Raw genomic sequence first — 57,436 nt, forward strand, 5'->3', positions numbered from 1 at the left:
ACCGGAGGCAGCGGCGAGCCCGGGGGGGGGCCGGGGTCCGCGCGCCGCACCGCGCAGGGCTTCGCCTTGGCCGCCGCGGCCTTCTCCGGCACGGCGGCGCAGGAATCGCCGCTGGCCGCGCCGGGGCTGAACAGCCTGGCGACCAACCTCGACGGCAGCTCGCAATTCGGCGCACCACCCAGCGCCGACCAGCAGGTCGGCGCGCAGGAGCCGCAGACGCCGGTCGTCGGCATGGAGGAACGGCGAAGCCTCTCGACCGGGCGGGTGCGGCGTATCAACCCCGAGTTCTCCGGCGCCCGCACGGCGGCCAATCCGACCGGGCGGCGCGCCGATGCCGGCACCCTCGCCGGCGGCGGCCCGGGCGGCGACATCCCTGCCGCGCGCTTCCGCAACCTGACGCAGACCGCATTGCCGCAGGGCGCGGGCGCGTCCTTCTACGACGCGGTCGCGAATGTCTTCGTCGTCAACCTGCAGCTGCTCGGCACCGGTGGCGGCGACAGCAACGTGCCACTGCAACCCAATCCGCAGAATACCGTGCGCTTCAGCGTCAGCGACACGGTAGCGCCCTCGGTCAGCCGCGACGTTCGCAATTTCGTCGTGCGCGACACCACCAACGGCGAACTGCTGCGCGACGCCAACGGCCAGCCGCGGCGCTTCCGCTTCGAGGCGTCGAACGTCTTGGCCGATGTCGCGAACGGCCAGTTGCTGCGCGACGCGCTGGGCAACCCGCTGGTGTTCGACTTCGCCGACAACGGCACGCGCACCAGCGACAGCCTCCGCGCCGTGCCGGTCACCGCCGCACACCGCGCGGGCTCAGTGCTCGAGGTTCCGACGCGGCCGCCCGGCGTGCGGACCGCGGCACCGCAGGGCGAGGTTTTCGCGCTCGCCGGCGGCAACGGCCTCGCCGCGACGCGCGGCTCGCCGCTGCCCTCGGCGTCGGATCCCGTCGTCAACACCAACGCGACGGGCGGCCCAAATCCGGGAATCGTCCAGACGCGGGTTGAGCCAACCAGCACCTCGACGCCCGAGTTCGAGACGCGGATCACGACGGTCGCCCCGGGCGTGCAGCTCGTGTTCATCATCGACAAGGTCACCGAGGGTTCCGAGGCCATCACCCGCGAGCGCGGCATCCTGCCGGGCGAACGCTTCATCGTGGCCGGTGGCCAGCCGATCGCCACTCCCGCCGATGGCAGGCTGCCCGGCGCCGGCCCGGCCGGCCTCACGCCTGGCACGGTGGTGCGCTACGCGATCTCCGACGGGCTGAACCCGCTCGGTCCGGACGGCCAGCCCAACATCAACCGGCCCGGCGGCTGGCGCGCCGATGCCGGATCCACCATCGCCGCCCAGTTCTTGACGCCCGACGCGGCCTTCGGCCGGCCCCGCGCCTTCTCCACCTACAACGCCTTCCGTCCGGAGGAGAGCTTCGTCCCCGAAGCCACGCGCGGCGACACCCACCTGCTGGTCGTCGCCGGCGAGGGCAACCGCCACCCCGCGATGCGCCTGGACCTTCAGGTGGCGCCGGACGGGCGGAGCAGCGCCGGCATCACGGTGGGCGGGCTACTCGTCCTGCCCGATGGCGGCGGCCTGGCGCTGAGTGCTGCGACGGTCGGCTCGGCCCGGCTCGGTCCCGGCGGCAGCCTGGCGGTCCGAGGCACCACCGGCTCCCTGGCCACCGCGGGCGACGCCTATTCCGGCCACCTGCTACCCAACACCGATCCGAGCATCGTCGCGGCCGGCGGCGGCGCGATCGGCCACTTCCTAGTGGGAGAAACCGATCCCCGGCTGGGCCGTCCCAACGCGCCGGCGGTGCGGCCGGGATCGGTGACGCCGGTCGGCGGTGGTGGGACGACGCCCTACGGCTTCACCCGGCTGGCCACCGGCGTCGGCCCCGTGGATGGGCCCGGCCGCACCGAGGACGGACGCACGCTGCAAGGTTTCGCCGCCGGCATCGCGGAGGTGCCGCTGGGCAATGGTCAGCTCGGTTACCATGCGGTGACCGGCGACGATCCGACCGCGGTCGCCGTCACACGCGGCGCCGGCGCCAGCGAGTTCGTCGCCTCGATCCGGACCGCGCCGGCGGCAGTGGGCGAGCTTGCCTCGGACCCGCTGGCGGCGCCGGCGGGCACCGGCGCCGCCACGCCGCGCACGCTGCGCTTCGGCGGGAACGGCCCGACCGGCGCACCCACCAGCGCCTTCGCCTCCGACGCGACCTTTGCCGCGGTAATCCCGGGACAGGCAGCGATGGCCAGCGTGGATGCGGACACCCGCGCCGGGATCGCCGGCGGCGGCGTAATGCCGCCGAGCAACGCCCATCTTGCCTGGGGGTTGTTCCTTGGGGACCTAGTCCCGCAGGCCGACGGTGCCAGCACGCGGGAGTATGTGGGCATGGGCTTCTGGGTCGCCGGGCGGCTGGTCGAACCATCCGTGCTATCCACCCTGACCGGCACGGCGAGCTATACCGGCGGCATGATCGGAACGGCGGTGGGGCCCGGCCGTGTGGCCACGGTGGTGGGAAACTTCCAGCAGAGCTGGGATTTCGCCCGTCGCGCAGGCGGCTTCAGCGCTCAGTTCGACGGCGCCGCCTACACGGCCGGCCTCGCGATGCCAGGTGGCTCCGCGGTGTTTGCCGGCAGCGGCACGACGGGCGACCGGACGCTGGCGGTGCGTGGCGGGTTCTTCAATGCCGGGCCGATCGCCAATGGCACGCCCGGCGCGGTGGGCGGCGTATTTGGCATCCGCTCCACCGGTCCTTATGGCGCGAACGGGGTGTTTGTGGGGACCCCGCGCCCTTGATGGAGAGGCCGGGCGAGACTCTGCAGGCGGCGAGATGCGGCTTACCCGCCGGGTGGAGCGGCCGCCGGCTTTCCTGGTGGAGGAGCATCCTGGGCCGGGCCGCTCTGCCGTGGCGCCTCGGTATCGCGCCCCTTACCTTGCGCGCGGCCTTGGTCGTACTGGTGCTTGGCGCAGCACCGGCCCCGGCCCAGTCGCCGCCCGACGCGGCGGCCGCCCTGGCAACAGCGCGCGCGACCGCCGCCGCAGGCGATCCCGCGGCCGCCGAGCGTTCGCTTTCCGACGTGTTCGCCCGCGCCGGCCAGCGCATCGCGCCGCAGGACCTCGCCGTGCTGCGACTTGAGGCGGCGCGACTTGCTACCGATCCGGCCCGCGCAAGAGCGCATCTACACGAGGCGGAGCGCCTGCTGCCAGCCTTTCGGACGGAGCCAATTCTCGGTGCCAGGCTTCGCCGGGAACTCGCTCGCCTGCACGAGCAGCACGGTAGCTTCCCACGTGCCGAGCAGTTGCTGTCGCTGGCCCTTCCCGCCTTGGAGCGCGTCGACATTGCGGCGGCGGCCGACGCCGCTGGTGCCTTGGGGAGAGCGCGGCTCGAGCTTGTCCAGCTCGACAGCGCCGCCGCGGCGTTCGAACGCAGCGTGGCCCTCCTGGCGTCGCTGCCGGGGAGCATGCCGAGAGACGAAGCGATCGTCGCAGCGCTCATAAACCTTTCGACCGCGTGGATCGAGGCGGGGAATATGTCCGCGGCGCGTGCTGCCGTGGGTCGGGCGCAATCCGCGGCGGAAGCGGCGCCGCTCATGCGGCGCCAGGTCGACTACGCGCGCGGCCATCTCCTGCTGCGTGACGGCAATCCGGCGGCCGCGGAGACTGTGCTCGTGCAGGCCGTCCAGGCTGCTGGTCCCGGCGATGTGGTTGCCGGCCATGCCCTGCTGTTGCTCACGACGTCACGCTTCGAGCGCGGCCGCTTGCCTGAAGCGGCCGAGGCAGGCTTGGCGGCTCTCGCCATCTACGCGGCTTCGTTGGGGGAAGCGCATCCCGCCTATGCCAGAGTTCTGCATAGCCTCGGCAGCATCCATGCGGAACTTGGCGATCTGGTCGCCGCCGAGCGCTTCCTCTCACGCGCCGCAGGCATTCTGGAACACGCGCTCGGCCCGACATCGTCCCAGTTCCACTCAACCCAGCTTGAGCGCTCCTGGATCGCCGTGCAGAACGGTCATCTTGACCTCGCGGAGCAGCGCGCACAGGCGGCTCTGAGAGCGTTCCGCGTTGCGCCGCCGCCCGACAGCCGTCTGCAAGGCTTGGCGTATGTCCTGCAAGGACTGGTTCAGGAAAAGAGGAGCCAGCTCGTACAGGCGACCGCATCCTACCGCTATGCGCAGGTACAGGTCGCCGCCGCGCGTGGCGTGAACTCCCCGGACCTTGGCTTTTCGCTGGTCCGACTGGGCCGCTTGCTGACCAGGACCGGCGAGTATGTCGAGGCGGCAGGGGCGCTGGAGCGTGCCATCGGCATCTATGGCGGATTGGGTGACACCGGGACGGTACGCTACGCGGACGCCATCACCGCGCGCGCCGAGCTTCGCCTGAAAGCCGGTGACCGCAGCGGGTCTCTTGAAGATATCCGGCGTGGAATGGCCACGCTGCGGGGCCGCATCGCTGCTGTGGAGGATGCGGGGTCAGGATCCTCAGAAATGCAGCGCAGAGGCGCTCGGGAGATCTTTGGAGCGCAGGCGCGCATCCTTATCGACGTCCATGGTGCCGACGCGCCCGCGTCGTCCGAGGCGTTCTTGGCAACGCAGGAAGCCCTGACAACGCGGGCAGGCGAGGCCTTGCGGCGTGCAGCCGGCCGTCGTGCCAGCGGAAGCGGCGACCTCGCCCGGCTCCTCAGGGAGCGGGAAGAAACACGAGACGCCTGGCGGCAAGCCAACGCCATCATTCTGGCCGCGGCCAATCGTGCCGGAGGTGCGCCCGCAGGCGAGATGAACCGCCTCATCGCCCATCGCGACGCACTGCGCGGTGCCATGACGACGCAGCACCGGGTGCTTGCCCGGCAGTTTCCCGACTATGCACGTTTCCTGGAGCAGCGCCCGGCCACACTGGCCGCGACGCAAGCCAGCCTGTCGGCCGACGAAGTTCTGCTGATGCCAGCCGTGTTCGCCGATTACGTCCTGCTTTGGACAATCACCCGCTCCTCCGCCAGGGCCGTCGTGATCGACGTCGCGCGGAGCTGGCTGATGCAGCAGGCACGTTTGCTGCGAGACGGCGTCGATCTCGCCCGCAATCCACCCGTTGAGTTCAGCATTCGCGCGGCACGCGACCTTTATGACATCCTCATCCACCCGGCCCTCCGCGATCTGGAGCGGAGCATCGATCAGCTTCTGATCGTTCCCGATAGCCCATTCCAGTCGATGTCGCCGCACCTTCTGCTCGGACCTGGCAATCGCTGGCTGGTCCAGGATTTTGCCGTCACCGTGACGCCGTCGGTGGGCTCGCTGGTGGAGGCCAGGGCCGCAAACCGGACGTCGTCAACGGCACCAATGGCCTTCTTGGGCGTTGGCAATCCTCAGACGAGCCTTTACGCGACGCCTAGTCAGCTTGCCTCCCGAGGCTCACATCCCGACCTGCGCAACGCGTTGAGCAACCTGTCGCTGCTTCCAGGCTCGGCCGACGAGCTGCGCGCAATGGCCAGAACCTTTGGCGAGCCGCAGAGCACCATCCTGCTAGAGGCTCAGGCAACGGAACGCGGGTTCATCGCGGCCATTCCCAGGCGGTTCCGCACCATCGCTTTCGCCACACACGCGCTCATGGCGGGCGAGTTGCCGCTGTTGACCGAGCCGGCCATCGTCCTGACCCCTGCAGACGAGGATATCCCCTACGAGGGCCTGCTGACCGCGTCCGACGTTGCCGCCCTAGAGCTCGATGCAGATTTGATCATCCTGTCGGCCTGCAACACAGCCGCGCCGGAGTCAGGTGCCTATGCGGACGCACTCTCTGGTCTTGCGCGCGCCTTCCTGCACGCGGGAGCGAGAAACCTCCTGGTGAGTCATTGGGCTGTCGACGATCGCGCGACCATCCAATTGACCACCTTGTTTGTTCAAGAGCTTCGCGCCTTACCTGGACGCCCAATTGCAGGTGCGCTGCGTGCTGCAATTCTGACGATGATGAATGATCAGGCTCAAGTCTTTCGCCATCCCGCCTTTTGGGCACCGTTCATTGTGGTCGGAAGCTAACTTCAAACAGGAGGCTGATCAGTAACCAGGAGGAGTCGCGGGCATCTGCGGCGCCTGATACACGAACATGATCTTCAGCCCAAGCGACCGTCAATTACGTACCATGAACCGCTACGGGATGTCCGGACGCGATCTCATCATTGCAGCAAGCTTTTGAGGGGAAGAAAGTCCCTGACGATTAGCGCGCAGAGTCCCTCGAGTTTCTCGCGTAAATCCGGGGCAAAGCTTCGGACAAGGGATCCTCAAAAACTATCCTCAAATCCCTGGGAAGCAGCCTCAAGGGCCGTTTGGATATATCGGATCGATCTCAAGCATGGTCGAGAAGGCTTTGCCGATCATTGCGGGATCGTAGCGCCCAAAGCCAATGCCAATGAGTGACGGTTCTTCCGACGATCAGCAGCTACCAGTTCCATTCGCAGAACGACTAAGCATGGATGCGGTTCGATGGAGGAGCGGCTGCGGGTGGCATCCGCCTAACCGCACCCATACCCCGTTTCTTCGAAACTCGATTTTGCCGACGGAGAATCTAGTCGGCGGCAAGTTGCAGTTCAGTGATGATCTAATTTGCGGTCAGCCCGGCATTCGGAGTGGGATCGAACACGGATAGGGATTGCCTCTCGGGCAACCGTTCTTGCGACTGCGCCACACCACCGCACGATTATTTCATATTGCCATCCGCACTAGCGCCCTCGCCGCATCGCAGGACATGCGCTCCCCAGGCTTCCAGCGCCGCCTTGCGCTCGGCAAGGAACTCGGCGCGTTGGTAGATTGCCGCCACGCCGCCAATGCTGCCGGTAACGTGGTTGAGCAGCCTGTCGGCAACATGTGGCGGGAAGCCTGCGCCGGCCAGCCAAGTAACCGCAGATCGGCGAAAGTCATGAAATCGCCAACCTAACGCAATACAGTTGCCGCCTCTCTTGTGTTTTTTGGACCGCGGCGGAAGGTCTGCGGCAGCTTCCTGCGCCATCCCGGCATCGACTTTGGTCTTTGCTCGGCTGAACCCGCTCGGGGGGGTGGCGCCAGTCGTGCTGAAAACCAGCTCTTGCCCTTCCACGCGCCGCACCGCGCCAAGAAGCAAGCGGGCGGGCTGCGACAAGTGCACGACATGTGCCTTGGCATTCTTTGTCCGTGCAGACGGCACGGTCCATGTGGCGAGATCCAGGGCAAGTTCTGACCAGCGCAAGCCCGCCACTTCCTCGCGCCGTTGGGCGGTCAGTAGCAGCAGCTTCGTGATCGTTCCGAAGGGCTCGCCCAGGGTGCCAGCAGCGCGCCACACGGCACCGATTTCCGTATCTGTCAGCACGCGGTCACGGGCAGGAGCGCCCCGCTCGATGCTCGGAAGTCCGGCAAATGGATTGAGCGTGAGGCGGCGGCGCTTGAGCGCCCAGCTATAGCATGCCCGGCCATAGGCCATTGTTCGTGCTGCCATTGGGGGGTGGCCCGCAGCCACCTGGCGATCAAGGATCGCCGTCACCGCCTCATGCGTGAGGGCAGCCGCAGGCTTTGCTAAATGGGCAGCGAACGCGTGACGCAGCGCCCTCTCGGCCTCCGTTGAGTAGCGCACACGACGGCTGGCAAGGTGCAGCTTCATCCAGTCATCGATGAGGCCTTCGAGCGTAAAGCGGGCAGTTTCTTTCGCAGCTGCTGCCGCAACGCGTGACGCTTCATCCGCTGCCTTCGCCGACGCACGCTCGGCAGCCGGATTGATCCCTTGTGCGACTCGCCCCAAGCGAGCCTGTGCGGCGCCCCGTGCCTGCTCAAGCGTGATCGCCCCCCACAGTCCCAGCGGGACACGTTGCTTCCGCCCCGTCGCCTTGTCGGTCCACTGGACGAGAAAGACCCGCTCGATCCCGGCTGTCACCCCATCGCCCCGGGTTCGATAGGCTCGTACCCCAAGGCCTCGTGTGACGGTGTCGAAAGTCAGCCGATCTTTGGAGGAGCCTTCGGGCTTGAAGCTGTCAATGAAACGTTCGGTCAGCTTGGGCACCCGCATAATCCTCTCGATTTCGAACCTCCAGCGGACCCGTAGCGGACCCGTTAGGCGGGTCCGCTTTGGGTACTCATGGCGTCCCGCAGGAGCTGCTTACCTTTCGAAAGCCGAAAATAACAAGGATAATAGGAGGTTCTGGCGCAAGGTGCGTAGCTGCGCGCATTGATCGCAACTGATTCGTAATCAGTAGGTCCGGGGTTCAATTCCCCGAGTCGGCACCAGTGCGCCATTGCCGCGCCGCGAAAGCCATTCACAACGCGCGCGCAACAACGCTAGTATAGCGACAATCCAAACAGGCAAGTCGGCCATGATCCCCATTACACTCCATGATCAGGTCATGGCGCGCGCCGCTGAGCCCGGCCCCACGCTGTCTTTCGCCGCAGGCGTGCCAATCACCCTCGAAGACCTAATCCGCGAGCGGGTGACGCTGGAATGGGAGGACCGCGCGGATCAGGCCGCGGCCGCGGGGCGCCCACTGGTCCATTACCCCTACGACGCTGCCCGCCACGGTCTAAGGACGCTGGAGGACGCCATCGCCCTCGCGCTGGACGGGTTCCACCGCAACGCGTTTTTCGTCACCGTCGATGACCGCCAGGTCACCGCGCTGGACGCCCCCATCACGCTGACGCCTGCGACGATGATCACCTTCATCCGGCTGGTGCCGCTGGTCAGCGGCTGAACCAGGGCGATGAGCGACTTCCTGCGCAAGCTGTTCGGTCTCCAGCAGCCGATGCCCCCGGCACCTGCGCCGGAATCTTGGACCGCCGCCCAGTCAGCGTTCCGGACCCTCATCGACCAAGCCGCCGCCTGGCGCGCAGCTCAGCCCGCCTCGCGGCAGCCGGATCGGAGGCCTCAAAACAATGCTCCATATCCCTCTCCCCAATACAGGGTCCTTTACGAGGAAAGCATTGATGCGGCCGTGATCGCCTCGTCCGATGCACAGCGCCTGGACCTTCTGCGGTGCTGCGATCTTACCGTTTCCATCGATGCTCTGGTCAGCTTGTCCGAGTCTGAGCGCTTGGAATTGCTCCCCTATGATTCATTCCCCCACCCCAGCACGCACCTGTTGCGCAGTCTGGTATTCGAGGCACTTTGCAAGCATTTCTCCGATACCTGCCCGGAAGCGGCCGCCGCCTATTTCACCGCCCTATCCGGGCGGGAGCGGCATCAGGGCCGAGCAATTTCGGGATTTCATCGGGTCTGCAGGACGATGGAGCGCGGCGATCCCGAGGCCTACGCCAATCATGCGCCGCTCAGGCGGGCCTGGGAGGTCTTTCGAGCCAATCAGCCGCATGGGCTTCACGACAACGCGCTGGTCGCGGCTGAACTGGAAGCGCGAGCGTCCAGCCTCATTGGCATCGATCCGCCACGGGGTTTTCGAAATCCGGTCTCCGGCACGACCGGTCTGGTCTCAATCGAGGATTTTCAACTCATCCGTGCCTATGTCGAGGCGACAGAGAGTTTCGCGTCGGAAGCCAAGCAGTGGTGCGATAAGGCTCGTGCTGTCGATAACGCTTGCTTTCGCGACGCGGCACTACGGTGGACGATCGCCAATAGCGTGCAGGTACCGCTGTATCCAGACGGGTGCCTGGACGATTTTCCCTTGTTTAGGGCGGTTCCGCTTCGCGCGGCAGCCAGCATTCGCCCATCCCCGCCAGCATGGATGCTGGAGGCCGCCGCGATCTATCGCCGTGCCGAAACTTCGGAGAGGGGTTGGGCTGAACCGTGCTTGGCCCATGCAGCCTGGTATCCACATTCAAGCTGGATTCACGTCTGGGTGGACCGTCCCTGGTTATTGGAAAGTCGCGCCCTCGCTGAGAAACTCCTCCCCAATCCCCCTTTCGATTGGGCTGATAAGGAAGTTGTCAAACACGAGGCCCTCAGGCGCTGCGCCGACGGAACCTTGATTGCCTTACTGTCAAAGGCCCGCTCGTCCACGCCGTCGAAAACATGGCTGAACGCTGCCTCGGCCTTGCTGGGTTCGGCCGAGTGCGCCTCTGTTGTTGCGACGTGTGCCGAGTGGATCAAGACGTTCAACACATCTCTTCTCCCAATTTCGGAGGCTGTTGCCTTTCGCTGCGTGCAGTACTATCGCGACTATGAGCGTCGTGCGCTGAAAGAGATCGCGTTGTTCGGGGGATCGACAGACGCCGCCATCGTCAATGCGGTCATGATCCGGAACCCGTTCTCGCGCCCCGCGCGATATGGACACGTTGACCCCAACCTTCTGTCCACCGAAAATGACACCATCCTGCGCGGCATCATCTGGCTGAAGTCGCTCGACGCATCCAGTGTCGAGTTCATTCTCGAAGTCGCTCTCGCCTCGCTGGTTCGCATCGTGCACCCCGAGGGCGGCTTCCAATACCGCTCGCTGATCGGCGTGAACGCCTGCATCTGGGCGCTCGGCCGCATCGCGACGCCGGAGGCCGTTACCGCGCTCGGCCGCATCCGCCGCCGCGTCCGCGACGAGCGCATTTCCAAACTACTCGCCAAGGCCATGGCCGAGGCCGCTATCCAGGCCGGCCTCACCATCGAGGCGCTGGAGGAGATCGCCACCCCTAGCCATGGGCTGGATGCCGCCGGCACCATCACCCAAAACCTCGCCGGCGGGATCACCGCCACCCTCGCCATCACCAGCAGCACCGAAGCCGCCGTCACGCTGACCGGGCCGACCGGCAAGCCGCTCAAATCGACACCGGTCGCGGTCAAGTCGGACGCGGACAGCGCCGCCACCCTCAAATCCCTCAAGGCGACCGCCACTGAAATCGCCCAGACGCTGCCCTCCCACCGCCTGCGTCTCGAGCGCAGCTGGATCACCGGCACCAGTTGGACCGGGCGCGAGTTCCGCGAACGCTACCTCGAACACCCGCTGCTCAACTGGCTCGCCGCACGTCTCGTCTGGCGGCTTGCGCCGGCCGATGGTGGCCCCGCCCGCACCCTTTTCCTCCGCGATGGCCAAACCCCCATCGCCGCCGATGACCGCTCGCTTCCGGCGATCGAGGAGGGCGACACCCTGACCTTCTGGCACCCACTGACACCCGCCGAGCCCGACGCGGTCACCGACTGGCGCGACTTCCTCATCCGCCACGGCATCACCCAGCCGATCAAGCAGGCGCATCGCGAGACCTACCCCCTCACCCCGGCCGAGGCCGCCACCGGCACCTATTCCAACCGCTTCGCCGGCCACATCATCCGCCAGGCACAATCCAACGCGCTCGCGCGCTTGCGCGGCTGGTCCGCCCGATCGCGCATCTGGGCCGATGTGCGCAATGACGAGCCGACGCACATCAAGATTCCCGCCCATGGGCTCGCCGCCGAATTCTGGACCGAGGGCGCCGGCGGCGATGACCCGGAGGTGACGGATGCCCAGGCCTATCTGTTCCTGAAGACCGACCGAATCCGCTTCCGTCGCCTCGCCGATGCCGGCGATTGGCGCCGCGATGGCGGCCGCCACCTGACCCTGCAGGACGAGACCATCCCGGTCGCCGACATCCCGCCGGTGGTCTTTTCCGAGGTGATGCGCGACGCCGACCTCTTCGTGGGCGTCGCCTCCATCGGCCACGACCCGAACTGGCTGGACGCGGGCGCCCATGCCCATCATCCCGACCAGTGGCGGCGTCAGGCCGGGGATCGCTACTGGCAGGATTTCAACACCGGCGCTCTCAGCGAGAGCGCCCGGTCACGCCGCGAATTCCTGCAGATGCTGGTGCCGAAGCTCGCCATCGCGGCATGCTGCGCCTTCGATGACCGCCACCTGTTCGTCCAGGGCAAGCGCGCGCGCTATGCGATCCATCTGGGCTCGGGGAATGTCTTCATCGAGCCCGAGCACCGCTATCTTTGCATCGTCCCCGACATGAAGTCAGGCGCGCCGAACATCTTGCTTCCGTTCGAGGGCGATCGCCTGCTGTCAGCCATCCTCTCGAAGGTCTTTCTTCTGGCCAATGACACGGCCATCAAGGATGCGGGGATCCTTGCGCAAATCGGGCGGTGAGGAGGGGCGTCGCACCGTCCAATCCCCGCCCGTCCGAGCCATTCGATTCACGACCTCGGCCGGTGATCCCTCAATCGCGGCCTGACCTGCGGGCCTAGTGAGTTCTCACACCGTGCCGGCGCACCACTCACCCCACGCGGATATCCACCTTCCTAAACCGCACCACCCCGCGGTCATTTACCGCACCCCCCGGCCCCGGAACCCCCAGCCCGTGCTGCAACGCGATCCGCCCCGTCGCGAACTGCGCATTCCGCACGCCATCGGCCGTCTTCTGCCCGTTCAGCACCACAGTGAAGACATCGCCTGCCGCGGTGATCTCGTAGAGGTTCCATCGCCCGCTCGCCCGCGGCATGGGATCGACGGCGGCGACATCCACGATCGCGCCGGTGCCGTAGCGCTGCTCCGGCCGCTCATCCCAGATGTTCACCTCATAGGCATTCGCCGTGCCGATCGTCGTGGGGTTGGTGCAGCGGATGAAGATGCCGCTGTTGGCGGTGGTGTCCACGTAGAACTCGGCGCGCAGGTGGAAGTCGCGGTAGTCGCGCTGGGTCACCAGGAAGCCGTTGCCGCGGTCGGCGACGAAGGCGCCATCCTCCACCCGCCAGTTCGCATCGCCGACGCGGTCCCAGCCGGTGAAATCGCGGCCGTTGAACAAGGGCGTCAGGCCCTCGGCCTGGGCAAGCGCCCTGTTGCCCCCCGCGGCAAGCCCGGCCGTCGCGGCCAACAGCGGCACCAAGGTCCTACGTTTCATCATGGCATTCCTCCCGATGTCTTCTTGTTGTCCAACCAGCCTACAGAGGTTGACCGGATCGGTTCAACGCCGGCCTGCCTTGCCGGCGCACTCACTCCACCTCGATCCCCCCGGCCCGCGCGATCGCCGTGAAATCCGCCTGCTCCGCCCGCATGAAGGCCAGGCTCTCGCTCGGCGTCGTCACCCGCGGTGCCGCCCCCAGCTCCCGGATGCGCGCCACGATCATTTCCTCGCCCAGCACCTGGTTCACCGCCGCGTTCAGCCGGCCGATCACCTCCGCCGGTACCCCCTTGGGGGCCATGAAGGCGTACCAGGCGACGAATTCGCGCGGGTCCAGCCCCAGCTCCACCATCGAGGGCACGTCGGGCAGCCGCGCCGACCGCTCCCGCGCCGTCACCGCCAGCGCCCGGAACCGGCCGCCCGCGATGTGCCCGTACCCGGCGCCGAGGCTGTCCAGCATGATCGGCACCTGCCCCGCGATCACGTCCATCTGAGCCTGCGGCGTGGAGCGGTACGGAACCGCGGGGATGACCAGCCCGTGCCGGCGCTTGAAATCCTCGACGACCAGGTGGTTGATGCTGCCCGAGCTCGGCAGCGCATAGCGCCATTGCTCCGGCGCGGCGCGGGCGGCGGCCATCAGCTCGGCCATGGTGTGGAACGGCACGCCAGGGTTCACCACCCACACCAGCGGCGAGGTCACGGCCACTGCCACGGCGGCGAGTTCCTCCACCGGGTTCAGCGGCATGTTGCGGTAGATGGCCGTGTTGATGGTCAGCGCACCGACATGGGCGAACATGATGGTGTGGCCATCGGCGGGGCTGCGCTGCACCTCCGCCATGCCGATATTGCCGTTCGCGCCGGGCCGGTTGTCCACCACCACCGGCTGGCCGAGGAGTTCCGCCAGGCGCGGGGCCATGATGCGGGCATAGGTGTCGTAGCCACCGGCGGCACTCGGCACCACGCAGCGGATGGCGCGGCTGGGAAAGGCGCGGGTCTGGGCGGCGGCCGGCGCGGCGGCGAGCAGCCCAAGCGTGGCGCGACGGGTGAGGCCCATGATCGTTCCCTCTTGCTTTTTCCGCATCGAAGCAGGGATGCGGGGGCGAGGGAACCGGCGAATGCGCGCCGGCGCTTGACGCGGCACCCGGGCGGCGCTCGGCTGCGCGCCCGTCCCGGGAGGATCCCATGACCCCGTTCCGCCTCGCCATTCCCGACGAAGCCCTGGCCGACCTCAGCACCCGCCTCGCGCTGACCCGCCTGCCGGACCAGGCGCCGGGCGCGCCCTGGGCCTATGGCACCGACGTCGCCTGTCTGGGCGACCTCATCGCGTATTGGCAGCACGGCTTCGACTGGCGCGCGCAGGAGGCGGCGCTCAATGCTTTTCCGCAATTCACGGTTCCCCTGCACGGCATCGACCTGCATGGCCTGCACGTGCCGGGGAAGGGGCCGAACCCGACGCCGCTGCTGCTGATGCATGGCTGGCCGGGCTCGGTGTTCGAGTTCCTCGACATCATCCCGCGCCTGACCGACCCCGCTGCCTTCGGTGGCGATCCGGCCGATGCCTTCACGGTCGTCGCACCCTCGCTGCCCGGCTATGGCCTGTCCTTCGCGCCGGGCCAGCCGCGCTTCGGCGTCGCCGAAATCGCGGATTGCCTGGCGGAGCTGATGACCAAGGTGCTCGGCTATCCGCGCTTCGCCGCCCAGGGGGGTGACTGGGGCGCCTCCATCGCCTCGAACCTCGGGGCGGTGCATGCGGAGACGCTGATCGGCATCCACATCAATCTTCTCGCGATGCGCCCGGACGTGCCGCCGCCGGCGAATCCCACCGCGGAGGAAGCGCGCTACGCCGCCGAGGTGGCCGAATGGCTGCGCGAGGAGGCCGGCTACCAGGCGATCCAGGGCACGCGCCCGCAGACGCTGGCCTTCGCGCTGACCGACAGCCCGGCCGGCCTCGCCGCCTGGATCGCCGAGAAATTCCATGCCTGGACGGACAATGACGGCGCCATCGAAAGCGCCGTGGACCGCGACCGGATGCTCGCGAACATCGCGCTGTACTGGTTCACCGGCTGCATCGGCGCGTCCTTCTGGCCCTATTACGCGCGGCTGCACGGCGCCTGGCCGATCCCCGAGGGGCGCACCGTCGACGTGCCGATGGGTTATGCCGCCTTCCCGCGCGAAATCCGCCGCCCGCCGCGCAGCATTGCCGCGCGCAGCTACACCGACATCCGGCGCTGGACGGTCATGCCCAAGGGCGGGCATTTCGCCGCGATGGAGCAGCCCGCTGCCCTGGCCGCCGATATCGCGGCCTTCTTCCGGCCGCTGCGCGAGGCCGCTACGGCGCCAGGGACTGCGCCACCGCGAGGGCCGTGAGGTTCACGATCCCCCGCGCCGTCACCGAGGGGACCAGCACATGGATGGGCTTGCGGGTGCCCAGCAGGATCGGGCCCACCTGCAGCCCGTCGGCGGCCGCCTTGAGCAGGTTGAAGGCGATGTTCGCGGCATCGACATTGGGCATCACCAGCAGGTTCGCGGCCCCCTCCAGCGTGCTGTCGGGCACCGCGCGGTCGCGGATCAGCGGGATCAGCGCGGCGTCGGCGTGCATCTCGCCATCGACCTCGAGCCCCGGCGCGACCTCGCGGATCAGGGCGAGGGCCTGGCGCATCCGCCGGGCGGAATCGGCCCCCGAGGCACCGAAGGAGGAATGCGACAGCAGCGCCACCTTCGGCACCACGCCGAAGCCGCGCACCTGTTCGGCAGCGAGCAGTGTCATCTCCGCGATCTGCGCCGGCGAGGGCTCCAGCACCAGGTGCGTGTCCACCACGAACAGCACGCCATTGGGCATGATGACGGCGGAGAGCGCGTAGCAGCGCCCGACCCCGTCGGCGCGCCCGATCACGTCATGCGCGTGGTGGAAATGGCCCATCCAGTCGCCGGTGCCGCCGCAGATGGCGGCATCCGCATGCCCGGCTTCGAGCAGCAGGGCCGCGGCCACCGTGTGGCTTTCGCCGACCAGGCGGTCGGCGGCGTCGGGCGGGGTGCCGCGGCGGCCGACCTTGCCGCGATACAGCGCGCGCAACGGCGCGAAGATGCCCTCATCCGTCGCGGGGTCGATGATGCGGACGCTCTCGGCGAAATCCATGCGCAGGCCGAGGGAGAGCGCGCGCGCCTCGATCACCGCGCGGTCGCCGAGCAGGATGGGCTCGGCGATGCCCTCGTCGAGCACGGTCTGCACGGCGCGCAGGGTGCGTTCGTCCGCGCCTTCGGCATAGACCACGCGGCGAGGGTTCTTGCGCGCCGCCTCGATCACCGGGCGCATCAGGTTGCCCGAGCGGAAGACGAAGCGTTCGAGCTCGCCGTGATAGGCGGCGAAATCCTCGATCGGGCGCCGCGCGGCGCCGCTCGCCATCGCGGCGCGCGCGACGGCGGGGGCGATCTCCAGGATCAGCCGCGGGTCGAAGGGTTTGGGAATGATGTAGTCCGGGCCGAAGATCGGCGCCTGCCCGCCATAGGCGGCGGCGACGACCTCGGAGGCCTCGACGCGGGCGAGCTTGGCGATGGCCTCCACGGCGGCGACCTTCATCGCCTCGTTGATCGAGGTCGCGCCCACATCCAGCGCACCGCGGAAGATGAAGGGGAAGCACAGGACATTATTGACTTGGTTCGGATAGTCCGTCCGGCCCGTCGCCACGATCGCGTCGGGGCGCGCGGCGCGCACCGCCTCGGGCAGGATCTCGGGCTCGGGATTGGCGAGCGCCAGGACCAGCGGGCGCGGGGCCAGCAGGGCGAGCCATTCCGGCTTGAGGATGCGGGGTGCCGAGAGGCCGAGAAAGATGTCCGCGCCCGGCAGCGCGTCTTCGAGGGTGCGTTCGCTGGTCGCCCGCGCGTAGCGATCCTTCCACGGGTCCATCAGCTCGTTGCGGCCTTCGTAGACCACGCCCTTGATGTCGACGACGGTGACGTTCTCGCGCTTCAGCCCCATCGAACACAGCAGGTCGAGGCAGGCGAGCGCGGCCGCACCGCCGCCGGTGTTGACCAGCTTGACGTCTTCGAGCCGCTTGCCCTGCAGCAGCAGCCCGTTGCGGATGGCCGCGGCGACGATGATGGCGGTGCCGTGCTGGTCGTCATGGAAGACGGGGATCTTCATGCGTTCGCGGAGCGCCTTCTCCACGATGAAGCACTCGGGCGCCTTGATGTCCTCGAGGTTGATGGCGCCGAAGGAGGGCTCGAGCGCGGCGATGATGGTGATCAGCTTCTCGGGGTCGTTCTCGTCAATCTCGATGTCGATGGAATCGATGCCGGCGAATTTCTTGAAGAGCACCGCCTTGCCCTCCATCACGGGCTTGCTCGCCAGCGCGCCGATCGCACCCAGGCCGAGCACCGCGGTTCCGTTGGTGATGACGGCGACCATGTTCCCGCGCGAGGTGTAGTCATAGGCGCGGTCGGGGTCCTTCGCGATTTCCTCGCAGGCGGCGGCGACGCCGGGGGAATAGGCGAGGCCGAGATCGCGCTGCGTGGCCATGCGCTTGGTCGGCTCGACGCTCAGCTTTCCCGGCCGCGGATAGCGGTGGTAGTCGAGCGCGGCCTTGCGGAAATCCTCGTCCATGACGTCCCTCTCTCTCGCGGGCAGCATAAACGCCCCCGGCCAGGGCGCCAGGGATCCAGGGCGTGTGGCGGGTGATGATGAAGCCTTCCTCCGGCAAAGGTGGGGCGAAGTGGGCGTGAACTGGGCGAACTCGGCCTCAGTGACGGGGAAGGGATGCTCGGCCGCGGCGTTGAGGGTGCGCAGACGTTGGGCGAAGAGCGCGTCCGGTACGTCCAGCCAGTGCAGCTCATGCGCGGCGCCGGCGGCGTCGATCAGGGATCGCATCCATGCCCGGCGCTTGAGCGTGTTCGCGTGAAAATCCAGGACGATTGAGAGGCCCTGGCGCAGGAACTCGACGAGATGCGGCTGCATCGCCGCCGTCAGCCGCGCCGAGAGGCGTCCGTAATCCTCAGTGGTGCGAAGCTCTGGCCCGAACAGCGTCGCGGTCTAATGGTCTCGCTGACCAGCAGCGTTCCCGGTCGCGCTGCCAGTTGCGCGGCGAGCATGGACTTGCCGGAGGCGATCTTGCCGCACAGGAGATGGAGCGTCGTCGCGCCGGTCATGCACAGCACCCATATGCGGGGGATGATGACGCGGACACTGCCCTGGTGCGGCCAAGAAGATTCGAACTTCCACGGGGTTTCCCCCACCAGCACCTCAAGCTGGCGCGTCTACCATTCCGCCATGGCCGCATTCAGGGTAGGGGGGGGCGTATAGCCGATGAACCTCGCCGCATCAACGCATCCCGCGCCGGTTTTTTCCCCCGCCCCGGAATGGGCGGTCGCGGAGGGCCGGCTTGGCTACCCCGAGGCAATCGCGCAGATGGAGGCGCATATCGCCGCCATGCGCGCCGGCACCGCCCGCGAGCGCGTCTGGCTGGTCGAACATGAGCCGCTCTACACCGGTGGGACCTCGGCGACCGAGGCGGGGCTGATCGATGCTCGCTTTCCCGCCCATCGCAGCGGGCGCGGCGGGCAATGGACCTATCACGGGCCGGGGCAGCGCACCGGCTATGTGATGCTGGACCTCGAGCGCGCGCATGGGCGCATCCCCGCGCGCGACATCCGCGCCTATGTGCACGGGCTGGAGGATTGGCTGATCGGCGCGCTCGACCTGCTGGGCGTACGTGGGGAGCGGCGCGAGGGGCGCGTTGGCATCTGGGTGCAGGACCGCGCCCGGGGCGGCGAGGCGAAAATCGCCGCGATCGGCGTGCGCGTCACGCGATGGGTCTCCTGGCACGGCGTGGCGTTGAACGTGGACCCGGAGCTGTCCCACTTCGCCGGCATCATCCCTTGCGGCATCGCCGAGCACGGCGTGACCAGCCTGCACCACCAGGGTGTCATCGCGACGATGGAGGATGCCGACGCGGCGCTGATGGCCGCCTGGCCGAAGGTGTTCGGGTAGAGGCCCTACAGCACCTTGGCGAAGTGGAAGCGCCGGATGCCGCCGCCGATGGTCTTGTTGCTGGCCTGGTCCGCGACAACCTCGCGCGTGAGGGCGTACTCGGCGCGGCGGTAGAGCGCCACCGCGGCGGGCTGGAGCTCCGAGGTGCTCAGTTCCATCCGCGAGAAACCACGGCGGCGGCATTCATCCTCGGCGAATTCGAGCATGGCCGAGGCGATGCCCGTGCGTCGCTCGGTGGGGCTGACATACATGCGTCGGAGCTCGAGGAAATGGTCGTCATGGGGTTCCAGCCCGAACATGCCGATGATGGCGCCGGCGCGCTCGGCGACCCAGAAGGCGCCGCCGTGTTCGGCGTAGTAGGCGGCGACCCGGTCCATCTCCTCGACCAGGGACTGGTCGATGTAGGTCTCGAAGGCGTCGCGCATGTCGGGCGGCGCGAGCAGCCGGTTCACCGTGATGAACAGTTCGCGCACGGCATTCGCGTCCCTCTCCTCGAAGGACCGAATCGCCATCACTCCAGCCATGCCATGAGCCTTCGTCCCCGCGGCCACGCCCGTCGCGCCTCGTTCCAGTCGCCAGAAATAAAAGATTGGGGGTCCGGGGGAAATTCCTTTCCGCCGTCTTCCTTCAAACCCCCAGATCCACCCAGATCCCCGCATGGTCGGAGGCCGCTTCCTCCGCCTTGGTGATCTCCGGCAGATGCGGGAACAGGGTCCCGTTCACCCCGCCCCAGACGCCGCGCCGCTCCACCCCCGCGCGCTCCACCTTCGCAAACAGGTCGGGTGAGAGGATGATGTAGTCGATCTTGTTGCCCTTGGTGCCGTTCGCGTAGGTGCCTGGGCGCCCGTCGCTCTCGAAGGCCGGGTGCTGGGAGACGTCGCGCAGCTTGCCGTCGCCCAGCAGCGGGGCGAGTTGCGCGCTATCCGGCGTGTCGTTCAGGTCGCCAAGGATGGTGACAAACTTCGCCCCGCTCGCGATTCGGGCCTCATAGATCGCGCGCGTGCGGGTGGCCTGCGCCTTTCGCTTCGCGTCGGAGGTGCCCTTGTCGCCGAAACCCTTGCTCTTGAAGTGGTTGATCAACACCCAAAGCGATTGTCCGGATGGCAGCACCACCTCGTATTCCGGGCAGTCGCGGCTGAAGATGGGGTTGCCGGCGGCGTCGCGGTCATCGACGTGGCTGGTGACGGAGCGGATGGGGAAGCCCTCGCCGGTGCCGAGGCCGACATCGATGCCGCGGTCGTCATTGCCATCGACGAGCATGATGTGTGGGAACGGCGTGGTGCCGAGCATGGGCAGCATCGCCTCGGAAAAGCGCTTGAGCGAGGGGCGGTTCTCGGCCTCGACCACGGCGAGGATGTCGGGGGCGATCAATGCGATCACGCGCGCGGTGTTCGCGATCGCGACCTGGTTCACCGGTTCGGTCTTGAGTTCGACCCAGCCGATCCAGTCCTCCGCGCCGGACGCGGTGATGGTGAGCACGCCATCGACCTTCTTGCGCAGCTTGCCGCGGTTCTGGCGCAGGATGGCGAAGCGGCTGTCGTCGCCCTTGGCGAGGCCGAGGATCTCCAGCAGCGCCTCGATCCGGCGGATATTGGCGGCGGTGTAGACCGCCTTCTTGAACAGGATGTTGATTTCGGCCTGGGCCGAGAGGATCGGCTTGGCCTCCTGCGAACTGGGCAGGTTGAGCGCCTTGGCGCGTTCGAACAGGTTCTCGACATTGTAGGCCGCGAGCCGCATGGCACCCTCCCCGCCGCGATGGCGGGGAGAAGCCTAGGCGATCACGCGACCGCGCAACGATGTCCGTTTGGTGACGGGTTCAGCCGCGGTTGCGGTTGGGCGTGGGTGCAGCGTCGCGGAAATCGCCTTCGCGCCAGTTGCGATCGCGGCCCGGTGCCTGCGTCGCCTTCACCACGGGGCGGCGGCGGCTGTCGGTGCCGGCGGGCAGTGCAACAGGTTTGGCGGCCGGACGCGGATTGCTCGCCTGCGGGCCACCGCGGCCCTGAGACTGGCCACCGCGTCCGGGCGGGCGCTGGCCACGGCGCTGCGGCTCGGGCGAGGGGACTTCGCGACCGTTCGGGTCGCGGCGATCCTCGGAGGGCACCACCATGCGGATCAGCTTCTCGATGGCCTTGAGCTTGTCGCGGTCATCGATGCAGCACAGCGAGACGGCCGCGCCAGACGCACCGGCGCGCGCGGTGCGCCCGATCCGGTGGACATAGGTCTCGGGCACTTCGGGCAGGTCGTACTGGACGACGTGGGTGACACCATCGACGTCGATGCCGCGCGCGGCGATGTCGGTTGCGACCATCACCGGCGCCTGGCCGGATTTGAACATGGCGAGCGCGCGTTCGCGGTTGTTCTGGCTCTTGTTGCCGTGGATCGCGCTCGCGTTGATGCCGTCGGCTTCGAGCTGCTTCACCACCTTGTCCGCGCCGTGCTTGGTGCGGGTGAAGACCAGGGCGCGGTTCACGCCTTCGGACTTCAGCAGTTCGGTCAGGATCAGGCGCTTGCGGCCCTGCTCCACATGGATGACGCGCTGGGCGACCTTCTCCGCCGTGGTGGCCACGGGGGTGACGGCGACGCGCTCCGGCGTGATCAGCATCTCGGCGGCGAGCTTGCCGATCTCGGCGGGCATGGTCGCGGAGAAGAACAGCGTCTGGCGATCCTTGGGCGTCTGCGCGACCAGCTTGCGGATGGCCGGCAGGAAGCCGGCATCGAGCATCTGGTCGGCCTCGTCGAGAACCAGGATCTTCACGTGATCCAGGCGCGTGGTGCGGCTGGAGAGGTGGTCGAGCAGGCGGCCCGGCGTGGCCACCAGCACATCGACGCCGGCATGGAGCATGCGCTGCTGCGGCCCCATCGCTTGGCCGCCGAAGACGATGCCGACGGACAGGCCCATATGCCGGCCATAGGCCTTGAAGCTCGCCGCGATCTGGCTCGCGAGCTCGCGCGTCGGGCTGAGGATCAGCGCGCGGCAGCCGCCGCGCGGCGGGCGGCCGCCTTGTTCGGCCAGGCGGTGCAGGATCGGCAGCGCGAAGGCCGCCGTCTTGCCGGTGCCGGTCTGTGCGATGCCGAGCAGATCGCGCCCGGTCAGCGCGATCGGGATCGCACGCGCCTGGATCGGGGTGGGGGTGGTGTAGCCTTCCTCGGTGAGCGCGCGGAGCAGGGGTTCGGCCAGGCCGAGTTCGTTGAAATTGGTCAAGGTTCGGGTATCCAGATGCGTCGACGCACCGCATGGGATGCGCTCGGACGAGATTTCGGGGAGGAGGCCCCGCGTGTCGGGAGCGATTCCGCTGGGGTGGCCGCGCTATTCCCGGCCCGGGTACCGCACGGCCCGCCTTCTGGCGGGTTCCGGGGGCCGGTCACGCGGCCGGGGCGGCGCGTGGGCGCACAAGATCGCGCGCTGACAGGAGCTATGTGGCCGAGTTGGCGATCATTTGCAAGCAGACAATCCGTGACGCTCCAGGGACAGCGGGCGGCTGCCGGTCACAGCCATGTTCGTGCTACTCTTAGACGCTTGACCCGATCGCCACGCTGCCGGAAGGATCGCGCATGCGAACCCTGCTGATCGCGCTTTGCCTGCTGCTCGCCGCGCCGCAATCCGCCCCTCTTGCCCAGGGCGGGCGGCGCGTGGCGCTCGTCGTCGGCATCGATGGCTATGCCAACGTGCAGACCCTGACCCGCGCGCGCAACGACGCCACCTCCATCGCGCGCCAGCTCACCGAGATCGGCTTCGAGGTCATCCTGCGCACCGATCCCGACCGGCGCGGCATCTCGACCGCGCTCGCGCAGTTCGAGGACCGGCTGCGCGGCGCCGAGGTGGGCATGTTCTTCTTCGCCGGCCACGGCGTGGAAATCCGCGGCACCAATGTGCTGTTGCCGGCCGACATCCCGGCGACGCTGTCGGAATCGATCCTGCTGCGCGAGGGCTTCCTGCTCACCGACGTCGCCCAGGCGATGACCGAGAGCGGCGTGCGTTATTCCGCCCTGATCATCGATGCCTGCCGCGACAACCCGCTGCCGCGCCAGGCCGGGCGGAGCGTCGGCCGCACCCGCGGCCTCGGCCGCGTCGATGCACCGCAAGGCACCTACGTGGTCTATTCGGCCGGCATCGGCGAGGCCGCGCTCGACCGTCTGAGCGATACCGATCCCTCGCCCAACAGCGTGTTCACCCGATACCTGCTGCCTGCCCTTGCGCAGCCGGGGCTCAGCCTCGATGCCGCGGTGAAGCAGGTGCGCGACCAGGTGCGCACCGACGCCGCCTCGGTCCGGCACCAGCAGAACCCCGCCATCTACGACCAGGCGACGGGCGAGCTGTTTCTCATCCCGCAGGCGGCCGCACCGGCGCCCACCCCGCTGCCGCCCGCGCCGCCGGCGCAGGTCGCAGCACCGGACGGCACCGCGGCCGCCGAGCTGGTGTTCTGGCAATCGGTGCAGGGCACCGGCCGCCCTGCTGAGCTCGAAGCCTATCTGGAGCGCTGGCCGGCGGGCGTCTTCGCCCCGATCGCGCGCGCCCGGCTCGCCGCCCTCGCGAGCCCCGCGCTGCCGCGATCGGTGCCGAGCGGCGGTCCGCTCGGGCGCGAGGCGATCATCCAGCTGCAGCGGCGGCTCGCGAGCCTCGGGCTCGACCCCGGGCCGGCCGACGGCACGCCGGGCCAGCGCACCCTGGCCGCGATCCGCGCGGCGCAATACGCCCTCGGCCTCACCGTCGATGGCGAGGCTTCGGACGCGCTGGTCACGCGGCTGGGCCAGCAGCCGGTGCCCGAGGCGCCGGATCTCGCGCGCGGTCTGGCCGCGCAGGCGCCGGCCGCCCTGCAGGAGCGCAATCCGGCCGAGGCGGTGCGGGTGCTGGAGGCAGCGGTGCGGCTCGCGCCACGCGACGGCGCGCTTTGGCTGATGCTGGGCGACGTCAATCGCCAGCGCGGCGCCAATGAACCCGCGCGGCGCGCCTATGTCGCCGCGCGCAACGCCGGCGCGGGTGAAGCGGACGCCCGCATCGCGGCCCTGCCGACCGCGCGCGTCGAACCCGTGGCCAGCGCCGCCGTGCCCAACCCGGCCGTGCCTTCGCCGCCCGGGCGCTGCGGGGTGACCTTCGCCGGCACGCGGACGCAGGATGGGCTGACAGGGTTCAACTTCCGCAACAGCTGCCCGACCACCATGGCCTTCCGGGCGAATTGCCCGAGCGCGCCGACCTTGGCGCGCGGGGACATCACGATCGGGGCGAATACCTCGACGACGGTGTGGGCAGCGTCCCGCGGTGCGGCGGGGGCTTGCAGCGTCAACGCAAGGGCGCGGTGACGAAAGACGGCTGGGGGAAATTCATGCCCCCGATTTCTTTTTTCACGCCGCCGAACCGGCGATGATCGCCCGCTCCAGATCCTGCACCCAGCCATTATACGCCCGGTTGATCTGGCCCCCGTTGAAGCTCAAATTGCTGCTTTCCAGGTGCTGGATCGAAAACCGGTCGCGCGAGTAGGTGATCTCGACCACCGCCTGGTCGCGCCTGGCGTTGAAGGTCGCGCGCATCACCCCGGGGCGGACATCCTGCACGGCCCAGTTCAGCCGGATGGCCGCGCGACGGATTTGGTCGCCGCGGCGGGTGAGCGGTGCCGCTCCGAGGAAGTTCGCCTCGCTCACCGTATAGACGGGTGCCAGGCGGTTGCAGCCCAGCAGGATCAGCGGGCCAAGCGCGGCCCCGGCGAAAACAGCGCGACGGCGCATGGCAAGCTCTCCAGTGGCGGGCGCCCGGCCCGCTCTCGCGGCTGCATCATCGTCATTCATGGCGGAAGCGCAACCGCCGCGATGGTGCCCTGCGTCGTCGCGTCCGGAATCCGGCTTGAGCCGCAACGCCGGCAGGGCTAAGCCTCCGACCCGTTTCCCGCGCAGAGTTGTGATCTATAGGCGGCACCCCCCAGGCGACGGGATTGGGTGGGCCCGCCTTAGGAAGGTTTGGCGCATGTTCTCTCGCCTGTTCGGCTTTCTCTCGGCCGACATGGCCATCGACCTCGGCACGGCGAACACGCTTGTCTACGTCAAGGGGCGTGGCGTCGTTCTGAACGAGCCGTCGGTGGTGGCCATCTCCGATACCCGCGGGCGCAAGCAGGTGCTCGCCGTGGGCGAGGAGGCGAAGCTCATGCTCGGCCGCACGCCGGGCAACATCGCCGCCATCCGCCCGCTGCGCGACGGCGTCATCGCCGATTTCGAAGTGGCGGAGGAGATGATCAAGCATTTCATCCGCAAGGTGCACAATCGCCGCAGCTTCGCCTCGCCGCTGATCATCGTGTGCGTCCCCTCGGGCTCCACCGCCGTCGAGCGCCGCGCGATCCAGGAGAGTGCCGAGAGTGCGGGCGCGCGCAAGGTGCTGCTGATCGAGGAGCCGATGGCCGCCGCGATCGGTGCCGGGCTGCCTGTGACCGAGCCCTCGGGTTCGATGGTGGTCGATATCGGCGGGGGCACCACCGAGGTCGCGGTGATTTCGCTCGGCGGCATCGTCTATGCTCGCTCCGTCCGCGTCGGCGGGGACAAGATGGACGAGGCGATCATTTCCTACATCCGCCGCTCCGCGAACCTGCTCATCGGCGAGAGCAGCGCCGAGCGCATCAAGATGGAAATCGGCGCCGCCGCGGCCCCCGACAATGGCGGCGAAGGCAACTTCACTGAGGTGAAGGGCCGCGACCTGATGAACGGCGTCCCGCGCGAGGTCGCCGTCTCCGAACGGCAGGTGGCCGAGGCGCTGTTCGAGCCGGTGCTCGCCATCGTGGAGGCCGTGAAGGTCGCACTCGAGAACACGCCGCCCGAGCTCGCGGCCGATATCGTCGACAAGGGCATCGTGCTGACCGGGGGCGGGGCGTTGCTGCACCGCCTCGACCAGGTGCTGCGCGACGCGACGGGCCTGCCGGTGGTGGTGGCGGAGGAGCCGCTCTCCTGCGTGGCCCTGGGCACCGGCCGGGCGCTGGAGGACATCAAGCGCCTGCGCCACGTCCTCACGTCCATGTATTGATCCGCGCGAGGCATTAATCTGGCGACGCGAGGCGGCGATTGCGGCAGGATGGCACGGCATACGATGTGCTTGGCCTGCGGAAGATCTGAAACGCATAGAGGGTTTTAGGGCAGGGTATCGGTGATCCGTCTCAGCATTCCGCTACGCCAGGCCCTCTCGCGCCTGACCCTGCCGCTGATGGTGGCGGCCGCCTTCGGCACCATGCTGCTGGGCAAGGCCGACACTGTGATAGCCGAACGCGCGCGCACTGCGCTGGCCGATGCGCTGGCCCCGCTCTACGCCGTGATGGCCGAGCCGCTGCGCGCCGTGCAGGACGGGCTGGACGAGGCGCGATCCCTGCTGCAGCTGCGCACCGACAATGCCCGCCTGCGCGAGGAGAATGAGCGTCTGCGCCGCTGGCACGCCGCGGCCCTGGCACTGGAGGCGGAGAACGTGATGCTGCGCCGGCAGACCAATTTCGTCCCCGACAGCACGCCCAGCTTCAACACCGCCCGCGTGGTCGCCGATGGCGGCGGCACCTATGCCCGCGCCGTGCTTCTCGCCACGCTCCCCGGCCAGCCGGTGCGCAAGGGGCAGGTCGCACTCGATGAGCGCGGCCTGGTCGGGCGCGTCACCGAGGTCGGCTCCCGCTCCGCCCGCGTGCTGCTCGCCACCGATATGAACTCCCGCGTGCCGATCACGCTGGAGGGCTCGCGCGTGCGGGCGATGATGCTGGGGACCAATGGCGGTCGGCCGCGCATCGCGCATTGGCCGGAAGGCTCGGTCCCGCAGGAGGGTGAGCGCATCGTCACCTCCGCCGAGGCCGGGGCTTTCCCCGCCGGGCTGCCGGTGGGCGTGGTGCGCTTCTCGCCCTCCGGTGCGGCCGAGGTGGAGCTGTTCGCCCAGCTCGACCGTCTGGACATGGTGCGGCTGTTCGATTTCGGCCTGCGCGGCATCCTGCCGCCGGAATCCGTGGCGCGGCCCGAGCCGCGGCCGCAGCGGCGCTAGACCCATGGACAGGCCGCCAACGCGACCGCGGCCGGGCCGGCAGGAGCCGGCCCAGGGATTCTGGCGCTGGCTCGACGCCTTCTTCCGCGCCGCCCTGCCGCCGGTCGCGACCGCGCTGCTGCTGGTCTTCGTCGCGGCGTTTCGCGGCGCGCCGGCGCTGGTGCCCGCCGTGGTGCTGCCGGCGGTGTTCTTCTGGTCCATCTTCCGACCCCTCAGCATGTCGCCCGTGGCGGTGTTCGCGCTGGGGCTGCTGCAGGATCTGGTCACCTATGCGCCGATCGGCATCGGCATCCTGACCCTGCTCGCGGTGCATGGCCTCGCCTTCCGCTGGCGCCGGTCGCTCGCCGGGTGGAGCTTCCTCGCGGTGTGGGTGGTGTTCTGCGGCTTCGCGGCCGGGGCGGCGGGGCTGGGCTGGCTGCTGCACGCGCTGCTCGCGCTGAGCCTGCCGCCGCCCGAGCCGTCCGTGCAGTTCGCCCTGCTCGCCGCCGGGCTGTACCCGAGCCTCGCCTTCCTGATGACGCGGGCGCACCGCGCCATGCGGCAGGCGGAGCTCGAGGCGTGAGCCGCGACAGCCGCCCGCTGCGCCCGCTGGGTGGCGAGCGCACCGTGCGCAAGGAGGAAGAGCGCCGGCGCTCCGTGTTCAAGCGCCGCGCCTTCATCCTGGGCGGTGTGCAGCTCGGCGCCTTCGCCTTCCTCGCCTCCCGCCTGTACAAGCTGCAGGTCGAGCAGGGCGCGCGCTACGCCACGCTCGCCGAGGAGAACCGCATCTCCGCGCGCCTCATCGCGCCGCCGCGCGGGCGCGTGCTCGATCGCAATGGCAAGACGGTGGCCGGCAACCGGCTGAACTGGCGCGTGCTGCTGGTCGCCGAGCAGAGCGCGGATGTGAACGCCACGCTCGAAACCTTCACCCGCATCGTGCCGCTTGAAGCCCATGAGCGCGCGCGGATCGAGCGCGAGGTGCGCCGCCGACGCCGCTTCGTCCCCGTCATCGTGCGCGAGTTCCTGACGTGGGAGGAGATGGCGCGGATCGAGGTCAACGCGCCCGACCTGCCGGGGATCAGCGTCGATCTCGGCACCACGCGCCTGTACCCGGAGGCCGAGCACCTGGCCCATATCGTGGGCTATGTCGCACCGCCGGCCGAGGCCGATATCGGTGAGGATCCGCTGCTGGAGCTGCCCGGCATCCGCGTCGGCCGCGCCGGGGTCGAGCGCGCGCATGACCGGGTGCTGCGCGGCCGCGCGGGGTCCGTCCAGCTCGAGGTCAACGCCGTCGGCCGCGTCATCCGCGAGCTCGACCGGCGCGAGGGCATCCCCGGCCAGGACGTGCAGATCAGCGTCGATTCCGACCTGCAGCGCGCGATCCGCGGGCGGATCGAGGAGGGCACCTCGGTGGTGCTGCTCGATGCCCGCAACGGCGAGGTGCTGGCCATGGCAAGTCAGCCCAGCTTCGACCCGAGCGTGTTCAACACCGGCGTGTCCGGCGCCCAGTGGCGGCAATGGACAGCGTCGCGCTCCACGCCCCTAATCAACAAGGCGACCAACGGGCTCTACGCCCCGGGGTCCACCTTCAAGATGGTCGTCGCACTCGCCGCGCTCGAGGCGCGCGTGGTCACGCCGGGAGAGCGGGTCAACTGCCCGGGCCACATGGACCTCGGTGAATCACGCTTCCATTGCCACAATCGCAACGGCCATGGCGGCCTCGACATGCGGCAGGGCATCAAGCTGTCCTGCGACGTCTATTTCTACGAGATGGCCAAGCGGCTCGGCATCGACCGCATCTCGGCGATGGCGCGGCGCTTCGGGCTCGGCGTCGACCTGGAGATCGAGATCCCCGGCGTCCGCCGCGGCATGTCGCCGACGCGGGCCTGGCGCGAGGCCCAGGGCCGGCCCTGGGCGCTGGGCGATACGGTCATCCATGGCATCGGCCAGGGGTTCTATCAGTTCACCCCGCTCTCGCTCGCGACCATGGCGGCCAGGCTCGCGACCGGGCGCGCGGTGCAGCCGCATCTGACGAAGCTGGTGGGTGGCCGCCCGGTGCGCGGCGCGCGGGCCGAGGACTGGCCCTCGCTCGGCATCCCCGACCGCGACATGCGGCTGGTGCGCGACGCGATGTGGGCGGTGGTGAACGAGGAAGGTGGGACAGCGCGGATCGCGCGACTGCCGGCCGCACTCGGCGCCCAGGTCGCCGGCAAGACCGGGACCACACAGGTGCGCCGCGTCACCCGCGAACAGCGCGAACGCGGCTTCCGGGTCGAGACCATGCCGCGCGAATGGCGCCCGCACGCGCTGTTCGTGGCCTTCGCGCCGCATGACAACCCGCTGTTCGCGGTCTCGGTCGTGGTCGAGCACGGGACCTCGGGCAGCATGGCGGCGGCGCCACTGGCGCGCGATGTGCTGGCGGAGGCGTTCCAGCGGCTGCGGCCGGGTGGGCCAGGGACGCAGCGAGTGGCCGGCGGATGAAAAAGCAAGACCGGGGGAATGAATTCCCCCAGATCCCGATCTTTTATTTTTGGCTTTTTGGTACCCGCTGGCAGGTTGCTCGCGCTTGGCAAGGGAAGCTCGGACTGCGCGGCCGTCCCGTGGATAAAAACAAAAGAAAGTGGCGCGACGCAATGCGTCGCTGGGAGAAATTCATTTCCCCTATGCTTGTTCCCTCATGATCCTCGAAAAACGTCTCCTCGCCCGCGACCGTGGCGTCGGCCTGCTCAACAAGTTCTGGCAGGTGCCGTGGTTATTCGTGCTGCTGGTCACCACCATCGCCGGCGTCGGCTACGTTGCGCTGTATTCCGCAGGCGGCGGCGCGCCGGAGCCCTATGCCTCCAAGCACGCGATCCGCTTCGGCTTCGGGCTGGTGCTGATGCTGTCGATCGCGATGATCGACATCAAGCTGATCGCGAAGCTGTCCTGGCTGGGCTACCTCGGCGGCATCGGGATGCTGGTGCTGGTGCTTCTGGTGGGCAATGTCGGCAAGGGTGCGCAGCGCTGGATCGACGTCGGGCCCATCCAGCTGCAGCCATCCGAGCTGATGAAGATCATGCTGGTCCTTGGGCTCGCCGCCTATTTCCATAGAGCGAGCTGGGAGCGGATGGGCAACATCCTGTTCCTGATCCCGGCCGGCATCATGATCCTGATCCCCGTTGGGCTGATCCTGAAGCAGCCAAACCTGGGCACCGCGCTCATCACGGGGCTGGTGGGCACTGCGGTGCTGTGGGCGGCGGGAGTGCGGTGGTGGAAGTTCGCGGCCCTGGCGGTCTGCATCGGGATCGCGGCACCCATCGCCTACGAGCATCTTCACGACTACCAGCGAGCGCGGATCACGACCTTCCTCGATCCCGAGAGCGATCCGCTCGGGGCAGGGTACAACATCATCCAGTCCAAGATCGCACTCGGGTCGGGAGGGCTGTGGGGGAAGGGGTTCCTGCAGGGGACGCAGGGGCATTTGAACTTCCTTCCCGAGAAGCAGACCGACTTCATCTTCACCATGCTGGCCGAGGAATTCGGCCTGGTGGGTGCGCTGTCGGTGCTGGCGCTGATGCTGATGGTGGTGGCCTTCTGCTTCATGGTGGCGTTCCGGTCTCGCCATCAGTTCGGGCGGCTGCTGGCGATCGGGCTCGGGACCAATTTCTTCCTCTACGTCTTCGTGAACGTCGCGATGGTGACGGGATCCATTCCGGTGGGCGGCGTGCCGCTGCCGCTGATCTCGCATGGCGGGTCGGCGATGCTGACGACGATGCTGGGCTTCGGGCTGCTGCTCTCGGCGCATATCCACCGCGATGCGGAGCTTGGCGTCACCAAGGATTGAAGGTTGGGGCTGGACAAAGCCGGCGCGGCGGGCCATTACGCCGCCCTCCGGGCGCATAGCTCAGTTGGTAGAGCAGCTGACTCTTAATCAGCGGGTCGTAGGTTCGAGCCCTACTGCGCCCACCATACCCGCAAGAAGTTTGTCTGCACTTCGCCCGCACCGCGGGAAGCTGCGCGGCGCGGTCCGCGCCATGCTGGTGCACGCCCGAAACTCTGCAAGCGGTTGGACGCCAACGTTGCTTCGCGGAGTGAAATCCCCGTCAGCACACTGAGCTGCGAAGAACTGTCCTTCACTCCCCGCGTTAACGTTCGTGGCCGGCATTGCCACGCCGGAACGCAACACGGCAGTGCAAGGTGAAGACCAGATCATGGGCGCCACGAATACGCGGTCCCGAGCGAACAGCCACTCCCCACCATTCGAGCCGCCGCCTTCCGCCGCGGACGCGTTCCAGCACAACGGATGGAAACAGGCGCGGAGCTCGGTGCTGAAGGCCTTGGCGGAGGGTGGGCTCGTGATCCTCGCCGCGCCGCACGGTGCCGGCAAGACGCTGTTGCTTCAGGACCTTGAGCGCACGCTCCGGTCCGCTGGCGTTAAGGTCAGCCTTGAGGGAAGGGAGGCCGTCGCCACGTCGATCGCACCGGACGTCGTGCGCCTGGTGGATGACGCCGACCCGCTGGACGAAGCCACGCTGTTCAGCCTTGCAATGCTGGGGAAAGCCACCGTGCTTGGCGTCCTTCCGCCTGCGGCGGACCGCATGGCGTTCCTGCCGGGACGGGTCTCGGTCACGCGGCTGGCGCCGCTCTCCCGCGCGGAGGTCGATGCCTTCGTCGCGGCTGGCCTTGCTGCGGCCGGCCTCTCGCCGGATGCGTTTGGCGTGGAGGCCATCGATTCACTGGCCGCCTTGTCGGAAGGCCTGCCGGGTCGATTGAACCTGCTGGGCCAGGCATCGCTGCTGCAGGCCCAACTGGACCAGGCGTCGCAGGTCCAGGCCGAGCATGTGATCCGCGCGGCCGAGATCTCGGCGCCCGGTGGCGCCACGCGTGGCCCCGCGGCCGCACGGCGCGTCGACCTCGTGCCTCTGCATTTCGCGGAGGGCATCCGCGAACCGCTCGCTGCCGCAGTGCCGCCGATGCGAAGACGGCGGCCGAGCTTCCTGGTCATGGGTGGTTTGGCCGCGGCCCTCGTCCTCGCCGTCGCCGCGGCGGCGTTACTGCCGCACGCGCGCTCTCGCGATGCAAGTACCGCAATTGTCGCGGAGGCAGGCAGCGGGACCAACGCCGCGCGCTGGATCGCCCGGCGACGTCCCGATCCAGAGACCGGGCGGATGCCTTGGGCGCCGCCGCCCGCCGCCGAGCGGACTGCGCCCACCGCGGTTGCGGATATCGCCGCCCCACAAACTGCAGAGCGCGCGCCGGAGCCGGCCCCCGTCGCCGTGGCCGAAGCGTCCATCGCACCGGATCCGGGCGGCCCTTCCACGCCACCATCCGCGACGATGGAGCCAGCGCCACCCACCGCCGATGCAAGCCGCTCTGCGCCAGCCGATCCACCAGCGCCGGCGCCATCCGAGCGCGACGCAGCGGTTGAGCCGGCGATCGGCAGCCCGTCTTCGGCGACCGTTCCGCCGGCGGCCACTGCCCCACCTGAAGTCGCCCCGACGCCGGCAGGACGCGGCGCGACGGTTGGACCGGTCATCGCCGCCCCTTCCGCGGCCGTGCGCGCGGAGCCGGAGCGGGCCATGGCCGGGACCTTCCGCGGCACCACCTTCAACGAGACGCTGGGGCGCCGCGGTGGACTGCAACTGGTGGTCACGCCGGTCGGCCGCGGCGAGGACGTGGTGGTGCGGTTCGATGCCTATCGCGGCCTCATCGGCCGCGGCCAGCTCGCCGGGCGCCTGACCCCGGCTGGCCGCCTCTCCGCGGCCGGTGTGCTCATGATGGGTCGCACCCCGTTCAAGGCCGAGATCAACGCGACCATCGCGGATGGAACACTCAGCGGCACGGCGGTCTACGTGAGCGTTACCGAAACTGGCGTGCGGCCTACCAGCTCGAGCGGCACCTTCCGCCTCGCCCGCGACGAGCCCTGACCGGGCACGCTACGAGTATGTTTGGGTCCGGAAGGCCGACGTCGTCTCAAGGTGCCGCGACGTCGGCGAGGCGTCGATTTTCTTCCAACATGATCGAGACGCTGAACAGCTTCCGCGACACGCTGGAGATGGTCGGGCCTTGGCTGGGCGTGACTGATGCGGTGTCCGGCGCGGTGGTGCTGGAGCTGCCGCAGAAGGGCTGATGCGTCGCGAGAGGGCGGCGAAAGGCTTCACAGCGTGAACGCCGCCGGCTAGAACCGTCACAGGAAAACGCCGGTCCTTTCACAGGACCTCGCCATGCCGAAAATCCGTCGTCGCGCCCTGCTGGGCGCCGTGTCCGCCGTGACGCTCTCCTCCCCCGCGCTAGCCTTTCCTGACCGCACCCTGCGCATCATCTCGGGCTTCCCGCCCGGTGGGCTGAACGACATAATCGCGCGCGCCCTTGCGCAACCGCTCTCGGCGGAGCTGGGGCAGGCCGTCGTGGTCGAAAACCGTGGCGGCGCCGGCGGCAGCGTCGGTGCCACGGCGGCGGCGCGGTCCGCGCCCGATGGCCACGCGCTGTGGATGGGCATCGTCGATACCCAGGCCATCAACCCCTTCGCCTATCGCAATCTGCAATACGATCCGGACCGGGACTTCGCGCCGATCAGCATGGTCGGCCGCTTCCCCTTCGCGCTGATCGTGGGCCCCAGCCGGCCCGGCATCCAAAGCTTCCCGCAACTGATCGATGCGGCGCGCCCCGACCCCGAGGGCGTGACCTACGCCAGCTGGGGCGTGGCCAGCACGCCGCACCTCGCGATGGAGCGCATCCTCGCGCAGCAGGGCGTGCGCATGCTCCACGTGCCCTTCACCGGCCAGGCACCGGCCATGCAGGCCATCCTGGCCGGCCAGGTCGACTGCTTCGCGCTGCCCGCGGGTGGCGCCGAGAGCCTGACGCGCGACGGCCGCAGCCGCGCCGTGGCCGTGCTGGCACCCGGCGAGGTGCCGCTATTCCCCGGCGTGCCCACGGTGAAGAGTTTTGGCGCGCCGCTGGAGAGTGGCCTGTGGAAGGCGATCTATGCCCCCGCGCGCACGCCCGCGCCGGTCATCGCGCAGCTCAACGCCGCCGTCCGCCGTGCCATGACCAACGCGGCCTTCATCGAGGTGGTGCGCCAGCAGGGTGCGGTGCCCGAGCCCAGCACGCCGGAATTCCTCGCGGCGTTCCAGCGCGATGAGCGCCGTGCGTGGGGCGATGTCGTGCGCTCCACCAATGCGCTTGTTGAATGACATGTACGAGCTGATCAGCGCCACGCCGTCCCCCTATGCCCGCAAGGTGCGGATCGCGCTCATCGAGAAGGGCATCGCCTTCACGCTTCGCACCGAGGTGCCCTGGCACGCGGACACGGCGACGCCGGCCTACAACCCGCTGGAGAAGCTGCCCGTCCTGGTGCTGCCCGACGGGCAGGGCATCTACGAAAGCCGCTTCATCCTCGAATGGCTGGAGGTGCATTATCCGGACCCGCCGCTGCTGCCGCGCGACCCTGTCCTCGCGTTGCAGGCGCGGCAGATCGAGGTTATCTGCGATGGCATCTGCGACGCGACGGTGCTGCTGTTCTTCGAGCGCCGGCGGGAGGCGCCGAGCGCGCCGTGGATGGCGCGCCAGCGCCGCAAGATCGATGGCGGGCTGTCCGCGCTCGAGCGCCTGGCGGGCCCGGGTTTCCTCGTGGACGACCGCTTCGGCCTGGCCGACATCTGCGTCGGCACGGTGCTGCGCTACCTGACGGTCCGCTACCCGGACCACCCGTGGCGCGACACGCATTCTGGGCTGGTCGCGATGAGCGGGCGGCTGGAGACGCGGGCCAGCTTCGCGGCGAGCGTTCCGGTGCCGCAGTCCATCGTCGAGGCGGTCGTCTAGCCACGACGCCGGCGGAGCCCATTGCGCACTTGGTGGCGGCATTGCCCGAATGCCTGCCGGCGAGGAAGCGTCCGACCCACACGGGCACCCGCTTGGCGTCGGTCGCCAACTGACACTACCCTTCACCGGCAAACTCTGACGGAACGCCCCATGACCTTCGATTTTTCCGGCAAGCGCGTGCTCGTCGCCGGCGGCAGCCGCGGCATCGGCCTCGCCGTCGCGCAGGGGTTCGCCCGCGCCGGCGCCGACGTCGCCATCTGCGCCCGCAGCCAGGGCCCGCTCGACGCCGCGCAGGCAGAACTCGCGGGCTTCGGCCACAAGGCGATCGCTGCCTCGTGCGACCTCGGCGACGGTCCGGCCGTCCTGCGGTGGGTCGAGGATGCGGCCCAGGCCCTGGGTGGCGTCGACGTGCTGGTGAACAACGCCTCCGGCTTTGGTGCGACCGATACCGAGGAAGGCTGGGCCGCCGGCCTCTCGGTGGACGTCATGGCGACGGTGCGCGCGAGCCGCGTCGCCATTCCCCACCTTCGTGCGTCGAAGGGGAGCATCGTCAACGTCAGCTCCATTTCGGGCTTCCGCCCTTCCACGCGCACGCCGGCCTATGCGGCGGTGAAGGCGCTGCTGATCAGCTACACGTCGAGCCAGGCGGCGATGCTCGCCAAGGATGGCGTGCGGGTGAATGCGGTGGCCCCGGGTTCGATCGAGTTCCCCGGCGGTTCGTGGGAGAAGCGGCGCCTCGCCGGCGAGCCGGTCTATGCGAACATCCTGGCCTCGATCCCGTTCGGCCGCCTCGGCACGCCCGAGGAAGTGGCCGACGTCGCTCTGTTCCTGGCCTCGCCGTTGGCGCGCTGGGTGACCGGGCAGACGATCATTGTCGATGGCGGCCAGATGCTGGGGTAGGACGAACGCCGAGCGGCGCGTCACGATCGGAGACAATGCGCACGGTAACGGGAAGGCGCGGGCGCTTGCCGCCAATGCTGCAGGGCTTAGACCATCCGGGCGGCTCGCCTGTCGCATCCCCGACGCGGCCTGCCGCGTAGCGAGAGTGGCCACATCGGCGACACGAGGAGCGCGCTCCGACCATGCATCATTCGAGCCGGCTGCGGCACCTCATCGGGCTTGGCAAGGCGATCGGTCCGCTCGCCGCATTGCGGGTCTGGGGGCGGCGTGCCATGCGCCAGGCTGCCCCCGTGACAGCGCGCGCCGGCGGCCACCCGATCCGCATCCGGCCACTGGACAGCGATCCTTTCGTTGCCTCTCAGATCTTCGGCTGGAAGGATTACCAGCTCGATGCCGCCCTGCTCGCCGGCCTGCATGCGCTGGCGCGCCGCCAGCGCGCGCAAGGCCACCAGCCGCTGATCATCGATGCCGGCGCCAATGTCGGCTACTCGGCGCTTTACTTTGCCGCGATGTTTCCCGAGGCACTGGTCGTCGCGATCGAACCCGACGCGGTCACCTTCGCGGAATTACGCGCCAACGCCGCGCGCGAGCCGCGCATTCATCCCGTCCACGGCGCGCTGTGGTCGCACGAGAACGGTGTCAATCTCGGTGGCGCGCCGGGCGATGGCTCCTGGTCGCGCCAGGTCGCCGATGGCGGCAGCGTGCCGTCGCGCCGGCTGGCGAGCCTGGTGGCGGCGGTGCCGGGCGGGTATCCGCTGATCGTGAAGCTCGACATCGAAGGCGCCGAGCGCACCGTGTTCGAATCGGACGGCGCGGTCTTCGCCCAGGCGCCCTGCATAGTCATCGAGCCGCATGACTTCATGATCCCGGGCGGCGCCTGCCTCGCGCCGCTGTTCGCCGCGCTGGCCGGGCGCGCGATGGACACGCTGATCGCCGGCGAGAACCTGATTTTTTTCGACTCGAGCCTGGTGCGGCCGCCGCAGCAACCGTCTGGCCCGGCCGCGGCGCTTGAACGTCACGTTTACGCGGCGAGCGACGTCTAGTCGCCCTCGGGCGGCCTGCGCAGCGATTTGAGCGCGCCACGCAGCGTCTTCCCATCCACGCGCCGGCGCACGGAGCCCTTGGTAGGCTTGGTCGGGCGCCGCGGCGGCGGCGGGGGGATCGCGGCCTCGCGGATCAGCGCGAGCAGGCGTTCCATCGCGTCCTCGCGGTTGCGGTCCTGGGTGCGGTGGCGCTGGGCGTTGATGACCAGCACGCCCTCCTTGGTCAGCCGCCGGCCGGCTAAGGTCGCAAGGCGCGCCTTCACTGCATCCGACAGCGCGGGCGAGGCGCGCACGTCGAAGCGCAGTTCGACGGCGGTCTCCACCTTGTTGACGTTCTGCCCGCCGGGGCCGGAGGCGCGGAGAAAGCGTTCCTCGATCTCCTTCGGGTCGAGCGCGATGCGCGGCGTCACCTGGATCATGGCGTCAGCAAAGGCGAGGCGGGCTGCTCATCCTTCAGTGCGACGCCGGTCGCCCCCAGCGCGCGCGCCGCGCCGAGCAGCCACAGGATCTTGCCGGCCGCGTCGTCGGCGCCGAGGCCGCCGGGGCGAATGTTGGAGATGCAGTTGCGCTCCGCATCCGTGCGCCCGATGCGCGGTGCCCAGGTGATGTAGGCACCGATGCTGTCGGTGGCCGAGAGCCCCGGCCGCTCGCCGATGAGCACGATGACGGCGGCCGCGTCCAGCGCCTCGCCGATCGCGTCGCCCAGGGCCACGCGCGCCTGTTCGGCGATGACCAGCACGGGGTCGGAGAGGGCGGCGGCCAGGCGCGCGACCAGCGCCGGGGCGTGGCGCTGCACGCCCTCCGCGCAGAGGCCATCGGCGAGGATCAGCGCGATGCATCCGGGTCGCGGGACCAGCGCGTGGGGTTCGGCGAGGCGGCGCCCGAGATCGGGGCGGAGCAGGAACTCGCGCCGGTCGCGTGCCTGGCTGCGCACGCGCGTCGCGGGGAGGTCGCAGGCGGCGGCGAGGGCCTCGGCATCGAGTGCCGACCACACCGCGTCGCGCGCGCGGGCATGCGCCTCGGCGAAGTCGAGCTGTGCCGCGGTCGGCACCGCATGCCCCGCGCGGCCCAGCCCAACGCGGGCCGAGGTGAAGCGGCGGAGGTGGCCGACCTCGCTCACGCCAAGCCGATCAGGGCTGGGGACATCCCGGCGGGAATCGCATCGCCTGCGCCGATGCCCATGCGCGCCATCCACGCGGCGAATTCCGGCGCCGGCGCCTTGCCGAGCAGCGCGCGCGCCTGCAACCCGTCATGAAAGGAGGTGCTTTGGTAGGCGAGCATCACGTCATCCGCCCCCGGCACGCCCATGATGTAGGTCACGCCCGCGACGCCGAGCAGGGTGAGCAGCGCATCCATGTCGTCCTGGTCGGCCTCGGCGTGGTTCGTGTAGCAGATGTCCACCCCCATCGGCAGGCCGAGCAGCTTGCCGCAGAAATGGTCCTCGATGCCGGCGCGGATGATCTGCTTGCCGTCGAACAGGTATTCCGGGCCAATGAAGCCGACGACGGAATTGACCAGCAGCGGGGCGTAGGCGCGGGCGACGCCATAGGCGCGCGCCTCCAGCGTCTGCTGGTCCACGCCGTGATGAGCCTCGGCACTCAGCGCGCTGCCCTGGCCGGTTTCGAAATACATGACGTCGTGTCCGACTGTGCCGCGATTCAGCGACAACGCCGCATCCCGCGCTTCGCGAAGCAGTGCGAGTGTGACGCCGAAACCACGATTGGTTCCCTCCGTTCCGCCGATCGACTGAAACACCAGGTCCACCGGCGCGCCGCGCTCCATCGCGCGCAGCGTGGTGGTGACGTGGCTGAGCACGCAGCTCTGGGTGGGGATGGCGAAGCGCTCGCGCACCATGTCGAGCATCTCGAGCACGCGCATCACGCCCTCGACATTGTCGGTCGCGGGGTTCACGCCGATCACCGCGTCGCCCGCGCCCAGCAGCAGGCCATCGAGCAGCGATGCCGCGATGCCGCGCGGGTCATCGGTGGGGTGGTTGGGTTGCAGGCGGATCGACAGCGTGCCCGGCAGCCCGATGGTGTTGCGGAAGCGCGTCACCACCCGGCATTTTTGTGCCACCGCCACCATGTCCGCGATGCGCATGATCTTGGAGACAGCGGCCACCATCTCTGGCGTCAGCCCCGGCGCCAGCTTCGTCAGCGTGGCACTGTCCGCGCCCTCGCCAAGCAGCCAGTCGCGAAAGCCGCCGACCGTCAGGTGCGAGACCTGCGCGAAGGCCGACGCGTCGTGGGAATCCAGGATCAGCCGCGTGACGTCATCGGCCTCATAGGGCACCAGCGCTTCGTTGAGGAACACGCGCAACGGCAAATCCGCCAGCGCGCGCTGCGCCGCCACCCGCTCGGCAGCACTGCCCGCCGCCACACCCGCCAGCGCATCGCCCGAGCGCGCCGGCGTGGCGCGCGCCATCAGCGTCGCCAAATCCCCGAACACATACCGCGTGCCGCCAATGCCATGCGCCCAGGCCATGCCGCCCCCTTTGCGCGCGCAGAATGCCCGACACCTCCGCGTCTTGCCAGCGCGCCGCACCCGGCCGATGCTCGCGCCCGAGCGAGGAAACCATGCAGCAAGACACAATCGAACAACGCCCCGACGCCGCGGCCGACTGGCCCGACCAGATCTATGACCTGCTGAAACTCCACAACATCCGCCAGGTCGCGCTGGTGCCCGATGCCGGCCATTCGCGCCTCATCAAGCGCTGCATCGCCGACAACACAATGAAGGTCGTCACACTCACCACCGAGGAGGAAGGTGTCGCCATGATGGCCGGCGCCTGGCTCGGTGGCGATCGCTCCGTGCTGCTCATGCAATCTTCCGGCGTGGGCAACTGCATCAACATGCTCACACTCTCATCCATCCACCGCACGCCGATGCCGATGATCGTGACCATGCGGGGTGATTTCGGCGAGTTCAACCCGGCCCAGATCGCCATGGGCAACGCCACGCAGGCCGTCCTTGAAGCCATGGGCACGCTGGTCAAGCGCGCCGACACGCCCGAGGACGTCGCCCCCACCGTCGACGCCACGCTGCGCATGGCCTTCAACACCTTCCGCCCGACCGCGACCCTGCTCGGCCAGCGCCTGCTCGGCGCGAAAACCTTCGGGAAGGACTGAGCCGCCATGCTGACCAAATCCGGAAAACTCGACCGACGCGCGCTGTGCACCGCCGTCCTCTCTGACCGCGGCGACATGCTCGTCATCGCCGGCCTCGGCGCCCCCGCCTGGGACATCACGGCCGTGGGCGACTGCGCCGAAAACCTTCCCCTCTGGGGCGGCATGGGCGGCGCCGCCATGATGGGCCTCGGCCTGGCACTCGCGCAGCCCAGCCGCACCGTCCTCGTCATCACCGGCGACGGCGAAATGCTCATGGGCCTCGGCGCACTCGCCACCATCGCCGTCTCCCGCACGCCCAACCTGTCCATCCTCGTCCAGGACAACGAACACTACGGCGAAACCGGCATGCAGGAGACCGCCACCAAGCACGGCGTCGACCTGGTCGGCATGGCACGCGCCGCAGGCTTTCCCCACACCATGCTCGTCACCACGCCCGACGAAATCCCCGCGCTGCGCGCGGCTATCCACGCCAAGAACGGCCCTCTCTTCGCCGTGGCCAAGATCGACGCCGGCACCCTGCCCCTCGTCCTGCCGCCCCGCGAAGGCGCCTACCTCCAAGCGCGGATGCGCGAGGCCGTGCTGGGCAAGGCGGCACACACGGCGTGAAGGCGAGGCAAGGAAGGCCAGGGGCGCTGCCCCTGGACCCCGCGAGGATCGTGTCGATCCTCGACCTCCCTTTGTTGGTTCTTGGATTGGGAAGGGTGTGACCATGGCTGATGGAGCGCCGGGTTCGGGAGGGGGGCGCAGCGCGCTTTCGGCATCAAGGGTGCTCCCATGATGCGCCCCCCTCCCGAACCCGGCATCAACCGCGAAGGCGCAAACCCCTTCCCCACCCAGAGCCAACAAATGGAGGGGTCCGGGGATCGACACGATCCCCGGCGGGGTCTGGGGCAGCGCCCCAGCCTTTCTCGCCGCGCGCTCATGGCGCTGTTCGCCGCGTCGCCGACCACCGCCCTCGCGCAGCCCTCCTGCCGGGTGTGTCGCGAGGGCGACTGGGTGGCGCAGCGGCCGATCCGGTTGGTCGTGCCGTATGCGCCGGGGGGCAGCACGGATGTGACGGCGCGGCTGTTGGCCGAGGCGATCGGGGTGCGGCTGGGGCAGCCGATCGTGATCGAGAATCGCGCGGGTGCGGGCGGGAATATCGGGGCGGAGGTTGTGGCGCGGTCGGCGCCGGATGGGCATGCTTTGGTGTTCACGACGAGTTCGACGCATGGCGCGAACCCGGCGCTGTATCGGCGGATGCCGTTCGATGCGATGCGGGATTTCGCCCCCGTATCGCAGGTGGCGTTCGTGCCGAATATCTTTGTGGTGCACCCCGGGGTGCCGGCGAACACGCTGGCGGAGTTCATCGCCTTGGCGCGAGCGCGGCCGGGAGCGCTGAATTATGGGACGTCTGGGCCGGGGACGTCGCAGCACCTGGCGGCGGCGTTGTTCGCGGCGCGAGCGGGGATCGTGATGCAGCATGTGCCGTATCGGGGTGGGGCGCCGGCGGTAACGGATTTGCTCGGCGGCAAGTTCGAGATCATGGCGTCGCCGCTGGTCGAGGTGATCGAGCATATCCGCGCGGGGCGGTTGCGGCCGCTGGCGGTGACGACGGCGCGGCGCGCGGCGCTGGTTCCGGACGTGCCGACGGTGGCGGAGACGCTGCCGGGCTATGAGGTGGCGCTGTGGAATGGCGTGCTGGCGCCGGCGGGCACGCCGGTCGATGCAGTGCGGCGGATTGCACAGGAGATCCAGGCCGCACTGCGCACGCCGGAGCTGCGCGAGCGCCTGGCGCAGCAAGGCAGCGAGCCGGTCGGCAGCGGGCCCGAGGAATTCGCCAGTTTCATCGCCGCCGAGCTGCCCAAATGGGCCGAGCTCGTGCGCATTTCCGGCGCCAGCGCCGATTAGGGGTTTTGACCATGCCGCATGTGTTGTGCCTCCGCGCCATCCATCCCGAAGCCATCCAGGCGATGCGCGATGGTGGCTGCACCGTGGAGATCCTCGAAGACCCGACGCCGGCTTCCATGGCCGAGGCGCTGCCGCGTGCGGAGGCGATCACCGTGCGGCTCACGCCCATCACGCGCGAGGTGATCGGGCGGGCGGGGAAATTGCAGATCGTGGCGCGCCATGGCGTGGGGTATGACGCCGTCGATGTGCCGGCGCTGACCGAGCGCGGCATTCCGCTCACCATCACGCCCGAGGCCAATGCGGTGAGCGTGGCCGAGCACGCGATGATGCTGATGCTCTCGATCGCGCGGCGGGTGACCGGGTATGACGCGAACATGCGCAAGCCGATCTGGGGCACCACGCCGGCGCTGCCGACCATCGATCTTGCGGGGCGCACCCTGCTGATCGTGGGGTTCGGGCGCATCGGCAGCCGGGTCGCGAAGCGTGCGGCCGCCTTCGACATGCGCATCCTGGTGAGCGACCCCAAGGTGCCGCGCAACACCATCCGCGGCCTGGGCTATGAGCCGGTGAAGGACATGGGCGAGGCGCTGGCGGCGGCGGACATCGTGACGCTGCATTGCCCCTCCAACGCCGAGACGCGGGACATGGTGAATGCGGAATTCCTCGCGAAGATGAAGCCTGGCGCATCCCTGGTGAACACCGCGCGCGGGACGCTGGTGGTGGAGGATGCGCTGGTCGCGGCGCTGAAATCCGGCCACATCGCGGCGGCAGGTCTCGACGTGTTCTATGAGGAGCCGGTGACCACGCAGCTCGCGCTCATGGGGCTGCCCAATGTGATCCTCACGCCGCATGCGGCGGCGGGCACCAAGGAATCCATGCGCCGGATGGCGCTGAGCTGCGCGGAGAGTATTCTGGCCCGCTTCTTCGGCACGCTCGATGCCGACAGCGTGGTGAACCCCGAGACCCTGCCGCGGAGCAACGCATGAACCCGCTTCTGATCCTCGCGGAACACGCCGCCAGCTGGCGCGATGGCCCGCTCTCGCCCGAGGTCGAGCATCACGCGCGCCGCGCGCTGGTGGATTGGTTCGCCAACACACTCTCCGGCGCCTCGCGCGCGCCGGCCACGCTGATGTCCGAAGCACTCGCCGATGAGACGCGCGGCGGCGGCGGCGCCTTCTGCTATGTCAGCGGCAAGCGGGTGCCGGTGCGTCACGCCGCACTCATCAACGGCACGGCCAGCCACACCGTCGAATTCGACGACATCTACCGCTACGCCGTCTATCACCCGGGATGCCCGACCATCGCGGCGGCCCTGGCCATGGCGCAGTCGCGTGGCGCGGAGATGCCGCAGCTGCTGCGCGCGATGGCGGGCGGGTATGAGGTCGGCTGCCGCATCGGTGTGGCCGTGCAGCCCAGCCATTACCGCTTCTGGCACACCACCGGCACGATCGGGAATTTCGGCGCCGCCGCGGCGGTCTCCATCCTCCTGAGATCGGATGCCGAGCACACGGCGCACGCTATTGCCACGGCTGCGACCATGGCGAGCGGCCTGCAGCAGGCCTTCCGCGGCGAGGGGATGAGCAAGCCGCTGCACCCCGGCCACGCGGCCGAAGCCGGCGCGATGGCCGCGATGATCGCCGCGCGCGGTGTCACCGGCGCCCTTGATGTTCTGCACGGCCCGGCGGGCTTCGCCGCGGCCACCAGCGAGGATACCGGCAAGTGGGAGAAGGCGCTGGCCGGCATCGGGAAGCCCTTCGCGATCACCGACATGACGTTCAAGAATCACGGCTGCTGCGGGCATATCTTCGCGGCGTTGGATGCGGTGCGCGACCTCCAGCGCGAACACGGCTTTAATGCCGATGCCGTGCGCGCCATCGCCGTCGCCGGCTATCGCGCGACCAAGGACGTCTGCGACCGTCCCAGCGCGCGCACCGAGCAGGATTGCCGCTTCTCCACCCAGTTCACCGTTGCCACCATGCTGCTCCATGGCGGCGTCCGCCTGTCCGCCTTCGCGCCGGAGCGCCTGGCCGACCCCGCGATCCGCGCGCTGATGCCGCGCATCACGGTCGCGATCGACCCCGAATGCGACGCCGCCTTCCCGAACGCACGCAGTGCCAAGGTCGCGATCACGCTCGCCGATGGCCGCGTGCTGGAGCGCCACCAGAAGACCCGCAAGGGTGATCCCGACGCGCCGCTCTCCGATGACGACCTGTCGGAGAAGTTCCTCGAGCTTACCGTGCCGGCGGTGGGCGAGATCGCGGCGCGCAAGCTGCTCGAGCAGCTTTGGACTGGCAGCGCGCTGCCCGGCGCGGTGCCGCTGCTGGGCTCGGAGACGCGCGCCGCGGCCGAGTGAGGGTCGTAGTCTTCCTCTGGTCGCGGGCCTAAGCGTTTACGGCGATGCCGCCTTCACCCATCCCACCCGCGCCGCCGCGCAGCGCAAGGGCGAGGCGCGGATCATCAGTCGCGAAGCCCACGATCCCGAGTGCGAGCATGCGGCGGATTTGTGCCTCGTCATTGGCGCCCCAAGCGTTCACCGCGAGCCCGGCCTCGGCCAAATGCGCAACCAGCGCGACGTCGAGCGTCTCCGCGCTGAAGCCGATGTCGTGGAAACCATGCACGGCCGCGGTCGCAACCACCCCCTCGATGCCGATATCGCGCAGCGTGCGACGGTCCACCAGCCAGGACACGCCGTGCAGGCCGCCGGCTGCCAGCGCCTCGGCCATCGCTGGCGCCTGGAAGCCGATCAGCACGCTGCGGCCGCGCAGCCCAGCACCATCGATCACCGCGAGCGTCTTGGCCACGATCCCGGGATACGGATGCCCCGCGGCGTCGGTCTTGATCTCGATGCGCAGCCGCGGTCCGCCATCGCGATACAGCGCGGCGAGGTCGGCAAGTGCGGGGATGGTGCCCGCATCGGCGCCCTTGAGCGCGATGGCGCGCAGCGTCGCCATGCTATGCGCGGCGACCGGGCCTCGCGCCTCGCTCATCCGGTCGAGCGTCGCGTCATGGATGATCACAACCTCGCCATCGGCGGAGAGATGCACGTCGCATTCGGTCTCGTCGACAGCGAGGTCGCGGGAGCCGATGAAGGCCCTCAGGCTGTTTTCCGCCCAGAGCAGCGCGCCGCCACGATGGCTGATGATGTCGGGTCGGTCCTGCATGCGTCGCCCTCTTTACCTGCTCTGTTGAAGGTCGTTTAAAGGATTGCGCGTAAAAGTTGCATTGCCCGGGTCGTTGCGGTGAATTACTCCCGCCAGGGAAGGGGGGTCCACGTTGGTCGATTCGAGATCCTGGTCGCTGCTGTTCCTGGCGCTCGCCCTTTTTGTGGCGCGGCCGGCGTTGGCGCAGCCTGATCCGATCCGCATCAAGATCGTGGGCGGCCTCGCCGATGTGCGGCAGTTCACCACCTTCGAGGAGCCGTTCTGGCGCGAGCGCATCCCCGCCGCGACCGGTGGGCGCGTGGTGGCAGAGATCTCCGCCTTCGACCGCAGCGGCATCCGCGGGCAGGAGGTGCTGCAGCTGATGCGCCTCGGCGTCGTGCCCTATGGCACCGCGCTGCTGGCACTGGCCGCGACCGAGGAGCCGGAGCTCAACGGCGCCGACCTCGTCGCGGTGAGCCCGGACATGCCGGCGCTCCGCCGCACCGTCGCGGCCTACCGGCCGCACCTGCGCGAGATCCTGGCCGAGCGCTACGGACTGGAGCTGCTGGCGATCTACACCTACTCCGCCCAGGTCCTGTTCTGCCGCAACCCCTTCACCGGACTGTCCGACCTGCGCGGCCGGCGCATCCGCACCTCCTCCGTGGGCATGTCCGAGGCGGTCGCGGCACTCGGCGCGGTGCCGGTGGTCACCCCCTTCGCCGAGCTGATGCCGGCGATGCGCAGCGGCCAAGTCGAATGTGCGGTGACTGGCACTCTGTCCGGCAATGGCATCGGGCTGCACGAGGTGAGCACGCATGTGCACAGCCTCGCACTCACCTGGGGGCTGTCGATCTTTGCGGTCAACCAGGCGGCCTGGATGGGGATGCCGGAGGATCTGCGCGGCATCATCGCGCGCGAGATCGGCGTGCTGGAAGCGCGCATCTGGGACGCCGCCGCGGAGGAGACTGGCGATGGCCTCGCCTGCAACAGCGGCGCCACGCCGTGCCGGATGGGGCGGCGCGGCAGGATGACGCTGGTCCCGGTGAGCCCGGCGGACGAGGCGCTGCGCCGCCGCCTGCTGTCCGAGACGGTGCTGCCCGGCTGGGTGCGGCGCTGCGGCGTCGAATGCGTCGATGCCTGGAACCACACCATCGGCCCCGAGCTCGGGCTGATGGCGAGCCCGGAATAGATGCAGTACAGCGCCCGCCTGCTGCGTATCGGCATTATCCTGGCCGTCGGTGCGCTGCTGCTGGCCCAGCTGGTGGCGACCGCGGTGATGGTGGGTCAGGCGCGAGAAGCCCAGGACACCGCCGCGCGCGAGACGGTCGAGCGCGTCGCCAACGGCGTGGAGGCGTCGATCAACCGCGCCTTCGTGCAGGTCGATTCCATGCTCGCGGCGCTGCCCGCGGTGCTCGCGCCCTTCGCGCGCGACGGGCTGCTGGACGTCCCGACCGTGAACCGGCTGCTGCAGGAGCTGAACAACCAGAGCTTCACCTACCGCGACGTGCTGCTGTTGCAGTATGATGGCGTCCCCGTCGCGGCCGCGCTGCCGCTCTCCCGCCGTCGCCGGCTGCCGCCGCAGCTGCAGGAGGATTTCGCCCAGGTCGCCCAGCGCGCCGGTACGGTGTCGTTCGGCGGCCCGGTCAAGAACCCGCTCACCGGCGAATGGTCGCTGTATTTCGCCCGCAGCCTCAACATCCCTGGCCTCGGGCCGGTGCTCGGCGTGGCCGAGGTCCCGCTGCCGCTGGTCCAGACGCTGCTCGCGGTCGGCGGCGACCGTGCCGGGCTGCGTGTCACGCTCGAGACAGTCGAGGGCAAGCTGATGGCCTCGCTGCCGCTCGACGAGCTGCGGCTCGGTGAGGGCGTGGCGCAGGGCGCGCGTGCCTGGGCCGGGACCGAACGCAGCGTCGCGGTGCTGCCCTCGCGCTTCGATGGCCACGACGTCTTCGCCCTGGTTCGGCCGACGCTCTATCCGGCGCTGGTGGTGGCCACGACCTTCGACGTCGACGTGGCGCTGGCCGACTGGTACCGCGACCGGCGGCGAGCCTGGCTGGTCTCGGGCGCCTTCGGGGCGCTGCTCATCGCGATCGCGACGGCGCTCACCATCGTGCAGAGCACGCGCGAGCGCGCCGAGAACGAGCGCGCCCGCGCCCGGCGCACGCTCGAAAGCGCGCTCGAATCGATGTCCGACGGCTTCGTCATGTTCGACGCGCAGGACCGGCTGATTGCGTGCAACAGCCGCTACAAGGATTTCTACCGCGTCAGCGCGCCGCTGATCGTCCCCGGCGCGATCTTTGAGGATATCCTGCGCGAGGGCGCGCGGCTCGGCCAGTACCCGCAGGCGGGCCCTGACATCGATGCCTTCGTGCGCCGTACCAAGGAGTTCCATCGCGGCGACAAGCCGCCGATGGAACGTCTGCTGCCCGATGGCCGCTGGGTGCTGATCACCGAGCGGCGCACCCCCGACGGCGGCACCGTGGGCATCCGCACCGAGATCACCGCCCTCAAAAGCGCGATGGCCGAGCTCGCCGCGGCACGCGACGCGGCCGCGGCGGCGGGGGCGGCGCGCATGGCCTTCCTCGCGCGCATGTCGCATGAGCTGCGCACGCCGCTGAACGGCATCCTGGGCTTCGCGCAAGTGCTGCTCGACGATCCGCGGCTGGCCGAGGACCAGCGCGACCACGTGCGCATCCTGCACAGCGCCGGCGGCCACCTGCTCGCCCTCGTCAACGGCCTGCTCGACCTGTCCAAGATCGAGGCCGGGCGGATGGAGCTGGCGCTGCGCCCGGTGCGGCTGCTGCACCTGCTCGAAGGCTGCGTGGCGCTGCTGCGCACCGAGGCGGCGCGCAAATCCATCGCGCTGCGGATGGATTTCGACCCGGCGCTGCCGGCCGCGGTGATGGTCGACCCGACGCGGCTGCGCCAGATGATCCTCAACCTGATGTCGAACGCGGTGAAGTTCACCCCGGCTGGCGGCGTGGTGACGCTCGCGGTGCGCCCGCTGCCCGAGGGCGAGCTGCGCTTCGAGGTGCGCGATACCGGCCCGGGGATCGCGCCCGACCAGCGCACGCGGCTGTTCCAGGATTTTGTGCAGCTCGCCGGCACCGGCGCCGACGAGGTGGAGGGCACCGGGCTGGGTCTCGCCATCACCGCGCGGCTCGCCGACATGATGGGGGGCCGCATTGGCTGCGACGGCGCGCCGGGCGAGGGCTCGGTGTTCTGGATCGAGATCCCGCTGCGCCAGGCGGAGACGCCCCCTCCGTCCGCGCTGCCTGCGCTGCCGCGCGCCACGGTGCGCGCGATGCGCCTGCTGGTGGTCGACGACATCGCTGCCAACCGGGAGGTCGCGCGCGCGCTGCTGCGGGCCGACGGGCACAGTGTCGAGACCGCCTCGGACGGCGCCGAGGCGATCGAGCGGGTGGCCGCCGGCGGCATCGACGCGGTGCTGATGGATTTGCAGATGCCCGAGATGGACGGGCTGGAGGCGACGCGCCGGATCCGCGCGCTGCCGGCGCCGATGGGCGAGGTGCCGGTGCTGGCGGTCACCGCCTCCGCCCTGCCCGAGCAGATCGACGCGTGTCGCGCCGCGGGCATGGATGGCCATCTCGCCAAGCCGATCGTGCGCCACGCGCTGGCCGATGCGCTGGCCGAGCTTCGCGTCGCGGCCGCGCCCGACGCCGGCGAGGACCGCTCGGGGCTGCCGCTGCTGGACAAGGCGGTGCTGGACGGATTGCGCAAGGAGCTGGGCGAGACGGTCGCGGCAGACATCATCGCGGAGTTCCGCGCCGAGCTCGACGAGGTGCGCGCCCTGCTCGACGATACCGCGCTGGATGGCGAACAGGCGGCGCCGCGGCTGCGCCAGCTCGCGCATCGCGCGCTCGGTGCGGCGCGCAACCTCGGTGCCACGCGCCTTGCCGAGAAGGCGCTGGCGCTGGAGGTCGCGGCGCGCGATGGCGAGGCGGTCGTGCTGCTGCGGTTGATGGCGGTGACGGTCGCGGCGGAAACCGTGGCCCGCATCGAGGCGCAGCTCAGCCCGGCGCTGTGATGCGTCAGGCGCGCAGTTCGGGCTGGTCCAGGAACCAACGGTAAGTCTCGGCGAGGCCCTGCTCAAAGTCGATCGCGGCCTTCCAGCCCAGCGCATTGATCCGCGCCGTGTCCATGCGCTTGAGCATGGTGCCGTCCGGCTTGGTGTGGTCCCACAGGATATCGCCGCCGAAGCCGGTCACGCGGGCCATGGCTTCGGCGAGGTCGCGGATGGAGATGTCGCTGCCCGTGCCGATATTGAGGTGCGGCGCATCCGAGTAGTGCCGCAGCAGGAAGACGCAGGCCTCGGCGAGGTCGTCGACATGGAGGAATTCGCGCCGCGGCGTGCCGGTGCCCCAGCAAGTGACGGAGGCATCGCCACGCGCGGTGGCCTCATGGAACCTGCGCATCATGCCGGGGATGACGTGGCTGCGCTCGGGGTGGAAATAGTCGTTCGGGCCGTAGAGGTTGGACGGCATGGCGGAGATGAAATCGGCGCCGTGCTGCTTGCGGTAGGCCTGGCATAGCTTGATGCCGGCGATCTTCGCCACCGCGTACCACTCGTTGGTGGGCTCGAGCGGGCCGGTGAGCAGGCTGTCCTCCGGGATCGGCTGCGGCGCCTCGCGCGGGTAGATGCAGGAGCTGCCCAGGAACAGCAGTTTGGCCACGCCGACGCGCTGCGCGGCGTGGATCAGATTCGCCTCGATCATCAGGTTTTCGTAGAGGAACTCGGCCGGGTAGGTGTCGTTGGCGAGGATGCCGCCGACCTTGGCGGCGGCGACCACCACCACGTCCGGACGGTGCTCCGCCATCCAGTCCTCGACCGCGGCCTGGCGGATCAGGTCGAGCGTATCGCGCCCCGCCGTCATCACCTCGGCGCCTTCATGCGAGAGCCGGCGCACGCAGGCGGAACCCACCATGCCGCGATGCCCGGCGACGAAGACGCGGCGGCCTTCCAGCGCGAACTCAGCCACCCGAAGCATCCGCCAGCATGATGCCGACCGGCGTCTCGCCCGCCGGGCGGGCACCACGGAGTTCGGCCAGGTCATGGGCCACCATTTCGGCCACCATCTCCGGCAGCGTCACGGTGTGGCGCCAGCCGAGCTGGCGTTGCGCCTTGGCCGGGTTGCCGATCAGCAGGTCCACCTCGGTGGGACGGAAATAAGCCGGGTCGATGCGTACGAGTACGCGCCCGCTCTGCGTGCACACGCCACGCTCGGCGACCCCCGTGCCGTCCCATTCCAGCGTCACGCCCGTCTCGGCGAAGGCGCGCTCCACAAAACTGCGCACCGTGTGCGTCTCGTTGGTGGCGAGCACGTAGTCGTCGGGCGTGTCCTGCTGGAGGATGCGCCACATGCCCTCGACGAAATCGCGCGCATGGCCCCAGTCGCGCCGGGCGTCGAGATTGCCCAGGAACAGGCATTCCTGCTGGCCGAGCGCGATCGCGGCCGCCGCGCGGGTGATCTTACGGGTGACGAAGGTCTCGCCCCGGCGCGGGCTCTCATGGTTGAACAGGATGCCGTTCGAGGCGTGCATGCCATAGGCCTCGCGGTAATTCACCACGATCCAATAGGCGTAGAGCTTGGCCGCCGCGTAGGGGCTGCGCGGATAGAAAGGCGTGGTCTCGTCCTGCGGCACCGCCTGCACCTTGCCGTACAGCTCGCTGGTCGAGGCCTGGTAGAAGCGCGACTTCTGGGTGAGCCCGAGGATGCGGATCGCCTCGAGCAGGCGAAGCGTGCCGAGGCCATCCGAATTGCCGGTGTATTCGGGTGTCTCGAAGCTCACCTGCACATGGCTTTGCGCACCGAGATTGTAGATCTCGTCGGGCTGCGTCTCCTGCAGGATGCGGATGAGGTTCGTCGCGTCCGTGAGGTCGCCATAGTGCAGGAACAGCCGCGCCGCCGGGTCGTGCGGGTCGGCGTAGAGATGGTCGATCCGCTGCGTGTTGAACGAGGAGGAGCGGCGCTTGATGCCGTGCACGATGTAGCCCTTCGCGAGCAGCAGCTCCGCGAGGTAGGAGCCATCCTGGCCGGTGATGCCGGTGATCAGGGCAGTGCGTGCGCTCACGATATTCTCCTTCGGGCCGGGCAGTATGCGCCCGCCGGAACCAATCCTCCGGCTAACATAGCAGAGAGTGGCGCGGAAGCCGTTGAGACCGCGTGGCCATGCCCCCTGGACGCGGCGCGCCGGCCATGCGGCGATAGCGGACATGACCCAGACAGAACCCCTCCCCGAGCTCGCCGCCGGCGCGTCGCGCATGACCACTCCCTGCGGCGGCGTCGCCGACGGCCTGTGCTGGTATCGCTGGGGCCCGGATGCAGGCATTCCCGTGGTGCTGTTCCATGGCGGCTCTGGCTCCTGGCGGCATTGGGCGCGCAACATCGCGGACCTTGCCGCTCGTCGCCCGGTGATCGCGCCGGACCTGCCGGGGCTGGGCACCTCGGCCATGCCCGACGATCCCGCCGGGCCGGAGGAAGCCGCCGCCGCGCTGCTAGCGGGCCTGCCGGGCATCGTGCAAGGTCGCTTCCACCTGGTGGGGTTTTCCTTCGGCGCGATGGTGTCTGGCCTGGTCGCGGCCGAAGCACCCGGCCTCGCCTCCCTGAGCCTCGTCGGGCCGGCAGCACTCGGCACGCCGCGCCAGCCCGTGCCGCTGGAAAAGCTGCGCGACAAGCAAGGCGAGGGCCGACGCGAAGCGCATCGCGCCAACCTCCGCGCGCTGATGCTGCACAACCCCGACACCATCGACGACACGGCCATCGGCATCCAGGAGTGGAACACCATCCACGCACGCCTGCGCAGCCGCGGCTTCGCCACCTCGACCCGCCTGCGCGACGCGCTGCCGCGCATCGCCGCCCCCGTGCAGGCGATCTGGGGCGCGCGCGACCAGGTCGCCTACCCGGCCCTGGATGAACGCGTGGACGTGCTGCGCGCCGCCCGTCCCGACGCCACCATCACCCTCATCCCCGACACCGGCCATTGGGCCGCCTACGAGGCACCCGACGCCGTCAACGCGCTGCTTCAGACATTCATCGCGCGCCACGATCGATGACCGGAATCCCCGCCTCGGGCGGCGTCCTGGCCGGCATGGTCTGGATGGCGGTCGCCGGCATCCAGTTCAACATCCTCAACGCCTTCATGCGCGGCATCGCGATCGACCTCGGCGGCTTCGAGGCGCAATTCCTGCGCTACTCCGCCGGCTTCGCCGTCATGCTGCCCTTCATCCTGCGCACCGGGCTGCCGCGCTGGCGCCCGCACAGCCTGCGCGGCCAGGCGTGGCGCGGCGTCGTCCACACCGCCGGCCTGCTGCTGTGGTTCTGGGCACTCCCGCACGTCCCGCTCGCCGAACTCACCGCCATCGGCTTCACCGGGCCGCTGTTCATCATGGTCGGTGCCGTCATCTTCCTCGGCGAGCAGGTCATCCTCGCGCGCTGGATCGCGGCCGGCGTCGGCGCGCTGGGCGTGGCCATCGTCGTGGGCCCCGGCATGTCCACCGGCGGCGGCTTCTGGGGCCTCGTCATGCTCGCCTCCACGCCGCTGTTCGGCGCCTCCTTCCTCATCACCAAGGCACTCACCCGCTACGACCGCCCCGAAGTCATCGTCGTGTGGCAAGCCATCACCGTCTCGCTCTTCACCCTGCCCTTCGCCATCCCCCACTGGACCTGGCCCACTGCCACCCAATGGGGGATCGTCCTTGTCGCCGGCATCCTTGGCAGCAGCGGACATTACTGCCTCACCCAGGCCTTCCGCATCGCCGACATCTCCGCCACACAACCCATCAAATTCCTCGACCTGCTCTGGGCCTCCCTCCTCGGCTTCGCACTCTTCGGCGACATCCCCACCACCCCCACCCTGATCGGCGCCGCCCTGATCTTCGCGGCAACCTGGTGGCTGGCACGGGTCGAGGCGCGGAGGATGGGGAGGTAGGGAAGCAAGGCGGGGGGCTCCGCCCCCTCGACCCCCGCCAGGAGCCTAGAGGCCCCTGGACCCGCTTTACTTGGTGCTGGTTCTGGGAGGTGGGCTCTGGACTTTTAGCAGGGCCTGTCATCGGGAGAGGGTGGCAGGCGCGCGCTCACAGAACCAGAGCTCACCTCCGGCCACCCTCTCCCGATGACAGGCATCACCGCCAACGACCCAAAACCAACCCTCCCAAGACCTAGAACCAAATAATCCGGGTCGAGGGGCCTGCAGGCTCCTCGCGGGGTCCAGGGGCAGAGCCCCTGGCCTTGCTTGCCTACTTCTTCCAATCCCCCGCGCTCGGCCGTGCCAGCCCGAGGTTTTCGCGCAGCGTCATGCCGGCGTAGTCCTGGTGGTACAGCCCGCGGCGTTGCAGTTCGGGCACGACGAAGCGGGCGAAGTCTTCGAAGGCGCCGGGGCTGTGGGTGGCGACGAGGACGAAGCCGTCGCAGGCCTGGCTGGTGAACCATTCTTCCATCTGGTCGGCCACGTCGGTGGCGGTGCCGCAGAAGATGGGAAATTCGCGGATGGTGCCGCGCCCGGAGAAGTGGACGAAGTCGCGCACGGTGGGGTTGGGTTTGCCGCTCATGGCGACCACGCGTTCGCGGAATCCGGTCCAGGAAATCTTCGCCAGTTCCGCATCGGTGAATTCGCTGTCGAGGTCCTTCGAGGCGAAGTCGAAATTGGTGACTTCAGAGAGCAGGACCAGCGCATCGATGGGTTTGGATAGTGCCAGGACCGCGTCGCGCTTGGCCTCGGCGATGGCACGGGTCTCGCCGACGCAGACATAGCAGGCCGGCGTGATGGTGACCTGGCCAGGGTCGCGGCCGGCCTCGCGCACGGCGGATTTGATGGCGGCGTATTGGCGGCGGCCGGTTTCGATGGTGGGGAAGATGACGAAGATGAGCTCGCCCCAGCGTCCGGCGAAGCGTTGGCCGCGGCCGCTCTGGCCGGCTTGGATGAGGACGGGGTGGCCTTGCGGAGAGCGGGGGACGGAAAGCGGGCCGCGGGAATGGAAGAATTTGCCGCGGTGGTTGAGTGCGTGGACCTTGCTGCTGTCGGCGAAGCGGCCGGTGGCCTTGTCGTTGAGGATGGCGCCGTCTTCCCATGAGTCCCACAGGCCCATGACGACTTCGACGAATTCATCGGCACGGTCATAGCGCAGGTCGTGTCCGAGGTGTTCGGCGCGGCCGAAATTGGCGGCCTCGGAATCATTGAGCGAGGTGACGATGTTCCATGCGGCGCGGCCGCGCGTCATCAAGTCGAGTGTCGCGAACAGGCGCGCGACGTGGAAGGGCTCATAGTAGGTGGTGGAGTAGGTCGCACCCAGGCCCAGCTTCGTGGTGGCGCACCCGATCGCGGTGAGGATGGAGATCGGGTCCATCTTGACCACGCGGATGCCGTTTTCCACGGCCTCGCGATGGTCGTGGCCGAAGATGTCGGGCATCGCCAGGCGGTCATCAAAGAAGGCGAGGTGGAACTTGCCATCTTCGAGCACGCGGCCGAGGCGCTGGAAGTAGTCGGGCGTCAGGTAGTCCGTCGCGGCGGCGGGGTGGCGCCAGGAGCCGGGCGCGATGGAGCAGTTTTGCGCCTGCAGAAAGCCGACCATCGCGATCTGGCGTGGGGCGGTCATGGTGTTTCCTCGCTTTGTTGCGGCGAGGGTAGGCCATGATCGGCGAAGGCGGAAACCTGATGGCTCAGCGCGTCTCGACAGAGAGGGTGCGGCCGCCGACGCTGACTTCGACGCCGCTGCGATGGCGCTCCTGATAGAAATAGTAGCCGGCGGCGCCCGCGACCAGGCAGACGATGGCGACGGTGAGGATGACGGCGTTGTTTCTCATGACCTGCGTTCCATTCCATGGAGCAGCCAAAAGGGGCGGGCTCTCGAAAGCGAGAACGTCTTGCGAGCGTTCCGGTTTCCCTAAATTCCGAAAGGTACGGTCGGTGATTGAGCAAGGAACAGCCTAGAGGTAGTTCGCTATTTGTTCTAGGTTCGTCGCACGATGCCGGACGGACCTGCCCACGCCACAACCACGCTGCCCTGGCTCGCCGCCGGGACGCAGGATGCGATGCGCGCCGCCTGGGTTGCGGCGCATCCCGACCGGGCTGAGGCGGCGGCGCGGGACGTGGTCCTGGCGCGCCACCCGGCGCTGCCCTTCTCCCTGCTCGACGAGGCGGTGGAGTTGGTGACGCGGCGCTGAGGCTATTCCGATGGCTTATCCATATCCTCGCTGCTGTTGGCCGTCGTGCTGGGATTTGTGCAGGGCTAGCCGGGTTCGTCGGCGGGGCGAAGGCGCCTCAGCCGCCCCGCAGGAAGGACGCCAGCGCGGTGTTGAACGGCTCCGGATGCTCGACGGTGAAGGCGTGGCCACCGAAATTGGTGAGCCAGAGCTGCGCGTGCGGCAGACCCGCCGCAAGACGTTCGGAAGCGGTGTAGGGCACCAGCAGATCGTCGCGCGACGCGGCGACCAGCGTCGACGCAGTGATGCGCGGCAGGTCGGCCGTCGCGTCGAAGGCGCGCAGCGCGCCGATGCGACGCATCAGGTTTTCCGCACCCTGGAAGTGTGTGGTGCCATGCGCAATCTCGGTTGCGATCTTCTCGTGGTGGGCGGAGAGGTAGGGCGCGGTGTGCAGGAACAACGGTTGTGCCGCGACATAGGCGGCCGGCCCTTGCGTGTGCAGGATGCCGAGGCGGATGTCGAAGCAGCGTTCGGTGTGGCGGTCCACCTTGGCCCAGGCATTGACCAGAGCAAGCCGGCCCACGCGCGCGGGGTGGCGGCGCGCCATCTCCAGCGCGACCAGGCCGCCCAGCGCGTGGCCGAGGATGTGGGCGCGTGTGGTGCCGCTGGCATCCATCACCGCGGCCGCGTCGTCGGCCATGTGCGCGATGGAGTAGGGCTCCGGCAACGCCTCGGCATTGCGGCCGGTACCGCGCTGGTCGAACAGCAGGATGCGGAACTGCGCGGCCAGCGCCTCCATCTGCGGCGCCCAGAAGGCCGCCGCGCCGCCGAGGCCGGCGGAGAGCAGCACGGTCTCCGCTGCGTCCGCCTTACCGGCGACCTCGAACTTCACTTCGCGATATGTGCGATGGAGGCGATCTCGACGACCGCGCCCGGCTTCACCAGGCCGCACTGGATGCAGTAGCGCGCCGGCTTGTCACCCGGGAAATACGTCGCGTAGACAGCGTTGAGTGCTGCGTAGTGCGACCAGTCGGCCAGGAAGATGTGGTTGAACACCACGTCGGCCATGGTGCCACCGGCGGCCTCGACGACGCCCTTGATCGTCTCGAGCACCACCCGCGTCTGCGCCGTGGCATCGCCGGGGTGGAGGACGTTGTTCTCCTTGTCGAAGGCGAGCGTGCCGGAGACGTAGAGGACCCCATCGGCGATCGCACCGGGCGAATAGGGCGCGAGCGGCTTGCCGGAACCGGCGGGGATGACGGGGGCGAAGGGCATGGTGCGGGTCTCCGTTGATGGGCGATGCTACAGCGCGGCGCGCTTGGTGCCAGGCACAAGATGGCAGGCGACGGCGTGCCCCGTGGCCGCGATGCGCAAGGCGGGGGCATCCGTGCGGCAGCGTGGCTCCGCCAATGGGCAGCGCGGGTGGAAGGCGCAGCCGGAGGGCGGGACGGCGGGGTTGGGCGGCTCGCCGGGGGCGGCGGCCGCGATCTGGCCAAGGCGCGGGACGGAGGCGAGCAGCGCACGCGTATAGGGGTGCAGCGGTGCCCCCAGCACGGTGTTCGCCGGCCCCTGTTCGACGATGCGGCCGAGATACATCACGGCCACTTCCTCGCAGAGCAGCCGCACCACGGCAAGGTTGTGGCTGATGAACACCCAGGCGAGGCCGCGCGTGGCGCGGAGCGTCTCGAGGAATTCCAGGATCTGTGCCTGCACCGAGACGTCGAGCGCGGATGTGGGCTCGTCGAGCACCAGAAGTTCGGGTTCGGTGGCCAGCGCGCGAGCGATGCAGACGCGCTGCTTCTGGCCGCCCGAGAGCTCGTGCGGAAAGCGATTGAGAAATTCGGCGGTGAGGCCGACCTCGGCGAGCAGGGCGGCGACACGCGCGCGCAGCGCCGCACCGCGCGCGAGGTTCTGGATGATGAGCGGCTCGGCCACTGCGGCACCGGCGGTGAGGCGCGGGTCGAGTGCTGCGGAGGGGTTTTGATGGATGATCTGCATGCGCCGCCGCAGCGGCCGCAACGCGCGTTCCGGAATGCGCGTGATGTCGGTGCCGGCGAAGCTGATGCGGCCGGCGGTCGCAGGCGTGAGGCGCAGCAGCAGCCGCGCCAGGGTGGACTTGCCGCAGCCGCTCTCGCCCACCAGCCCCAGCGCAGCACCCGGCGTGAGGGCGAGATCGACATCGGCCACCGCCGTAACCGTGCGGCCTTGCTTCAGGGCATAGGTCTTGCCCAGGCCCTGGGCGAGGAGCAGTGGCGTGGTCATGCGTGGTGGCACGCCACGGTGTGCGCCGGGGCGAGCGCGCGCAGCGCCGGCTTCTCCACGCCACAGCGCGCCGTCGCGATCGCGCAGCGCGGATGGAAGCGGCATCCCGGCGGCGGGTTGCGCAGGCTTGGGATGGAACCGGGGATGCCGCGTGGCCGGTGTGCGGGGTTGTCGAGGTCCGGCAGCGCAGCCAGCAGGCCCTGCGTATAGGGGTGGCGCGGGGTGGCGAGCAGTGTGGCCGTGGGCGCGTCCTCCACCACCGTGCCGGCATACATCGCCGCGACGCGCGCGCAGCTCGCCGCGATTACGCCGAGGTCGTGGCTGATGAGCATCAGCGTCAGCCCGCGCTGCGCCACAAGTGCTGCGATCAGTGCGAGAATTTGCGCCTGGACCGTTACGTCGAGCGCGGTGGTTGGCT

48 protein-coding genes, 3 tRNA genes and 1 pseudogene (1 of these 52 cut by a window edge) are annotated in these 57,436 nt (G+C 69.2%); 29 read left to right on the forward strand and 23 right to left on the reverse strand.

What is annotated here, in order from left to right; translation table 11 throughout:
* Together GXW79_RS17895 and GXW79_RS17900 are read left to right on the forward strand one after the other, a co-directional pair.
* On the forward strand, positions 1-2,793 hold a 2,793-nt coding region (locus GXW79_RS17895; RefSeq protein ID WP_211875813.1), incomplete at its 5' end, for a hypothetical protein.
* Between the two features lie 149 nt (positions 2,794-2,942).
* Entirely contained in the window at positions 2,943-6,017 is a 3,075-nt protein-coding gene (locus tag GXW79_RS17900; RefSeq protein ID WP_211875814.1) for a CHAT domain-containing tetratricopeptide repeat protein, read from the forward strand.
* Between the two features lie 658 nt (positions 6,018-6,675).
* On the opposite strand, the gene GXW79_RS17905 is transcribed toward GXW79_RS17900, so the two are convergent.
* Positions 6,676-8,004 carry a tyrosine-type recombinase/integrase gene (locus tag GXW79_RS17905; protein WP_211875815.1) on the reverse strand — a complete coding sequence of 443 codons (1,329 nt, stop codon included), beginning with the start codon at positions 8,002-8,004 and terminating at the stop codon, positions 6,676-6,678.
* Positions 8,005-8,153: 149 nt separating this feature from the next.
* Here GXW79_RS17905 and GXW79_RS17910 point away from each other — a divergent pair.
* The 3 genes from GXW79_RS17910 to GXW79_RS17920 all read left to right on the forward strand — a co-directional run bounded on the left by GXW79_RS17910 (position 8,154) and on the right by GXW79_RS17920 (position 11,998).
* Positions 8,154-8,228, forward strand: a tRNA-Thr gene (locus GXW79_RS17910).
* Between the two features lie 116 nt (positions 8,229-8,344).
* The gene (locus GXW79_RS17915; RefSeq protein WP_211875816.1) at positions 8,345-8,686 is read left to right on the forward strand and encodes a hypothetical protein; all 342 of its coding nucleotides are present in this window, start codon (positions 8,345-8,347) and stop codon (positions 8,684-8,686) included.
* Between the two features lie 9 nt (positions 8,687-8,695).
* Positions 8,696-11,998 (forward strand): DUF4132 domain-containing protein, encoded by a 3,303-nt coding sequence (locus tag GXW79_RS17920; protein WP_211875817.1) that lies wholly within the window; start codon positions 8,696-8,698, stop codon positions 11,996-11,998.
* A 127-nt stretch (positions 11,999-12,125) separates the two neighbouring features.
* Here the strand turns inward: GXW79_RS17920 and GXW79_RS17925 are convergent, their stop codons facing one another.
* Together GXW79_RS17925 and GXW79_RS17930 are read right to left on the reverse strand one after the other, a co-directional pair.
* Positions 12,126-12,752, reverse strand: coding sequence for a 3-keto-disaccharide hydrolase (locus GXW79_RS17925; RefSeq protein WP_211875818.1), 627 nt, complete (start codon positions 12,750-12,752; stop codon positions 12,126-12,128).
* An 88-nt stretch (positions 12,753-12,840) separates the two neighbouring features.
* A complete protein-coding gene (locus tag GXW79_RS17930; RefSeq protein WP_211875819.1) occupies positions 12,841-13,803 on the reverse strand; it encodes a Bug family tripartite tricarboxylate transporter substrate binding protein in 963 nt (320 codons plus the stop codon).
* Between the two features lie 128 nt (positions 13,804-13,931).
* Between GXW79_RS17930 and GXW79_RS17935 the strand changes: the two genes are divergently transcribed.
* Positions 13,932-15,116 (forward strand): epoxide hydrolase family protein, encoded by a 1,185-nt coding sequence (locus tag GXW79_RS17935; protein ID WP_211875820.1) that lies wholly within the window; start codon positions 13,932-13,934, stop codon positions 15,114-15,116.
* On the opposite strand, the gene GXW79_RS17940 is transcribed toward GXW79_RS17935, so the two are convergent.
* The 4 genes and pseudogenes from GXW79_RS17940 to GXW79_RS17950 all read right to left on the reverse strand — a co-directional run bounded on the left by GXW79_RS17940 (position 15,079) and on the right by GXW79_RS17950 (position 18,020).
* On the reverse strand, positions 15,079-17,349 hold the full coding sequence (locus tag GXW79_RS17940; protein WP_211875821.1) for an NADP-dependent malic enzyme: 2,271 nt from the start codon (positions 17,347-17,349) through the stop codon (positions 15,079-15,081). The two genes, GXW79_RS17935 and GXW79_RS17940, sit on opposite strands and share 38 nt — an antisense overlap.
* A gap of 177 nt (positions 17,350-17,526) precedes the next feature.
* Positions 17,527-17,766: pseudogene (locus GXW79_RS21515) on the reverse strand (AAA family ATPase); the annotation flags it as partial.
* On the reverse strand, positions 17,709-17,891 hold the full coding sequence (locus tag GXW79_RS21520) for an ATP-binding protein (protein ID WP_246504100.1): 183 nt from the start codon (positions 17,889-17,891) through the stop codon (positions 17,709-17,711). The gene GXW79_RS21520 and the pseudogene GXW79_RS21515, both read right to left, overlap by 58 nt.
* Before the next feature lie 43 nt (positions 17,892-17,934).
* Positions 17,935-18,020 (reverse strand) — tRNA-Leu (locus tag GXW79_RS17950).
* Positions 18,021-18,048: 28 nt separating this feature from the next.
* On the opposite strand from GXW79_RS17950, the gene lipB reads away from it, so the two are divergent.
* Positions 18,049-18,732, forward strand: a complete 684-nt coding sequence (gene lipB, locus GXW79_RS17955; RefSeq protein WP_211875822.1) for a lipoyl(octanoyl) transferase LipB — start codon at positions 18,049-18,051, stop codon at positions 18,730-18,732.
* Between the two features lie 5 nt (positions 18,733-18,737).
* Here the strand turns inward: lipB and GXW79_RS17960 are convergent, their stop codons facing one another.
* From GXW79_RS17960 to GXW79_RS17970, 3 genes are all read right to left on the reverse strand, one after another.
* A complete protein-coding gene (locus GXW79_RS17960) occupies positions 18,738-19,244 on the reverse strand; it encodes a GNAT family N-acetyltransferase (protein WP_211875823.1) in 507 nt (168 codons plus the stop codon).
* 115 nt (positions 19,245-19,359) lie between these two features.
* Complete coding sequence (locus tag GXW79_RS17965) at positions 19,360-20,469, reverse strand: endonuclease/exonuclease/phosphatase family protein (protein ID WP_211875824.1); 1,110 nt, start codon at positions 20,467-20,469, stop codon at positions 19,360-19,362.
* Positions 20,470-20,548: 79 nt separating this feature from the next.
* Positions 20,549-21,934, reverse strand: coding sequence for a DEAD/DEAH box helicase (locus GXW79_RS17970; protein ID WP_211875825.1), 1,386 nt, complete (start codon positions 21,932-21,934; stop codon positions 20,549-20,551).
* Between the two features lie 350 nt (positions 21,935-22,284).
* Between GXW79_RS17970 and GXW79_RS17975 the strand changes: the two genes are divergently transcribed.
* A complete protein-coding gene (locus GXW79_RS17975; RefSeq protein WP_211875826.1) occupies positions 22,285-24,030 on the forward strand; it encodes a caspase family protein in 1,746 nt (581 codons plus the stop codon).
* 42 nt (positions 24,031-24,072) lie between these two features.
* Here GXW79_RS17975 and GXW79_RS17980 read toward each other — a convergent pair whose 3' ends face one another.
* Complete coding sequence (locus GXW79_RS17980; RefSeq protein ID WP_211875827.1) at positions 24,073-24,453, reverse strand: hypothetical protein; 381 nt, start codon at positions 24,451-24,453, stop codon at positions 24,073-24,075.
* A gap of 235 nt (positions 24,454-24,688) precedes the next feature.
* Between GXW79_RS17980 and GXW79_RS17985 the strand changes: the two genes are divergently transcribed.
* From GXW79_RS17985 to GXW79_RS18035, 11 genes are all read left to right on the forward strand, one after another.
* On the forward strand, positions 24,689-25,732 hold the full coding sequence (locus GXW79_RS17985; RefSeq protein ID WP_211875828.1) for a rod shape-determining protein: 1,044 nt from the start codon (positions 24,689-24,691) through the stop codon (positions 25,730-25,732).
* A 120-nt stretch (positions 25,733-25,852) separates the two neighbouring features.
* Entirely contained in the window at positions 25,853-26,719 is an 867-nt protein-coding gene (gene mreC / locus GXW79_RS17990) for a rod shape-determining protein MreC (RefSeq protein ID WP_211875829.1), read from the forward strand.
* Positions 26,720-26,723: 4 nt separating this feature from the next.
* Positions 26,724-27,281, forward strand: coding sequence for a rod shape-determining protein MreD (locus tag GXW79_RS17995; RefSeq protein WP_211875830.1), 558 nt, complete (start codon positions 26,724-26,726; stop codon positions 27,279-27,281).
* Positions 27,278-29,179, forward strand: coding sequence for a penicillin-binding protein 2 (gene mrdA, locus GXW79_RS18000; RefSeq protein WP_367614952.1), 1,902 nt, complete (start codon positions 27,278-27,280; stop codon positions 29,177-29,179). Before GXW79_RS17995 ends, mrdA begins: the two co-directional genes overlap by 4 nt.
* Before the next feature lie 196 nt (positions 29,180-29,375).
* Positions 29,376-30,521, forward strand: coding sequence for a rod shape-determining protein RodA (rodA, locus tag GXW79_RS18005; protein WP_211875831.1), 1,146 nt, complete (start codon positions 29,376-29,378; stop codon positions 30,519-30,521).
* A 49-nt stretch (positions 30,522-30,570) separates the two neighbouring features.
* Positions 30,571-30,646: transfer RNA gene (locus GXW79_RS18010), tRNA-Lys, on the forward strand.
* A gap of 185 nt (positions 30,647-30,831) precedes the next feature.
* Positions 30,832-32,604 carry a hypothetical protein gene (locus tag GXW79_RS18015; RefSeq protein ID WP_211875832.1) on the forward strand — a complete coding sequence of 591 codons (1,773 nt, stop codon included), beginning with the start codon at positions 30,832-30,834 and terminating at the stop codon, positions 32,602-32,604.
* A gap of 297 nt (positions 32,605-32,901) precedes the next feature.
* Positions 32,902-33,870, forward strand: a complete 969-nt coding sequence (locus tag GXW79_RS18020) for a Bug family tripartite tricarboxylate transporter substrate binding protein (RefSeq protein ID WP_211875833.1) — start codon at positions 32,902-32,904, stop codon at positions 33,868-33,870.
* Entirely contained in the window at positions 33,854-34,498 is a 645-nt protein-coding gene (locus GXW79_RS18025) for a glutathione S-transferase N-terminal domain-containing protein (RefSeq protein ID WP_211875834.1), read from the forward strand. The genes GXW79_RS18020 and GXW79_RS18025 overlap by 17 nt, the downstream gene beginning before the upstream one ends.
* 150 nt (positions 34,499-34,648) lie before the next feature.
* A complete protein-coding gene (locus GXW79_RS18030) occupies positions 34,649-35,398 on the forward strand; it encodes an SDR family NAD(P)-dependent oxidoreductase (protein WP_211875835.1) in 750 nt (249 codons plus the stop codon).
* A 182-nt stretch (positions 35,399-35,580) separates the two neighbouring features.
* A complete protein-coding gene (locus tag GXW79_RS18035) occupies positions 35,581-36,441 on the forward strand; it encodes an FkbM family methyltransferase (RefSeq protein WP_211875836.1) in 861 nt (286 codons plus the stop codon).
* On the opposite strand, the gene arfB is transcribed toward GXW79_RS18035, so the two are convergent.
* From arfB to GXW79_RS18050, 3 genes are read right to left on the reverse strand one after another with little or no spacing between them, the layout of a single operon-like run.
* Entirely contained in the window at positions 36,438-36,860 is a 423-nt protein-coding gene (arfB, locus tag GXW79_RS18040; protein WP_211875837.1) for an alternative ribosome rescue aminoacyl-tRNA hydrolase ArfB, read from the reverse strand. The genes GXW79_RS18035 and arfB overlap by 4 nt on opposite strands.
* A complete protein-coding gene (gene eutC / locus GXW79_RS18045) occupies positions 36,857-37,561 on the reverse strand; it encodes an ethanolamine ammonia-lyase subunit EutC (RefSeq protein ID WP_211875838.1) in 705 nt (234 codons plus the stop codon). Before eutC ends, arfB begins: the two co-directional genes overlap by 4 nt.
* Positions 37,558-38,925: an ethanolamine ammonia-lyase subunit EutB gene (locus tag GXW79_RS18050; RefSeq protein ID WP_211875839.1), complete on the reverse strand. Its 1,368-nt coding sequence runs from the start codon at positions 38,923-38,925 to the stop codon at positions 37,558-37,560. The genes eutC and GXW79_RS18050 overlap by 4 nt, the downstream gene beginning before the upstream one ends.
* A 92-nt stretch (positions 38,926-39,017) precedes the next feature.
* Between GXW79_RS18050 and GXW79_RS18055 the strand changes: the two genes are divergently transcribed.
* The 5 genes from GXW79_RS18055 to GXW79_RS18075 all read left to right on the forward strand — a co-directional run bounded on the left by GXW79_RS18055 (position 39,018) and on the right by GXW79_RS18075 (position 43,812).
* On the forward strand, positions 39,018-39,569 hold the full coding sequence (locus GXW79_RS18055) for a thiamine pyrophosphate-binding protein (protein ID WP_211875840.1): 552 nt from the start codon (positions 39,018-39,020) through the stop codon (positions 39,567-39,569).
* 6 nt (positions 39,570-39,575) lie between these two features.
* On the forward strand, positions 39,576-40,175 hold the full coding sequence (locus GXW79_RS18060) for a thiamine pyrophosphate-dependent enzyme (RefSeq protein ID WP_246504101.1): 600 nt from the start codon (positions 39,576-39,578) through the stop codon (positions 40,173-40,175).
* A 315-nt stretch (positions 40,176-40,490) separates the two neighbouring features.
* Positions 40,491-41,459 (forward strand): tripartite tricarboxylate transporter substrate binding protein, encoded by a 969-nt coding sequence (locus GXW79_RS18065; protein WP_246504102.1) that lies wholly within the window; start codon positions 40,491-40,493, stop codon positions 41,457-41,459.
* An 11-nt stretch (positions 41,460-41,470) separates the two neighbouring features.
* Positions 41,471-42,445: a hydroxyacid dehydrogenase gene (locus GXW79_RS18070; protein ID WP_211875841.1), complete on the forward strand. Its 975-nt coding sequence runs from the start codon at positions 41,471-41,473 to the stop codon at positions 42,443-42,445.
* Positions 42,442-43,812 (forward strand): MmgE/PrpD family protein, encoded by a 1,371-nt coding sequence (locus tag GXW79_RS18075; protein ID WP_211875842.1) that lies wholly within the window; start codon positions 42,442-42,444, stop codon positions 43,810-43,812. Before GXW79_RS18070 ends, GXW79_RS18075 begins: the two co-directional genes overlap by 4 nt.
* A 28-nt stretch (positions 43,813-43,840) precedes the next feature.
* On the opposite strand, the gene GXW79_RS18080 is transcribed toward GXW79_RS18075, so the two are convergent.
* A complete protein-coding gene (locus GXW79_RS18080; protein ID WP_211875843.1) occupies positions 43,841-44,620 on the reverse strand; it encodes a glycerophosphodiester phosphodiesterase family protein in 780 nt (259 codons plus the stop codon).
* A 112-nt stretch (positions 44,621-44,732) separates the two neighbouring features.
* Here GXW79_RS18080 and GXW79_RS18085 point away from each other — a divergent pair, with 112 nt between their 5' ends.
* Both GXW79_RS18085 and GXW79_RS18090 read left to right on the forward strand, forming a co-directional pair.
* Positions 44,733-45,788 carry a TRAP transporter substrate-binding protein gene (locus tag GXW79_RS18085; RefSeq protein WP_246504103.1) on the forward strand — a complete coding sequence of 352 codons (1,056 nt, stop codon included), beginning with the start codon at positions 44,733-44,735 and terminating at the stop codon, positions 45,786-45,788.
* Positions 45,789-48,644, forward strand: a complete 2,856-nt coding sequence (locus GXW79_RS18090; protein WP_211875844.1) for an ATP-binding protein — start codon at positions 45,789-45,791, stop codon at positions 48,642-48,644. It begins immediately after the preceding gene.
* Between the two features lie 4 nt (positions 48,645-48,648).
* On the opposite strand, the gene fcl is transcribed toward GXW79_RS18090, so the two are convergent.
* Both fcl and gmd read right to left on the reverse strand, forming a co-directional pair.
* Complete coding sequence (gene fcl / locus GXW79_RS18095; protein ID WP_456315837.1) at positions 48,649-49,596, reverse strand: GDP-L-fucose synthase; 948 nt, start codon at positions 49,594-49,596, stop codon at positions 48,649-48,651.
* The gene (gene gmd, locus GXW79_RS18100; protein ID WP_367614954.1) at positions 49,589-50,689 is read right to left on the reverse strand and encodes a GDP-mannose 4,6-dehydratase; all 1,101 of its coding nucleotides are present in this window, start codon (positions 50,687-50,689) and stop codon (positions 49,589-49,591) included. The genes fcl and gmd overlap by 8 nt, the downstream gene beginning before the upstream one ends.
* Before the next feature lie 142 nt (positions 50,690-50,831).
* Between gmd and GXW79_RS18105 the strand changes: the two genes are divergently transcribed.
* Both GXW79_RS18105 and GXW79_RS18110 read left to right on the forward strand, forming a co-directional pair.
* A complete protein-coding gene (locus tag GXW79_RS18105; RefSeq protein ID WP_211875846.1) occupies positions 50,832-51,671 on the forward strand; it encodes an alpha/beta fold hydrolase in 840 nt (279 codons plus the stop codon).
* On the forward strand, positions 51,668-52,546 hold the full coding sequence (locus GXW79_RS18110) for a DMT family transporter (protein WP_211875847.1): 879 nt from the start codon (positions 51,668-51,670) through the stop codon (positions 52,544-52,546). Before GXW79_RS18105 ends, GXW79_RS18110 begins: the two co-directional genes overlap by 4 nt.
* A gap of 307 nt (positions 52,547-52,853) precedes the next feature.
* On the opposite strand, the gene GXW79_RS18115 is transcribed toward GXW79_RS18110, so the two are convergent.
* Positions 52,854-54,209, reverse strand: a complete 1,356-nt coding sequence (locus GXW79_RS18115) for an LLM class flavin-dependent oxidoreductase (RefSeq protein WP_211875848.1) — start codon at positions 54,207-54,209, stop codon at positions 52,854-52,856.
* Positions 54,210-54,273: 64 nt separating this feature from the next.
* Entirely contained in the window at positions 54,274-54,417 is a 144-nt protein-coding gene (locus GXW79_RS18120) for a hypothetical protein (RefSeq protein WP_211875849.1), read from the reverse strand.
* A gap of 162 nt (positions 54,418-54,579) precedes the next feature.
* Between GXW79_RS18120 and GXW79_RS18125 the strand changes: the two genes are divergently transcribed.
* Positions 54,580-54,777 carry a hypothetical protein gene (locus GXW79_RS18125; protein ID WP_211875850.1) on the forward strand — a complete coding sequence of 66 codons (198 nt, stop codon included), beginning with the start codon at positions 54,580-54,582 and terminating at the stop codon, positions 54,775-54,777.
* A 97-nt stretch (positions 54,778-54,874) separates the two neighbouring features.
* On the opposite strand, the gene rutD is transcribed toward GXW79_RS18125, so the two are convergent.
* The 4 genes in view from rutD to GXW79_RS21525 are tightly spaced (at most 27 nt apart) and all read right to left on the reverse strand, a layout consistent with a single transcriptional unit that may run on beyond the window.
* Complete coding sequence (gene rutD / locus GXW79_RS18130; RefSeq protein ID WP_211875851.1) at positions 54,875-55,648, reverse strand: pyrimidine utilization protein D; 774 nt, start codon at positions 55,646-55,648, stop codon at positions 54,875-54,877.
* Complete coding sequence (gene rutC, locus GXW79_RS18135) at positions 55,645-56,031, reverse strand: pyrimidine utilization protein C (protein ID WP_211875852.1); 387 nt, start codon at positions 56,029-56,031, stop codon at positions 55,645-55,647. Before rutC ends, rutD begins: the two co-directional genes overlap by 4 nt.
* Before the next feature lie 27 nt (positions 56,032-56,058).
* Positions 56,059-57,018, reverse strand: a complete 960-nt coding sequence (locus tag GXW79_RS18140) for an oligopeptide/dipeptide ABC transporter ATP-binding protein (protein WP_211875853.1) — start codon at positions 57,016-57,018, stop codon at positions 56,059-56,061.
* Positions 57,015-57,436, reverse strand: the 3' portion of a protein-coding gene (locus tag GXW79_RS21525) for an ABC transporter ATP-binding protein (protein ID WP_246504104.1). The gene runs 556 nt beyond the window's last position; 422 of the gene's 978 nt are visible here — the last part of the coding sequence; the start codon falls outside the window, past its right edge; it ends in the stop codon at positions 57,015-57,017. The genes GXW79_RS18140 and GXW79_RS21525 overlap by 4 nt, the downstream gene beginning before the upstream one ends.

Origin of the sequence: Plastoroseomonas arctica, from assembly GCF_018128965.1 — a bacterium.
GTDB classification, from domain to species: Bacteria; Pseudomonadota; Alphaproteobacteria; order Acetobacterales; family Acetobacteraceae; genus Plastoroseomonas; species Plastoroseomonas arctica.

Coding starts and splice junctions, on each gene's coding strand:
- GXW79_RS18115 (WP_211875848.1), bottom strand. CDS start 54,209: ATGACCGCCCCACGCCAGATCGCGATGGTCGGCTTTCTGCAGGCGCAA.
- GXW79_RS17925 (WP_211875818.1), bottom strand. CDS start 12,752: ATGATGAAACGTAGGACCTTGGTGCCGCTGTTGGCCGCGACGGCCGGG.
- GXW79_RS17960 (WP_211875823.1), bottom strand. CDS start 19,244: ATGGCGATTCGGTCCTTCGAGGAGAGGGACGCGAATGCCGTGCGCGAA.
- GXW79_RS18050 (WP_211875839.1), bottom strand. CDS start 38,925: ATGGCCTGGGCGCATGGCATTGGCGGCACGCGGTATGTGTTCGGGGAT.
- GXW79_RS17935 (WP_211875820.1), top strand. CDS start 13,932: ATGACCCCGTTCCGCCTCGCCATTCCCGACGAAGCCCTGGCCGACCTC.
- GXW79_RS18080 (WP_211875843.1), bottom strand. CDS start 44,620: ATGCAGGACCGACCCGACATCATCAGCCATCGTGGCGGCGCGCTGCTC.
- GXW79_RS18125 (WP_211875850.1), top strand. CDS start 54,580: ATGCCGGACGGACCTGCCCACGCCACAACCACGCTGCCCTGGCTCGCC.
- GXW79_RS18020 (WP_211875833.1), top strand. CDS start 32,902: ATGCCGAAAATCCGTCGTCGCGCCCTGCTGGGCGCCGTGTCCGCCGTG.
- GXW79_RS18025 (WP_211875834.1), top strand. CDS start 33,854: ATGCGCTTGTTGAATGACATGTACGAGCTGATCAGCGCCACGCCGTCC.
- GXW79_RS18035 (WP_211875836.1), top strand. CDS start 35,581: ATGCATCATTCGAGCCGGCTGCGGCACCTCATCGGGCTTGGCAAGGCG.
- GXW79_RS21520 (WP_246504100.1), bottom strand. CDS start 17,891: ATGACCGGCGCGACGACGCTCCATCTCCTGTGCGGCAAGATCGCCTCC.
- GXW79_RS18070 (WP_211875841.1), top strand. CDS start 41,471: ATGCCGCATGTGTTGTGCCTCCGCGCCATCCATCCCGAAGCCATCCAG.
- GXW79_RS17915 (WP_211875816.1), top strand. CDS start 8,345: ATGGCGCGCGCCGCTGAGCCCGGCCCCACGCTGTCTTTCGCCGCAGGC.
- GXW79_RS18075 (WP_211875842.1), top strand. CDS start 42,442: ATGAACCCGCTTCTGATCCTCGCGGAACACGCCGCCAGCTGGCGCGAT.
- GXW79_RS18105 (WP_211875846.1), top strand. CDS start 50,832: ATGACCCAGACAGAACCCCTCCCCGAGCTCGCCGCCGGCGCGTCGCGC.
- GXW79_RS17930 (WP_211875819.1), bottom strand. CDS start 13,803: ATGGGCCTCACCCGTCGCGCCACGCTTGGGCTGCTCGCCGCCGCGCCG.
- GXW79_RS18140 (WP_211875853.1), bottom strand. CDS start 57,018: ATGACCACGCCACTGCTCCTCGCCCAGGGCCTGGGCAAGACCTATGCC.
- GXW79_RS17920 (WP_211875817.1), top strand. CDS start 8,696: ATGAGCGACTTCCTGCGCAAGCTGTTCGGTCTCCAGCAGCCGATGCCC.
- GXW79_RS18110 (WP_211875847.1), top strand. CDS start 51,668: ATGACCGGAATCCCCGCCTCGGGCGGCGTCCTGGCCGGCATGGTCTGG.
- GXW79_RS18065 (WP_246504102.1), top strand. CDS start 40,491: ATGGCGCTGTTCGCCGCGTCGCCGACCACCGCCCTCGCGCAGCCCTCC.
- GXW79_RS17965 (WP_211875824.1), bottom strand. CDS start 20,469: ATGCGGCTCGCGGCCTACAATGTCGAGAACCTGTTCGAACGCGCCAAG.
- rodA (WP_211875831.1), top strand. CDS start 29,376: ATGATCCTCGAAAAACGTCTCCTCGCCCGCGACCGTGGCGTCGGCCTG.
- GXW79_RS17995 (WP_211875830.1), top strand. CDS start 26,724: ATGGACAGGCCGCCAACGCGACCGCGGCCGGGCCGGCAGGAGCCGGCC.
- GXW79_RS18030 (WP_211875835.1), top strand. CDS start 34,649: ATGACCTTCGATTTTTCCGGCAAGCGCGTGCTCGTCGCCGGCGGCAGC.
- lipB (WP_211875822.1), top strand. CDS start 18,049: ATGAACCTCGCCGCATCAACGCATCCCGCGCCGGTTTTTTCCCCCGCC.
- rutC (WP_211875852.1), bottom strand. CDS start 56,031: ATGCCCTTCGCCCCCGTCATCCCCGCCGGTTCCGGCAAGCCGCTCGCG.
- GXW79_RS18060 (WP_246504101.1), top strand. CDS start 39,576: ATGCTGACCAAATCCGGAAAACTCGACCGACGCGCGCTGTGCACCGCC.
- GXW79_RS17985 (WP_211875828.1), top strand. CDS start 24,689: ATGTTCTCTCGCCTGTTCGGCTTTCTCTCGGCCGACATGGCCATCGAC.
- arfB (WP_211875837.1), bottom strand. CDS start 36,860: ATGATCCAGGTGACGCCGCGCATCGCGCTCGACCCGAAGGAGATCGAG.
- GXW79_RS17940 (WP_211875821.1), bottom strand. CDS start 17,349: ATGGACGAGGATTTCCGCAAGGCCGCGCTCGACTACCACCGCTATCCG.
- GXW79_RS18120 (WP_211875849.1), bottom strand. CDS start 54,417: ATGAGAAACAACGCCGTCATCCTCACCGTCGCCATCGTCTGCCTGGTC.
- GXW79_RS17975 (WP_211875826.1), top strand. CDS start 22,285: ATGCGAACCCTGCTGATCGCGCTTTGCCTGCTGCTCGCCGCGCCGCAA.
- GXW79_RS18090 (WP_211875844.1), top strand. CDS start 45,789: ATGCAGTACAGCGCCCGCCTGCTGCGTATCGGCATTATCCTGGCCGTC.
- GXW79_RS18055 (WP_211875840.1), top strand. CDS start 39,018: ATGCAGCAAGACACAATCGAACAACGCCCCGACGCCGCGGCCGACTGG.
- GXW79_RS17980 (WP_211875827.1), bottom strand. CDS start 24,453: ATGCGCCGTCGCGCTGTTTTCGCCGGGGCCGCGCTTGGCCCGCTGATC.